Source organism: Nocardia araoensis NBRC 100135, assembly GCF_000308435.1.
GTDB lineage: Bacteria > Actinomycetota > Actinomycetes > Mycobacteriales > Mycobacteriaceae > Nocardia > Nocardia araoensis.
Window position 1 is genome coordinate 57672 of the sequence record NZ_BAFR01000035.1, and the last position, 44483, is coordinate 102154.

42 protein-coding genes and 1 tRNA gene (1 of these 43 only partly in view) are annotated in these 44483 nt (G+C 68.5%); 24 read left to right on the plus strand and 19 right to left on the minus strand.

The annotated features are described in order from the left end of the window. Positions 1 to 115, plus strand: partial view of an SDR family NAD(P)-dependent oxidoreductase gene (locus tag ON21_RS05300; RefSeq protein WP_039796214.1) — the 3' end only. Its footprint begins 722 nt before the window's first position; 115 of the gene's 837 nt are visible here — the last part of the coding sequence; its start codon lies beyond the left edge, outside the window; its stop codon occupies positions 113 to 115. A 54-nt stretch (positions 116 to 169) separates the two neighbouring features. Here the strand turns inward: ON21_RS05300 and ON21_RS05305 are convergent, their stop codons facing one another. Beyond that, positions 170 to 1357 (minus strand): lipase family protein, encoded by a 1188-nt coding sequence (locus ON21_RS05305; RefSeq protein WP_444543660.1) that lies wholly within the window; start codon positions 1355 to 1357, stop codon positions 170 to 172. A 375-nt stretch (positions 1358 to 1732) separates the two neighbouring features. Then, on the minus strand, positions 1733 to 2212 hold the full coding sequence (locus tag ON21_RS05310; RefSeq protein WP_039796215.1) for a hypothetical protein: 480 nt from the start codon (positions 2210 to 2212) through the stop codon (positions 1733 to 1735). 287 nt (positions 2213 to 2499) lie between these two features. Here ON21_RS05310 and ON21_RS05315 point away from each other — a divergent pair, with 287 nt between their 5' ends. Continuing rightward, complete coding sequence (locus ON21_RS05315; RefSeq protein WP_039796216.1) at positions 2500 to 5973, plus strand: indolepyruvate ferredoxin oxidoreductase family protein; 3474 nt, start codon at positions 2500 to 2502, stop codon at positions 5971 to 5973. A 139-nt stretch (positions 5974 to 6112) separates the two neighbouring features. On the opposite strand, the gene ON21_RS05320 is transcribed toward ON21_RS05315, so the two are convergent. The 3 genes from ON21_RS05320 to ON21_RS05330 all read right to left on the minus strand — a co-directional run bounded on the left by ON21_RS05320 (position 6113) and on the right by ON21_RS05330 (position 9176). Continuing rightward, positions 6113 to 7576 carry a subtype B tannase gene (locus tag ON21_RS05320; RefSeq protein ID WP_039796217.1) on the minus strand — a complete coding sequence of 488 codons (1464 nt, stop codon included), beginning with the start codon at positions 7574 to 7576 and terminating at the stop codon, positions 6113 to 6115. Between the two features lie 290 nt (positions 7577 to 7866). Further along, positions 7867 to 8496: a hypothetical protein gene (locus ON21_RS05325; RefSeq protein ID WP_157170715.1), complete on the minus strand. Its 630-nt coding sequence runs from the start codon at positions 8494 to 8496 to the stop codon at positions 7867 to 7869. A gap of 606 nt (positions 8497 to 9102) precedes the next feature. Next, a tRNA-Met gene (locus ON21_RS05330) sits at positions 9103 to 9176 on the minus strand. Between the two features lie 543 nt (positions 9177 to 9719). On the opposite strand from ON21_RS05330, the gene ON21_RS05335 reads away from it, so the two are divergent. Beyond that, positions 9720 to 10400 carry a helix-turn-helix domain-containing protein gene (locus tag ON21_RS05335; protein WP_039796219.1) on the plus strand — a complete coding sequence of 227 codons (681 nt, stop codon included), beginning with the start codon at positions 9720 to 9722 and terminating at the stop codon, positions 10398 to 10400. 325 nt (positions 10401 to 10725) lie between these two features. Here ON21_RS05335 and amaB read toward each other — a convergent pair whose 3' ends face one another. Beyond that, positions 10726 to 12255: an L-piperidine-6-carboxylate dehydrogenase gene (gene amaB / locus ON21_RS05345; protein WP_039796221.1), complete on the minus strand. Its 1530-nt coding sequence runs from the start codon at positions 12253 to 12255 to the stop codon at positions 10726 to 10728. 112 nt (positions 12256 to 12367) lie between these two features. Here amaB and ON21_RS05350 point away from each other — a divergent pair, with 112 nt between their 5' ends. From ON21_RS05350 to ON21_RS05360, 3 genes are all read left to right on the plus strand, one after another. After that, a complete protein-coding gene (locus ON21_RS05350; RefSeq protein WP_039796222.1) occupies positions 12368 to 12820 on the plus strand; it encodes an Lrp/AsnC family transcriptional regulator in 453 nt (150 codons plus the stop codon). Positions 12821 to 12884: 64 nt separating this feature from the next. Continuing rightward, positions 12885 to 14216 (plus strand): L-lysine 6-transaminase, encoded by a 1332-nt coding sequence (gene lat / locus ON21_RS05355; protein ID WP_051020365.1) that lies wholly within the window; start codon positions 12885 to 12887, stop codon positions 14214 to 14216. Between the two features lie 122 nt (positions 14217 to 14338). Beyond that, positions 14339 to 15577, plus strand: coding sequence for a YVTN family beta-propeller repeat protein (locus ON21_RS05360; protein WP_245562471.1), 1239 nt, complete (start codon positions 14339 to 14341; stop codon positions 15575 to 15577). A 48-nt stretch (positions 15578 to 15625) separates the two neighbouring features. Here the strand turns inward: ON21_RS05360 and ON21_RS05365 are convergent, their stop codons facing one another. Continuing rightward, positions 15626 to 15970 carry a hypothetical protein gene (locus tag ON21_RS05365; protein WP_039796224.1) on the minus strand — a complete coding sequence of 115 codons (345 nt, stop codon included), beginning with the start codon at positions 15968 to 15970 and terminating at the stop codon, positions 15626 to 15628. A gap of 204 nt (positions 15971 to 16174) precedes the next feature. On the opposite strand from ON21_RS05365, the gene ON21_RS05370 reads away from it, so the two are divergent. Together ON21_RS05370 and ON21_RS35605 are read left to right on the plus strand one after the other, a co-directional pair. After that, positions 16175 to 17554: a serine/threonine-protein kinase gene (locus ON21_RS05370; RefSeq protein ID WP_051020367.1), complete on the plus strand. Its 1380-nt coding sequence runs from the start codon at positions 16175 to 16177 to the stop codon at positions 17552 to 17554. A 166-nt stretch (positions 17555 to 17720) separates the two neighbouring features. Then, on the plus strand, positions 17721 to 19655 hold the full coding sequence (locus ON21_RS35605; RefSeq protein WP_051020369.1) for a serine/threonine-protein kinase: 1935 nt from the start codon (positions 17721 to 17723) through the stop codon (positions 19653 to 19655). Between the two features lie 189 nt (positions 19656 to 19844). On the opposite strand, the gene ON21_RS05380 is transcribed toward ON21_RS35605, so the two are convergent. From ON21_RS05380 to ON21_RS05390, 3 genes are all read right to left on the minus strand, one after another. Then, complete coding sequence (locus ON21_RS05380; protein ID WP_039796254.1) at positions 19845 to 20783, minus strand: patatin-like phospholipase family protein; 939 nt, start codon at positions 20781 to 20783, stop codon at positions 19845 to 19847. A gap of 133 nt (positions 20784 to 20916) precedes the next feature. Then, positions 20917 to 22722 (minus strand): acetyl/propionyl/methylcrotonyl-CoA carboxylase subunit alpha, encoded by a 1806-nt coding sequence (locus tag ON21_RS05385; protein ID WP_039796225.1) that lies wholly within the window; start codon positions 22720 to 22722, stop codon positions 20917 to 20919. A 198-nt stretch (positions 22723 to 22920) separates the two neighbouring features. After that, a complete protein-coding gene (locus ON21_RS05390) occupies positions 22921 to 23838 on the minus strand; it encodes a sulfurtransferase (RefSeq protein WP_039796255.1) in 918 nt (305 codons plus the stop codon). Positions 23839 to 24005: 167 nt separating this feature from the next. Between ON21_RS05390 and ON21_RS05395 the strand changes: the two genes are divergently transcribed. Further along, positions 24006 to 24782: a helix-turn-helix transcriptional regulator gene (locus tag ON21_RS05395; protein WP_039796226.1), complete on the plus strand. Its 777-nt coding sequence runs from the start codon at positions 24006 to 24008 to the stop codon at positions 24780 to 24782. Here the strand turns inward: ON21_RS05395 and ON21_RS05400 are convergent. The 3 genes from ON21_RS05400 to ON21_RS05410 all read right to left on the minus strand — a co-directional run bounded on the left by ON21_RS05400 (position 24711) and on the right by ON21_RS05410 (position 27509). Next, the gene (locus ON21_RS05400; RefSeq protein ID WP_039796227.1) at positions 24711 to 25343 is read right to left on the minus strand and encodes a nucleoside triphosphate pyrophosphatase; all 633 of its coding nucleotides are present in this window, start codon (positions 25341 to 25343) and stop codon (positions 24711 to 24713) included. The two genes, ON21_RS05395 and ON21_RS05400, sit on opposite strands and share 72 nt — an antisense overlap. Beyond that, positions 25340 to 25666, minus strand: coding sequence for an acyl-CoA carboxylase subunit epsilon (locus ON21_RS05405; protein WP_373281102.1), 327 nt, complete (start codon positions 25664 to 25666; stop codon positions 25340 to 25342). Before ON21_RS05405 ends, ON21_RS05400 begins: the two co-directional genes overlap by 4 nt. Before the next feature lie 202 nt (positions 25667 to 25868). Continuing rightward, complete coding sequence (locus ON21_RS05410; RefSeq protein WP_039796229.1) at positions 25869 to 27509, minus strand: acyl-CoA carboxylase subunit beta; 1641 nt, start codon at positions 27507 to 27509, stop codon at positions 25869 to 25871. Positions 27510 to 27712: 203 nt separating this feature from the next. Here ON21_RS05410 and ON21_RS05415 point away from each other — a divergent pair, with 203 nt between their 5' ends. Together ON21_RS05415 and ON21_RS05420 are read left to right on the plus strand one after the other, a co-directional pair. Beyond that, positions 27713 to 27898, plus strand: a complete 186-nt coding sequence (locus tag ON21_RS05415) for a hypothetical protein (RefSeq protein WP_039796230.1) — start codon at positions 27713 to 27715, stop codon at positions 27896 to 27898. A 27-nt stretch (positions 27899 to 27925) separates the two neighbouring features. Further along, positions 27926 to 28726 carry a biotin--[acetyl-CoA-carboxylase] ligase gene (locus tag ON21_RS05420; protein ID WP_039796231.1) on the plus strand — a complete coding sequence of 267 codons (801 nt, stop codon included), beginning with the start codon at positions 27926 to 27928 and terminating at the stop codon, positions 28724 to 28726. A gap of 58 nt (positions 28727 to 28784) precedes the next feature. Here the strand turns inward: ON21_RS05420 and ON21_RS05425 are convergent, their stop codons facing one another. After that, positions 28785 to 29738, minus strand: coding sequence for an acyl-ACP desaturase (locus tag ON21_RS05425; protein ID WP_039796256.1), 954 nt, complete (start codon positions 29736 to 29738; stop codon positions 28785 to 28787). A gap of 158 nt (positions 29739 to 29896) precedes the next feature. Here ON21_RS05425 and ON21_RS05430 point away from each other — a divergent pair, with 158 nt between their 5' ends. From ON21_RS05430 to ON21_RS05440, 3 genes are read left to right on the plus strand one after another with little or no spacing between them, the layout of a single operon-like run. Next, the gene (locus ON21_RS05430) at positions 29897 to 30442 is read left to right on the plus strand and encodes a PH domain-containing protein (RefSeq protein ID WP_039796232.1); all 546 of its coding nucleotides are present in this window, start codon (positions 29897 to 29899) and stop codon (positions 30440 to 30442) included. A gap of 17 nt (positions 30443 to 30459) precedes the next feature. Beyond that, positions 30460 to 31137 (plus strand): response regulator transcription factor, encoded by a 678-nt coding sequence (locus ON21_RS05435; protein ID WP_039796233.1) that lies wholly within the window; start codon positions 30460 to 30462, stop codon positions 31135 to 31137. A 1-nt stretch (position 31138) separates the two neighbouring features. Beyond that, complete coding sequence (locus ON21_RS05440) at positions 31139 to 32440, plus strand: sensor histidine kinase (protein WP_039796234.1); 1302 nt, start codon at positions 31139 to 31141, stop codon at positions 32438 to 32440. 1 nt (position 32441) lies between these two features. On the opposite strand, the gene ON21_RS05445 is transcribed toward ON21_RS05440, so the two are convergent. Next, positions 32442 to 32981 carry a GtrA family protein gene (locus tag ON21_RS05445; protein ID WP_039796235.1) on the minus strand — a complete coding sequence of 180 codons (540 nt, stop codon included), beginning with the start codon at positions 32979 to 32981 and terminating at the stop codon, positions 32442 to 32444. A gap of 39 nt (positions 32982 to 33020) precedes the next feature. On the opposite strand from ON21_RS05445, the gene ON21_RS05450 reads away from it, so the two are divergent. From ON21_RS05450 to ON21_RS05490, 9 genes are all read left to right on the plus strand, one after another. Next, a complete protein-coding gene (locus tag ON21_RS05450) occupies positions 33021 to 34241 on the plus strand; it encodes a 5-(carboxyamino)imidazole ribonucleotide synthase (protein WP_039796236.1) in 1221 nt (406 codons plus the stop codon). Beyond that, the gene (gene purE / locus ON21_RS05455) at positions 34234 to 34749 is read left to right on the plus strand and encodes a 5-(carboxyamino)imidazole ribonucleotide mutase (RefSeq protein WP_169332672.1); all 516 of its coding nucleotides are present in this window, start codon (positions 34234 to 34236) and stop codon (positions 34747 to 34749) included. Before ON21_RS05450 ends, purE begins: the two co-directional genes overlap by 8 nt. A 49-nt stretch (positions 34750 to 34798) precedes the next feature. Then, positions 34799 to 35494 carry a phosphotransferase gene (locus tag ON21_RS05460; protein ID WP_218004042.1) on the plus strand — a complete coding sequence of 232 codons (696 nt, stop codon included), beginning with the start codon at positions 34799 to 34801 and terminating at the stop codon, positions 35492 to 35494. A gap of 254 nt (positions 35495 to 35748) precedes the next feature. Then, positions 35749 to 36948: an NAD(P)/FAD-dependent oxidoreductase gene (locus ON21_RS05465; RefSeq protein WP_039796238.1), complete on the plus strand. Its 1200-nt coding sequence runs from the start codon at positions 35749 to 35751 to the stop codon at positions 36946 to 36948. A 180-nt stretch (positions 36949 to 37128) separates the two neighbouring features. After that, entirely contained in the window at positions 37129 to 38061 is a 933-nt protein-coding gene (locus ON21_RS05470; RefSeq protein ID WP_051020371.1) for an RNA polymerase sigma-70 factor, read from the plus strand. A gap of 29 nt (positions 38062 to 38090) precedes the next feature. Continuing rightward, positions 38091 to 39134, plus strand: coding sequence for a hypothetical protein (locus tag ON21_RS05475; RefSeq protein ID WP_051020373.1), 1044 nt, complete (start codon positions 38091 to 38093; stop codon positions 39132 to 39134). Between the two features lie 72 nt (positions 39135 to 39206). Beyond that, a complete protein-coding gene (locus tag ON21_RS05480) occupies positions 39207 to 39371 on the plus strand; it encodes a hypothetical protein (RefSeq protein WP_157170717.1) in 165 nt (54 codons plus the stop codon). A 179-nt stretch (positions 39372 to 39550) separates the two neighbouring features. After that, complete coding sequence (locus tag ON21_RS05485) at positions 39551 to 40237, plus strand: TetR family transcriptional regulator (protein ID WP_051020378.1); 687 nt, start codon at positions 39551 to 39553, stop codon at positions 40235 to 40237. 163 nt (positions 40238 to 40400) lie between these two features. Beyond that, positions 40401 to 41558: an acyl-CoA dehydrogenase gene (locus ON21_RS05490; protein WP_039796240.1), complete on the plus strand. Its 1158-nt coding sequence runs from the start codon at positions 40401 to 40403 to the stop codon at positions 41556 to 41558. A gap of 346 nt (positions 41559 to 41904) precedes the next feature. On the opposite strand, the gene ON21_RS05495 is transcribed toward ON21_RS05490, so the two are convergent. Both ON21_RS05495 and ON21_RS05500 read right to left on the minus strand, forming a co-directional pair. After that, positions 41905 to 42126: a hypothetical protein gene (locus ON21_RS05495; protein WP_039796241.1), complete on the minus strand. Its 222-nt coding sequence runs from the start codon at positions 42124 to 42126 to the stop codon at positions 41905 to 41907. Then, the gene (locus ON21_RS05500; RefSeq protein ID WP_051020375.1) at positions 42119 to 42313 is read right to left on the minus strand and encodes a hypothetical protein; all 195 of its coding nucleotides are present in this window, start codon (positions 42311 to 42313) and stop codon (positions 42119 to 42121) included. The genes ON21_RS05495 and ON21_RS05500 overlap by 8 nt, the downstream gene beginning before the upstream one ends. Positions 42314 to 42343: 30 nt before the next feature. On the opposite strand from ON21_RS05500, the gene ON21_RS35610 reads away from it, so the two are divergent. Further along, positions 42344 to 43918 (plus strand): recombinase family protein, encoded by a 1575-nt coding sequence (locus ON21_RS35610; RefSeq protein ID WP_083880408.1) that lies wholly within the window; start codon positions 42344 to 42346, stop codon positions 43916 to 43918. Here ON21_RS35610 and ON21_RS38135 read toward each other — a convergent pair. Continuing rightward, complete coding sequence (locus ON21_RS38135; protein ID WP_157170718.1) at positions 43907 to 44068, minus strand: hypothetical protein; 162 nt, start codon at positions 44066 to 44068, stop codon at positions 43907 to 43909. The two genes, ON21_RS35610 and ON21_RS38135, sit on opposite strands and share 12 nt — an antisense overlap. Next, a partial coding sequence (locus tag ON21_RS38140) for a replication initiator (RefSeq protein WP_373281103.1) occupies positions 44049 to 44483 on the minus strand: 435 nt, incomplete at its 5' end. The genes ON21_RS38135 and ON21_RS38140, both read right to left, overlap by 20 nt.

Sequence of the window (44483 nt, forward strand, 5' to 3'; positions counted from 1 at the left end):
GCCGGAACGCGCGGTGCGCCTGATCCGTGGCCTGTTCGACGGGGATCGGGCGCTGCACCCGTCCGACGAGAAGGCCCGTGCGCAGTACGAGAAAGAGGTGCGTTCCATCAGCTGACGGAAACGAAAAGCGGCCCGGAAGAGGCACTCCCGGGCCGCATCTCGTTCGGTTTCAGCAGTTGGTCGGTGCGGGTTCGCCGCGGAACCTGGCCTCCACGTAATTCCACGCGTCCGCGAATCCGGCGGCAGCCGCGGTCAGGTGCTCGGAGATGTCGACGGTGTGGAAGGTCAGCCGCGCACCCGCCTTGCAGTACCGGTCGGCGACCTCGGCGACCGGGTTGTAGAAGGTGAGGGTGTCGAAGCGGCCCTGCCACATATAGGTCGGCACGGCGGGCACGCCGTCGAAGTACTTCAGGCTGTTCTCCCGCAGGACGGCGTGCGCCTCCGGGCTGTCCATCAGGCTCTTGGACGCCGCCATCTGCTCCGCGCTGCGGAAGGCGCCGTGGAAGAGCAGAAACCTGCGGCAGGCGTCGTGGGTGAATTCCCGGAACCACAAACCGTTCTCGTTGAGCTGATCGGAGATCGGCAGCCGGTCCGGGTACTCCCGCTCCAGCCCCATGGCGGCGGCGAAGGCGAGGCCGAACCCGGGGTGCGGCTCGAAGCCGAGCGCCATCGCCATCTCCTCCAGGTCGGCGGGGATGCCACCGGCCACGGCGGTGGTGAGTTTCAGATCCGGCGCGTAGGTGGGTTGCATCGCGGCGGCCCACGCGGTGGCCATGCCGCCGCCGGAGTAGCCCGCGATGGCGACGGGGGAGTCGGACAGGCCGAGTTCGGCGACCTTGCGGACGGCCTTCACGCTGTCGAGGGTCATCATGCCCGCCAGGCGCGCGGCACCGTAGGCGGAGGTGGGTCCCAGATAGTCCGGCAGCGAGATGGCCCACCCGCGTCCGATGGGCAGCATCGCGCCGACGGCGTCCTGCAACTCTCCGTTGAACAGTGAGCGCGACGGATTGCATTGGGTGCCGAGGGAATTGATCAACGCCTGGTAGGAGACCAGGGGCGGGTTCTCGACCCCGGCGGGCATCAGGACCGTCGTGATGCCCATGACCGGCTTGCCCTGCGAATTGGTGGAGCGGAAGGCGACTTGCCAGCCTTCGGTCCCGATATACATACCGGTGTCGATCCTGCGGGTCCGTACGACGTCACCGGGGGCGAACGTCCCCAAGTCCGGCGGCGCCGTGTAGAAGGGATCGGGATCGGGGGTGGGATAGAGGGGTTGAGCAGTCGCTGGCAGGCCGAGCAGGCCGAGCGAGACGATGCTCACCAGCAAGATCGCGATCCTGGACGGAACTCTGGACACGGGTTTCCTTCGAAAGTCAGCCGTCACCGACCCACCGCCCCGCGGCGGGCACGCCGCGGCGTCGGCGCTTCGGACGGACCGGCACTACACGGAAAACCGCAGCGAAGCTTCGCTGCGGGGCAGAGCAGAAGGAACCGCCGCCGAGAGACCCTGAGTCGATCATGGCGGACTGCCGCACCTCCTTCGACTCCGGGACCGCCGGTAGCCGCGAAGGCGGCACCATCCGCTGCGAAGATAGCGCCCGACCTCCTCCGGGCGCCGCACCGGAACAGGCGAACCGGACATCTCACAATGCCCGAGGCCCGCCATTCGACAAGATCACTAACGGAGGTGGCCTACCCGGTCGCGCACCGACCCGGCCCCTCGTCGCGCGGCTCATGTGAAGCTGAGCACCGTCCGTCCGCCCAAGGGGCGTTGCAGGTTCACCACGACCACGCCGTACTCGCGCTTCTGCTCCGGGTTCGCGCCCTGACACGGCGGCATGCCGCGATGCAGGCCATGGATCAGCCGCACGCTCACCAGATCGGCCGATTCCTCCACCCGCGCGGTGAATCCGATGCTCGGACAGCCGACCGGGCCGGGGATGTGGATGCCGAGCTTGTCCGTCCCGTCCTCGATGTCGTATTCCGAGAAGGGCAGTGCCGAACTGGATTCCAGATCCGCGGCATGCGGGACGACGATCATCGTCCCGCCGGCGTATCGACGGGGACCGGGGTCGGCCCGCATCCCCGCCGCCGCTTCCGCGGTGGGCTCGGCAGGAGCGGGCACGCCGGGGTCCGCTTGCTGCCCGCACGCGGTCAGCGTCCCGAACGTGATGGCGGCGACGATCGCCGTACCCATCCTGCGCAGTGCCACCTTTCCACCTTCACACAGGTGGGCGTGGGTGCGGTGGAGGATGTGCGGTGTGGCACGGGTACGGCTCGCCGGAAACGGCCGGATGTCTCGACGCCGTCGTGTGCGCGTAGTCACATAGACCTCGCACAGTGCTTAGCTGGTGCCCATCGGAGTAGTGGGAAGTTGGGCAGATTGCTCAATTTCATATTCAAAGGTTGTGCGTTCAGATCTGCGGATACACGATATCGGCAACAAGTGCTCAACTATGCGAGGCGCCGGACCGGTGCTGAGCGGACGGGTGGATCCGTATGACCGAGCTCGCCGACCGCGATCTGATCGCGGCTCCCTACGACCTCGCCGACCGGTACCGCGTCGGCTCGGGGACCGTTGTCCTCACCGGCGTGCAGGCCATCGCGCGGCAACTGGTCGAGCAGCATGTGCGTGATCTGCGCGCCGGGCGGCGAGTGGGCACGTTCGTGTCCGGGTATCAGGGCAGTCCGCTCGGCGGCGTCGACAAGATGCTGTCCGGCATGCCCGCGGTGCTCGCCGAGCACGACATCTCGTTCGTCCCCGGCTTGAACGAGGAACTGGCCGCGACCTCCGTGTGGGGCAGCCAGGCGGATCTGCCCGCAGGCGCGGCCACCCACGACGGCGTCGTCGGTGTCTGGTACGGCAAAGGCCCCGGCCTGGACCGCGCGACCGACGCGCTGCGCCACGCCAACATGTACGGCGTGAATCCGCGCGGCGGCGTCCTGCTGCTGGTCGGCGACGATCCGGCGGCCAAATCCTCCACCGTGCCCGCGGTGAGCGAGCGCTCCTTGGCCGCGATGAACATTCCCGTACTGTTCCCGCGCAACGCCCGCGAGATCATCACCATGGGGCTGCACGGGGTGGCGCTGTCGCGCGCCTCGGGCTGCCTGGTGGCGCTGAAGATCGTCGCCGACGTCGCCGACGGCGCCTGGACCGTGGACGGTTCGGTGGGTGACCTCGACATCGTCGTGCCCGAGATCGACTGGGAAGGGCAGCGGTTCCACTATCGGCAGCGTCCGATGGCCGCGCCGGCCGACAGCCTGCTCGCCGAGGCGGACCTCTACGGCCCCCGCTGGGAGCTGGTGCGCGCCTACAGCACGCGCAACGGGCTGGACGTGATCGAGGTGCACCCGGCCCGCGCCACGATCGGCATCGCCGCCACCGGGACCGCCTTCGACGCGGTCCGCCAAGCGCTGATCGACCTCGGCGCCGACGACGACGCGCTGTACAGTGCGGGAATCCGGCTGCTGCGCATCGGGATGCCGTACCCCGTCGCGCCCGACCGGGTCCGCGAGTTCGCCGCCGGGCTCGACCGGCTGATCGTCGTCGAGGACAAGACCGCCTTCATCGAGACCCAGATCCGCGACATCCTGTACGGCGTCGCGGGCGCGCCCGAGATCCTCGGCAAGCGCGACCACACAGGTCGACCGCTGTTCGGCGCCGACGGCGAACTGACCTCCGGGCGCATCGCCGCACCGCTGCGCCGCGTGCTCGACGGGTACCTCGAACTGAAACGCCCACTGCCGCAGCCGCTGTCGCTGTCGGTGCTGCCCGCCCAGCGCGCGGCCTACTTCTGCAGCGGTTGCCCGCACAACCGTTCCACCGCCGTCCCGGAGGGCTCACTGGCAGGCGGCGGCATCGGCTGTCACACGTTGGTGACGATGTCCGGTCGCGCCGACAGCAAGGTGGTCGGGCTGACCCAGATGGGCGGCGAAGGTGCGCAGTGGATCGGGCAAGCGCCGTTCACCGACGTGCCGCACCTGTTCCAGAACATCGGCGACGGAACGTATTTCCACTCCGGCCAGCTCGCCGTGCAGGCGTGCGTCGCCGCCGGCGTGAACATCACCTTCAAGCTGCTGCACAACGACGTGGTCGCGATGACCGGAGCGCAGCACGCCGAGGGCGCGCTCACGGTGCCGATGCTCACCCGCAAACTCGCCGTCGAGGGCGTCCGGCGGATCATCGTCTGCGCCGACGAACCCGAGCGCTACCGCAAGCGCGATCTCGCTCCGGGCACCCTGCTGTGGCACCGGGACCGCCTCGACGAAGCGCAACGCGCGCTGCGCGAGATCCCGGGCGTCACGGTGCTGATCTACGACCAGCACTGCGCGGCCGACGCGCGGCGGCAACGCAAGCGGGGCGCGCTCCCGGCGCGCCGCACCCGCGTGGTCATCAACGAGGCGGTGTGCGAAGGCTGCGGCGACTGCGGCGTCCAGAGCAATTGCCTGTCGGTGCAGCCGGTGGATACCGAGTTCGGGCGCAAGACGCGGATCGACCAGACCTCCTGCAACACCGATTACAGCTGCCTGAAGGGCGACTGCCCCGCGTTCGTCACGGTGGAGCTGCCCGACCCGGCCGAGCGGAAGCCGCGCCGAGCCGGTCGCGTGCCGCAGCCGCCGCTGCTGCCGGAACTCGCGCACGAACCGCCGACGACCACACAGAATGTCTTTCTCGCCGGCATCGGCGGCACCGGCATCGTCACGGTGAACCAGGTCCTGGCGACCGCCGCGATGCGTGCCGGGTACGAGGTGGCGAGCCTGGACCAGATCGGCATGAGCCAGAAGGCAGGGCCGGTGGTCTCGCATCTGCGTTTCGCCGTGGGCGCGCTGGAGCCCGCCAACCGGCTGGCCCCCGCCTCGGCCGACTGCATCGTGGCCTTCGACCTGCTGGCCGCCACCGACAACAAGAACCTGGCCTACGGCCGCGCCGCGACGACCGTCTCGGTCGCGTCCACCAGCAAGACCCCGACCGGGGACATGGTCTACGACCGGTCCGTCACCTACCCCGACGAGGCGGCGCTGCTGCGACGACTGGAACAGGTGTCGCGCTCGGTGCGGTCCTTCGATGCTCTCGCTGCCGCGCAGGCACTCTTCGGCAACACTGCCGCCGCGAACTTCCTGCTCGTCGGAGCCGCCTACGAACTCGGCGGTCTGCGGCTGCCCGGCGCGGCGATCGAGGAGGCCATCGAGATCAACGGCGTGGCCGTGGACGCCAACCTCGCGGCATTCCGCTGGGGCCGGGTCGCGATCGCGCGGCCGGAGGAGTTCGCCGCCGCCACGACGCGTCGCACGGCCGAACCCACCCCCGTCGCGGTGCCCGCGGACCTGTTCGACGGACTGACCGCGACGGGGGAGACACGGCGGCTGGTCGAGTTGCGGGCCGTCGAGCTGATCGGTTTCCAGAGCGCCGCGGTGGCGCGCGACTACGTGGCGACGGTGCAACGCGTCTGGGATGCCGAGCGCCGGGTCACCGACCGTACGGAGTTCAGCGAGCAGGTTGCGCGCGGGCTGTACAAGTTCACGGCATACAAGGACGAGTACGAGGTGGCGCGACGGCTCACCGATCCGGCGTTCCTGGCCGAGGTCGCCGCGCAGGTACCCGAGGGGGCGAACCTCACCTATCGGCTGCACCCGCCGGTCCTGCGCGCGCTGGGACGCAAGGACAAGATCGGGATGGGGCCGGGCAGCCACTTCGCACTCCGCCTGCTGGCCAAGGGAAAGCGCTTGCGTGGCACGAAGTTCGACCCGTTCGGATACGCGCATGTGCGGCGCGTGGAACGCGAGTTGCGCGCCCACTACACCGCGATGGTGACGGACCTCGCCGAGGCGCTCGACCGGTCCGGCTACGACCGCGCCGTACGGGCGGCCGCGCTCCACGACGTGGTGCGCGGCTACGAGGACATCAAACTCGCCGGCGTGGCGGTCTATGCCGAACGTGTGCGGGAGCTGGGTATCGAGCCGCCGCGCTGCTAGCTGGTGCCATGCCGGTGGTCGGAGCGCCGCGCGGGCGCTGCCCGGATCGATGCCCCGGCATTTCGCCGCGATCCGAGTTCGGTGTGCGCCTGGTGAGCTGGCGGACTCGGAGAAGTGTGGGCTGCGGTCGCCGGACGCCTCACCCTGCGTAGCCGGTCACCTTGCCGATCCACGCGATGAAATCCGCGGCGTCCTCGTTGCTGCCGTGCCCCGCGTCCCAGTACATCGCGGCGTCGACCTGGTCGCCCAGATTCGCCAGGCTCGCGGCGAGATTGCCCACGATGGTCAGCGACGCGTCGGTGTCCTTGGTGCCGACGCGAATCCACCAGTGTTTCGCTCGGGCGGGATTCCGCTGCCGGAGGAAGAACATCGGGTTCATCATGCTGATCTTCTCGGGCAGATCGCTGTCGAGTTGCGCGCCCGGATCGCCGGTCGCTCGCCGCAGGCTGAACTGGGTGAAGTGCCTGGCCTTGACGGTGCCGACACCGAACTCGTTGTTCTCGGGCGAGGACAGGTCGAAGGCGTCGAACGCGGGCACGCCCTTCTTCCGCTCGCCCACGTGCGACAGGAAGTTCGGCCAGGTGAACTCCGCCCGGTCGCCCGCCCAGGTGATCCATGTGTTGGCCGCCAGGTAGCTCGAGCGATCGGCGTCCTGCAGGGCGGTCAGATACGCGGTCGCCGACGGTTCGAGGTAGGTACGCACGAGGTAGTTGCCGTAGTTGCCGGCCGTGATGAGCCCGAATCCGTTCTCGCCCTGCAACTCCAGCGAGGCCTGGTAGTCGGTGAACGCGGCGCTCAACTCCCCCGAGGCAGTCGCGTCGAGTTCGCCGGAGCGCAGCGGGTTGGCGCCCCAATTCCATTCGTAGGCCATGTCCGCGTGTTCGAGATCGGTGACGGGGCAGTAGGGGGCGGCGGCGAATACGGCGTCGCTGGCTTCCGCCGCGCCGAGTTCGGCGAGATACCGGTCGTACATCCGGTTGTCGGCGGACACGGCGAGCAGTGCGGACAGCGCGCCGCCCGCACTGACTCCCGTGGCCACGATCCGGTCGGTGTTCCCCGGAACCCGGCCGGAGTTGTGCCGCAGATAGCGGACCGCGGCTTTGAGATCCACGATGGCGGCCGGCGCCACGCCGTAGTACGTGCCGTCCGGGGCGACCAGGTCGCGTCCGCGCGCGCCGGGCTCCACCACGACATAACCCGCGGCGAGGGCGAGGTCGCGGTTTCTGTCCCGGTCACCGCCGTCATCCGGCTTGCCGCTCCTCGGCGCCGACGACAGGTAGCCGCCGACGGAGTTGCTGAAGAGAATCGGAGCCTTGCTCGCGTCGACGGCGTTCCCGTCGATCTCGACGGGAACGCTGACGGTCAAGCTCTGATGCGTCTTGTCCACCGGTTTCGCCACATAGACAACGCTCTCGTAGAACCGGTAGGTCACCTTCTTGTCGCGTTCGAAGGTGGCGACGGTCTTCTTCTGCACCGTGAACTCGTCGGGGTCGAAAGCCAACTCGTCCACTGGTTGCGCGTCGCCTTCCAGCAGGCCGCAGGCGGCGAGCATCGGCACGGCGGCCGCCGCCGCACACCCCTTGAGCATCGCCCTGCGCTGCACAGCTCTCTCCTTCGCATTCGTGGCAAGCCGTTCGGCGTCGCGGCTGTAGCGGCGTCGGTAGAACTCTTGCCCGGAACGAATCAGCTGGTCATCGGGTCGCTGAGATCGAAGGATAGCGGTAGGGGACACCGCGCCCGCGTACGCGCGCGGCCGCGCCCGACGCGTCCGCCGAAAGGCGGGCGTCGGGCGCGGCCTGCCGGGCGGCGGTCAACGACCGCCCCTTGTGGCGCATCGGCCGGGTCATCGACCTCGAGCACACCCCTTTGCCCGCCGCAGGACGAGGCAGCGCATCAGCCGACTTTCACCGGGACGACCGTGGCAGCGGTGAATCGGGCACGACCGATGGCCAGGGCCACCAAACCGACATTGCCCGCCGTGGAAATCATCGGACCGGCGATCGAAACGAATTCGAACCCGCTCACCAGAAGCACCCCGAACAGGCCGAGGCCGTTCGCGAGCGCGTTCGCGGCGAATGTTTGCCACGTTTCCTCGTGCGGTTTGGACCACACATGCCGCAGCGTAGGAATGGTGGCGATGAGATTGGCGCATATCGCGAAGAGCGCGCCGAATGCCTTTTCCTGCACCCCGACCGTCACCAGCACACAGGCGATGGACGAAATCAGGCAGGCCCAATCGATGGTGTCGTCCGGTCGCAGGCGGGCTCCGCGCGCGATGCCGACGGTGATGACCGCCGCGTTCATCGCCGCGGCCGCGGCGTTGATGCCCGCGGCGAGATAACCGCCCTCGAGATACGCCACCACCGCGAACACGGTGTTCGCGGTGCACCAAGCCGCCCACGACGCGATGCGCGGCCGGGTGTCCCCTTCCAGTATCCCCGCCAGGTACGCGATGACACCGAACAATGAAATGCCGACGCTGAGACACGCCGAAGACGAGCTCACATTCCAGAAATCACTCACGCGGAACTTTCCTCACAGATTGTTGTCGTTGCACGCTGAGATGGCCGACATTGGCGATCGAATCATTACGAACACGCCGAAGGGGACAAGCCGGGTGCGGTGATGGAACCGGGGGTTGCCTGTGGGGAAACACTTCGGGATGAATAGTCCGGGGTGACTCGGAAGTATCGTGACACGACAACTTGGGCGTCACCAATCCAGGACGGTGCTGTAACCATCTTTTAACCGCTGATTCGCAGTCGGTCAGCAGCTGATTATTCTGCCGGAGATTCTGTGTGAGCTACGGAACAGGCGTGCGACATGCCGCATAAATAGGTGTCGTAGATGGCGACATTGGTGGTCACAGAAATCGCCCGCCGACTGTCGGCGACTCCGACGACCGACAGGTCTCCGCCCGATGCGCCCGGCGGCCCCGTAGTCGGTTACGTTTCGCAGGAGCCGCCGCCGTCCGCGAATCGCCCCGACCGCGCTCGATCCGGAAGCCAAGGGCCTACCAGCGGCTCGGACTGCGCCTGCCAGGCGACCTGCTGCGCGTGAGCCTTGGTCGTGACTCGACCCGGCAAAAGAGAAACGGCCCGGAGCACTGTGCTCCGAGCCGTCTCGCAGTAGCGGGGACAGGATTTGAACCTGCGACCTCTGGGTTATGAGCCCAGCGAGCTACCGAGCTGCTCCACCCCGCGTCGGCTTTTCCAACACTACACATGGTGGGCGCGAATAACCCAATCGTGCTGGTGAGAGGGCATGTTGTGGGTGACTGGGCGAGGCTGGGCAATCTCTCGCGCACGAATGGAACCGAATGCGCCGCCGCCGCGTCCAATCATGTGACGAGAAGTATCCGACGCAGATCGCGGGGATGAGGAGTGGATCGTGACGTCCAGCGTACGGCCGGTGACACGGGTCCTGGTGGCCTGCTGCGAGAGTGCGGTGCGGTAGCCGGGCAGCCGCAGGATCCGACCGATGGGCCAAGGTGTGGTGGTACCGACGACCGGCGCGGCTGCGCCGACTCACCGTCGCGCCTATTGTGACGGTACTCGAGATACAGGGCCGAAGGCTTGCCGCTCGGTCGGGGGCTCGAGTGCTGCCCGTCCGCGTGTAGCGCCGGCGGATGGTAAGAGGCGCGCGAAAGCGCGCTGATCGAAGTTAAGGGGGCTTTCTTGAACACCGTTCGAACCAGTCGGGATCCCGAACGAGCAACTGGGCGTGTCGCATTCGTCCACTCTGGCTTGCGCGACTATCTGGATCCGGCCGAGGGATCGTGGGGGAGCGTGTTCGAGCCGCATTTCGAGGTGGAGTTCGCCGACTACGACCAACTGGCGATGCGCAGGGACGCCGACGGCGCCCCGATCGTGCTACCCGTCAACAGTGAAACCCAAGCCGAAAGCCTACGTTCGGTCCGTGCCCGTCACGCCATGGGGCTGATCGTCGCGGTCACCGATGACGTCGGTGGTTACTCGACCTACGCCGCGATACGCTCCGGCGCGAATTTCGTGATCAACGTCGCGATATCCGTCGAGCGTCAGGCCGACCTCGTGCGCGCGCAACTCCTCGACCACACCCGCTCGGCACCGAGGAAACCGCTCCCGGCGGTCCTCGGTGCGGTGACCGGCCGCGAACTGAACGAACCCGCACGGCAACCCCTGCGCAGGCGGGTCGGCACACCGGCCGCCGGCCCGGATCAGTCCGGCCGACATGGTCTGACCGAGTCGGATACCCGGCTGCTGCGCATGCTGCGCACGTCGATGACCGTCGCCGAGATCGCGCGTCTGAACTATCTCTCGGAGCGGTCGATGTATCGACGCATCCGCAGCCTGTACGACACCTTGGGCGTGGGCAGCCGGGCCGAATTGGTCGGTTCGGAACGCCGGGCGGACGTGTCCTTTCCACTCACCGTGCTGCGCGGCTGATCGGTAGCGACGGTGCTGTCGAATCCGCACAGGCAAACTGCCGAATCCGGGAGCCATCTCTTCGTATGTCGACACCGACCGATCTCCGCCCATGTGTCGCCAACCAGGGCGCGCGCCACGCTGCCCGCACCCTGCGAGTACACGACGAGGACAGCGAGGTCGTCGCCGCCCTCGACTTCGGCGACGACGGTGAACTCATCGGCATCGAGTTGCTGAATGCGAACGTCCAGCTCAGCGCGGCGTTGAAGAGGAAGGAACGCCATGGGCCCGACCTTCGCCACGGCGAGACCAGCCGCGGATGTGGCAGCCGGAGAGGTTGTGACGATCAGCCGAACTCGATGCCCTGCGCGAGGGGGAGTTCGGTGGAGTAGTTGACGGTGTTGGTGGCTCGGCGCATGTACGACTTCCAGGAGTCCGAGCCGGATTCGCGGCCGCCGCCGGTCTGCTTCTCGCCGCCGAAGGCGCCGCCGATCTCGGCGCCGGAGGTGCCGATGTTGACATTGGCGATTCCGCAGTCGGATCCGTCCGCGGCGAGGAAGCGTTCGGCCTCGCGCTGGTCGGTGGTGAAGATGGCGGACGAAAGGCCTTGCGGTACTTCGTTGTGCAGGGCGATCGCGCGATCGAAGTCGTCGTAGGTGAGCACGTAGAGGATCGGCGCGAAGGTCTCCTCCCGCACCACCGCGGTCTGCGCGGGCATGCGCACGATGGCGGGCCGCACGTAGTACGCGTCGTCGCCGAATCCATCGACTCGCTCTCCGCCGCAGACCAGTTCGCCACCGTCGGTCACGGCCTTGTCCAGCGCCGCCCGCATTCCGGTGTACGCCTTGCCGTCGATCAGCGGCCCGACCAGCACCCCCTCGTCGAACGGATCGCCGACGCGCAGTTGCCGGTAGGCCCGCTCGAGCCGGTCCAGCAGCGGGCCCGCCACGCTTCGGTGCACGATCAGCCTGCGCAGCGTGGTGCAGCGCTGCCCGGCCGTGCCCGCCGCCGCGAACACGATGGCCCGCGCCGCGAGGTCGAGGTCGGCGGACGCGGTGACGATCGCGCCGTTGTTGCCGCCCAGCTCCAGCAGACAGCGCCCGAGCCGCTCGGCCACCCGCGGCGCGACCAGCCTGCCCATCCGCACCGAGCCGGTCGCGCTCACCAGCGCCACCCGTTCGTCGTCGACCAGGCGGGAGCCGACGGCGCTCGCGCCTTGGATGAGCTGGTGGATCTCGGGATCCGCGTTCACCTCGCGGGCCGCGCGCCGCAGCAGCGCGTGACAGGCCAGGGCGGTCAGCGGCGTCGTCTCCGACGGCTTCCAGACCACGGTGTCACCGCAGACCAGCGCGATCGCCGTATTCCATGCCCAGACCGCGACCGGGAAGTTGAACGCCGAGATCACCCCGACCACGCCGAGCGGATGCCAGGTCTCCATCAACCGGTGGCCAGGACGTTCCGAGGGCATGGTGTGGCCGTACAGCTGCCGGGACAGGCCGACGGCGAATTCGCAGATGTCGATCATCTCCTGCACCTCGCCCTCGGCCTCGGCGGGGATCTTGCCCGCCTCGAGGGTGACGAGCTCGGCCAGGTCGCTCTTGTGCGCGGTGAGCAGCTGACCGAGGCTGCGCACGACTCCGGCCCGGACGGGGGCCGGAACCCCGCGCCAGGCCCGGAAGGCGGTCGCGGCCCGGCCGATCGCGGCGTCGACCTCGTCGAGCGAGCTGGACCGCAGCGTGGTCAGCTGCCCTCCGGTGATCGGAGTGCGCGCGGGCAGATCGCCGGGTTCCGGTGGCGGCGCGCCCAATTGGCGCAGCACCGCCTCCGCGCGGGCGGCGAGTCGTCGGGTGGCCTGGTCGTCGAGTACATCGGTCATCTGTTGTTCCGCCGTACCTTTCGGCCGCGTCGCGGCGTGTCTGTCCCACATGGCGGGAGGATCGAGGTGAGGTTCCGGACACGAGGCGGGCTGCCTGAGTTAGCCTTCGCTGATGGCGGATACACCGGCAAGACCCGTACTCGATGACATCGATCGCCTGCTGATTCGTGAACTGATGGCCGATGGACGGGCCACTCTGTCGAACCTGGCCGAAAAGGCGAGTCTGTCGGTGTCCGCGGTGCAGTCACGGGTCCGCCGATTAGAGGCGCGCGGCGTGATCCGCGGGTACACCGCACACGTCGATCCGGAAGCACTCGGCCAGCTGCTGTCGGCATTCGTCGCGATCACTCCTCTCGACCCGTCGCAACCCGATGACGCGCCCGCGGTGTTGCAGCACATCCCCGGCATCGAGGCCTGTCACTCGGTGGCCGGTGAGGAGAGCTACATCCTGCTGGTGCGCGTGGCGTCCCCGCGGCACCTCGAGCAGTTGCTCCAAGAGATCAGAGCCACCGCCAACGTGCGCACCCGGAGCACCATCATCTTGCAGACATTCTATGACAGGTGACGATTCTGTGTAATTAATCCGCTTTGTTGTAGAGGTTCCGTAAATTTTTACGTACCCTCAGGGCGTGACCATCGAACTGGAACGCACCCGCCCGGCGGTCACCCCCGCCGCCCGGGTCCACGCGATCTTGTCGGCGAGCATCCTGGCCGACGGCTTCGACTTCGTACTCGACCTCAACCGGTCCCGCGGCTGCCGCCTCGTCGACGAACGCGACGGCACCACCTATCTGGACATGTTCGGCTTCTTCGCCTCCAACGCCCTGGGCATGAACCATCCCGCCCTCGCCGAGGACGCGCAGTTCCGGACCGAGTTGCTCACGGCGGCGATGAACAAGCCGAGCAACTCCGACGTGTACACCGTCGAGATGGCCCGCTTCGTCGAGACGTTCGTGCGGGTGCTCGGCGATCCGCGGCTACCGCACCTGTTCTTCATCGACGGCGGCGGCCTCGCGGTGGAGAATGCCCTCAAGATCGCGTTCGACTGGAAGAGCAGGCACAACGAAGCGCACGGCCGCGCATCGGAACTCGGCGCCAAAGTGCTGCACCTCACCGGCGCGTTCCACGGCCGCACCGGTTACACCATGTCGCTCACCAACACCGATCCGGTGAAGACCGCGCGTTTCCCGAAGTTCGACTGGCCGCGCGTCAAGTCGCCCTACCTCACCGACGCGTTCGACGTCGAGGAGGCGGAGGCCTGCGCGCTCGCCCAGGTGCGGCGGGCCTTCGAGGAGAACCCGCACGACATCGCGTGTTTCATCGCCGAGCCGATCCAGGGCGAGGGCGGCGACCGGCATCTGCGTCCGCAGTTCCTGCAGGCCGTGCAGCGGCTGTGCCACGAGAACGACGCGCTGTTCGTGCTGGACGAGGTGCAGACCGGCGTCGGCATGACCGGGACGGCTTGGGCCTATCAGCAACTGGGCTTGGCGCCGGACGTCGTCGCGTTCGGTAAGCGGACCCAGGTGTGCGGCGTCATGGCGGGCGGACGGGTGGACGAGGTGCGCGACAACGTGTTCGCGGTCAGCTCCCGGCTCAATTCCACCTGGGGCGGCAACCTCGCCGACATGGTGCGCAGCAGGCGCACCCTGGAGGTGCTCGAGCAGGACGCGCTGATCGAACGGTCCCGGGCGCTGGGGGCGCATCTGCTCGAACGACTGGGCGCGCTCGCCGCCCGGCACGCCGATGTCAGCGAGCCGCGCGGGCGGGGTCTGATGTGCGCGATCACCCTGTCGTCGTCCCGGCTGCGCGACGAGGTGCTCACCGCGCTGCGCGAGCGCGAGCATGTGCTGATCCTCGGCACCGGCGAGCGGGGCATCCGGTTCCGTCCTCCGCTGACGGTCACCGGCGCCGAGCTGGACGAGGCCGTGGACGCGCTGGATCGAGTGCTGACCGGCCGGTAGGGACGGGATGTTCCGTACGTTCCGGTGCGCTCCCGCGCGGGCGCACCGGAATTCCGTATTCGGCTCCTAGGCTTCGCACCCATGTCATCTCGTCGTCACCACAGTCCGACAAGGTGCAGCGGGTGAACCGACAGCGGATGCACCGGTGCCGCGTAGTCCATTTCGTCGTGTCGCTGCTGTTGCTGTCGGCGCTGCCGGGCTGCGCGGCAGGCGACGCGGGCACGGTGGGCGCCGAGCAAGGCCGGGCCGCCCCGACCACCGTCGCGATCCCGGCCGCGGCGGCCCCGACGACAAATGCGGTCCCACCGCATCTGACCGATCTGCTGCCGGGAATGCCGCCGCCCCTCTCACCGACCGACGTGTACGTGGCCAACCGAGAACTCAGCCCCACCGTGGCCGACCATCGCCCCCTGGTCTACGTGCCCAACAGTCAGTCGAACACGATCTCGGTGATCGATCCGGGGACCTTCCGGGTGATCGACACCTACCCGACGGGCGGCTCGGAACCGCAACACGTCGTGCCGTCATACGACCTGCAGACGCTCTACGTCACCAACGATCTGCCGATCGGCGGGGGCAGTCTGCTGCCGATCGACCCGCGGACGGGCGAACCGGGCGAACCCTTTCCCGTGCGCGATCCCTACAACATGTACTACACACCGGACGGCCGGTACGCGCTCGTGGTCGCGGAGGCGGACAAGTCGCTGGATTTCTACGATCCGCGAACCTGGCAGAAGATGCACGCCATGGCGGTGCCCGACTGCGCGGGGGTCGATCACATGGACTTCACCGCCGACGGCCGGTTCGCCCTGGTTTCGTGCGAATTCAACGGTCGCATGCTGGTTTTCGACGTGGCCGAGCGCAAGGTCGTCAAGCTGGTCGACCTGCCCGGCGGTCGCTCGGGCATGCCGCAGGACGTCAAGCTGTCTCCGGACGGGCACACCTTCTTCGTCGCCGACATGACCGCCGACGGCATCTATCTGTTCGATGCGCACACCTTCGAGAACACCGGTTTCGTGCCGACCGGCAAGGGGACACACGGCCTCTACGTCACCCGGGATTCCGCGCGGATGCTCATCACCAACCGGCACGAGGGCAGCATCTCGGTGTGGGACTTCGCGGCGAACGGGCTGGTGCGCAAGTGGTTCGTGCCCGGAGGCGGCAGTCCCGACATGGGCAATATCTCCGCGGACGGGCGCGTCTTCTGGGCGTCCGGCCGGCACCACGGTGAGGTGTACGCCATCGACATCGTCAACTGGACTCTGCTGGCGCGCATCCCGGTCGGGAAAGGGCCACACGGGCTCACCATCTGGCCGCAGCCGGGACGTTACTGCACGGGCCACACCGGCGTCATGCGCTGACCCGGCGGTTGCTGCCCGCGGTCGTCGCGGCTGCGGGAAACGGGTCGGTCAGGACGTCACCGGACGCAGCCCCAGACCGCCTTCGACGAAGCGCTGCACGGACCTCAGTCCGGCGTCCAAGGCGGCCTCGTAGCCCGGGCGCGCCCATCCACTGACCTGCGCGGTGCCATCGCCCTGCGGTGTCACCCCGATCTCGGCGACCAACTCCGCCGTGGTCGGTTCGCAGACCGCCCAGGAGAAGTGCGTCTCGTCCGCCCAGCCCGCACCGCGCCGGGCGACGTAGTCCGGTTCGGTGATGCCCCCCGCGGCCAGGGCGGGGCGGTCATCGATGCGGTCGTCGGCGCGCAGCGCGCGCAGATACCAGGCGCCCGCGTTGATCTCGATCGGCTCCATCAGTACCCCGCCGTTCCGTCGCGCCGATCGCCCGGCGCCGCGGCCAGGACACCCGCGAGCGCTACACCGAATTCCGCGACGCCGAATGGCCTCGCTGGGACATGATCGGATGGCCGCGCCGTCACTTTTGCGTGTTTCGCGGTAACGATGCGGATTTCGGGTAGCTCGATCATGAGGAAGAGGCTAGCGGGAGGTTCTATCGATATGGGCGAGCTATGGTTCGGCCATTACCGCCTCGATCGGTTGCTGGGCAGCGGCGGCACGGGCGAGGTATGGCTCGCGCACGACACAGTCACCGACCGTGCGGTCGCGTTGAAGTTGTTGACCACCGCGTATGCGGCGGACCCGAAATTCCGGCAACGGTTCACCAGGGAGGCTCGGCTCGCCACCCAGATCCGCGGGCCCCACCTGGTGCCGATCCATTCGTTCGGCGAGCTCGACGACCGCCTGTACATCGATATGGAGTTCATCGAGGGCTCCGACGTGGCCGCGCTGCTCCGGCGTTCGGGACCGCTGGACCCCGAGCGCGCGATCGAGATCATCGCGCAGACGGCCACCACGCTCGACACCGCGCACCGTGCCGGCCTGGTGCACCGCGATGTGAAGCCGTCCAACATCATGGTGACGCCCGATGGCACGGTCTATCTGATCGACTTCGGCACCGCGCACCGCAGCGACCAGCCCGCGATCACCGCCACCGGCAACGTGGTGGGCACGCTGGCCTACATGGCGCCGGAGCGGTTCGACGGTGCGGCAGGCCCACGTGCGGATCAGTATTCGCTGGCCTGCGTGCTGTTCGAGTGCCTGACCGGGCTCCGGCCGTTCGGTGACGGCGAGCCACCACGCCTCTTGCGCGCCCACCTCATGCAGACCCCGCCGTCGGCCTCGGCGCTGAATCCCGCCGTCCCGCCCACGCTGGACGCGGTGATCGCGCGGGGCATGGCGAAGGACCCCGACCGGCGCTGGTCCAGCGCCGGAGAACTTGCTTCGGCCGCGCACCTGGCGCTGACCGGCCGAGACGCGACAACGGTCGAGCTGGCCTCCTCCGTGCCGACCGTCGTGCTGCCGCCGCCGCGTCCGGCGGCCACGACCGGCGTCTCCTCGCCCGCGCGAACGCCCCTCGGACCGCGTCTGGCGCTGGCGTCGTTGGGGGTGCTTGTCGCGGCGGTCGCCGGGTCGCTATGGATGGGACGGCCGGACACAGCCGACGCAGGGCCGGCCACCACGCCCCTGCCGCCATCGAAGCAGGAACCCGCGACACCGTCGGCCCCGCCGTCGCAAGCCACGGCCGCGCCGACGCCGATCTCGGCGCCCCTCGTGGTCCTGCCCGGCGCGGGCCGGCCGTGCGACCCGGCGGTCGACGTGCACAGTGTCACCGTGGACGGTCTCGTGCTCGCCTGTACCGCGTCGGCGGTGGGCCCGAGCTGGCTTCCGGCGGTGCCCGCGTCCGGTGGGGTCGCCACGGGGAACGTCGATGACTCGAGCCCAGCCGGGCAGAACGACTCGGGTGACAAACGCGGCCGGGGCAAGCCTGATCATGCGAACCAGGGCCATGGCAGGGACAAGCCCAAACCGGGAAAGTAGGTGTTGCCCGACTGTCGTCGAGCCCACAGTGGTGTGCGGCGCGGGGCGGGGTTACGCTCCGAAGAAGGCCACTTCTTCGGCATTCGCGCGGTGACCTGCTGTTTTCCGTTGTCCGCGCGGCGGGAGGCCGGGTCGGCCAGATGTCAACGGCGACTGGAGGTTCGCGATGGGGGAGGTGCGATTCGGGAGTTACCGGCTGGAGCGGTTGCTCGGCAAGGGCGGTATGGGCCAGGTGTGGCTCGCCTACGACATGGTGGCCGCGCGACGGGTGGCGTTGAAGCTCTTGCCCGCCGAACTCGCCGCCGCCGCGGGATATCGCAAGCGATTCGAGCGGGAAGCCGAAGCGGTGGCACAGCTGCGCGATCCGCACGTACCGCGGATCCACCGTTTCGGTGAGATCGACGGCCGCCTCTACATCGACATGCAGTTCGTCGAGGGCGCGGATCTGGCGGGCAAGCTACTGGCCGAGGGACCGCTGCCACCGGCCGTCGCGGTCGGCGTCATCGGTCACGTCGCCGCGGCGCTCGATGTGGCGCACCGGCTCGGGCTGGTGCATCGCGACGTCAAACCGTCGAATATCGTCGTCCACCCCAGCGGCTTCACCTATCTGATCGACTTCGGCATCGCGCACGGGCTCGGTCAGACCGCCGTGACCACCACGGGCATGGCGATCGGCACCCTGGCGTACATGGCGCCGGAGCGGTTCACCGGGAAGGTGGACGGACGCGCCGACGTCTACTCGCTGGCCTGCGTGCTCTACGAGTGCCTCACCGGCTCCCGGCTCTACGGCGACACCGACCCCGCACAGCAGATGCACGCCCACCTGATGGTGACGCCGCCGCGAGCCGGCTCGATGCGCGCCGACGTCCCCGCCGCCCTCGATGCCGTCATCACCCGTGGTCTGGCCAAGGATCCGGACGAAAGATATGCCACCGCAGGAGAATTCGCCGCAGCCGCGCGGGCGGCGATCGGCATTCCCGACTCGCGAGCCGTGCCGCCGCCTGCGTCTGGTTCGGGCGATCCCTTGGTGCAAGGGAATCTTTCGCCGCGGGCGACGGAATCGCCGAGCGCGGCGGCACCGCGCACGCCTACCCCGACCAAAGTTCTGCCGGAGCCGGGTCCGACGCCGACACTGGTGGCGACCAGGCTCGACTGGTCCTCGGTCACCCCTGGGCCGATCCCCGCACCCAGCCGGGACATTTCGCAACCGGATCCGTCGGTGCGGGGATACCCCGGTCCGCCTGCGGTCCCCGGGTACCCCGCCGCAGGACCGTATCCAGCACGCCGACAGTGGTATCGAAACGCCCCGTATGGCGGCGGCCGGAGCGGACAGCCGGGTTGGCAGCACAGATTGCTCGCGCTCCAGGCGCGGGTGCTGCCCCCGAAGCCAGGTCCCGTCGCGTCGCCGTACCGGGCGCAGGCGCGCAAGGTCTTTCCAGCGGTCCCGCGTCCGGGGCAGCGGTCGATTCCGCAGCGGCGGCCGGGCGTCCCGATCCCTCGGCGTCGGCGGAGTCTGCTGTCGAAGGTGATCGGTGCGCTGATCGTGGTGTTCCTCGCGCCGTTCGCGTTCGCGGCCGGTTGCGTCGCGTTGATCGCGGCCGGAACCAGGGCCGGCGACTCCGGCACGCCCGCGCCGACGTTGCCGCCCGCGGCGGTGGCGGTGGAGCAGCCGGGACCGCCCGGGGACGACTCCACGGCCGATCCGGCCGCCGTGGCGCCGGTGGGCACACCCGTGCGCGACGGCAAATTCGAATTCGTCGTGACCAAGGTCGACGCGGGCGTTTCACGCGTCGGATTGCAGACGGCCGCCGGTTCGTTCCTGATCGTCACGCTCGCCGTTCGCAATATCTCCGACGAACCGAAGTGGTTCCTGCCGCTGGGCCAGCGCCTGCTGGACGCGCGGAACACTCCGTTCGACCACAACGCCACCGCCACCATGTGGCAGAACACCCGACAGCGCCTCGGCTACTCCTTCGAGCTGCGCCCCGGGCAATCCGCCACGACCCAACTCGTCTTCGACCTCCCGGCGACGGTCACTCCCGACCACTTGGAGTTGCACGACTTCGTTCTGTCCAACGGCGTCCGAGTCGCTCTCGGCTGAACGTCTTCGCGCAGCGGCGCCGTGCCGTTCCTGAAGCGCGCGCTACCGGCCCGAACACCTCACTGCCGGGCTGAGTGCGCCGCACGCCACCGCCGAGCTGATGGTCGCGACCCATCGCTCGGTCGCACCCGAGGCGTTGCAACAGCGTTTGTCGCTGTGCCTGCTGTGGACGAGAAGCGGCCGGGGCGGTCAGACGGCCGGGAGGACGGCGGAGAGCGCCGTGCGGACGGCTTCGCGGCCGATGCGCAGGCCCGCGGCCAACAGCGCGGTGTCCCGGGCGGCGCTGTCGATATCAGGGGAGCCGAGCGGCGGGTGGATCTGTAATACCGAGTCGCCGAGTTCGGCGAGCGCCCGGTCTTCGATGTCTTGCTGGCCAGGGCGTTCCAGCCAGGCCCGGTACGCGCCGGGGGCTACGGCGCGCATATAGCCGCCGCCGACGATCTGATGCAGGCGCGACGCGGGCGGGCGCCTTTCATCCACTCGCCGGGTGCGCAAGACCAAGGCGAGGGTGGCGCCCGCGCGGACCGCGCTGCGGATCGGCACGGTCTCGGAAAGACCTCCGTCGAAGAAGGCCGAGCCGCCCAGCGCGACCGGTGGCCCGGCCAGGAGGGGCAGGCCCGCCGACGCGCGCAACGCCCGCATGAGCGTCTTCTTGTCGGTGATGTGTGGATGCAGGTCGACCGCCTGCCCGGTCCTGATGTCGGTGGCGATCGGATGGAACGTCGTCGAGTTGGCCAGGATCGCGCCGAAGTCCATCGGTTCGATGCCGTCGTACACCTGGTGCACGAGATACCTCAGGTCGAACGCCGGTCGCCCACGCAGGAGCCGGGCCGGGTCGATGGCGCGGCGCATGATCGTGGGATCGGTCCATGAGCGCATGCCGGGGATCGCGCGCCCGCACAGCAGCCAGGCGCCGTTGATCGCACCGGCCGACGTGCCGTACACGGCATCGAATACCCCGGCGAGTCCGAGCTCCTCCAGCGCGGCCACCATGCCGCTGGAGTACACGCCCCGGCTGCCGCCACCCTCAACCACCAGCGCCAGACGGTGACCGTCGGCACGGCTGCCTGTGGCACGACGCGCGCGGATCACCTCCGCTACGGGGGAGAGGCTTGTCGAGCTGGTCACCGGATCACGATACGACACCACGGTATGCGTATCGGGTCCAGCGGCGTGACGACGGAGGGACCGCCGCGTGAACAAAGGAGCGGGCGCGGACCTCCTGGTCCGCGCCCGCTCGAATACCGGTCTGCGCCGGCTACTACTTGATCTCCGCCAGAACAGTGCCCTGGGTGATCGCCGCGCCCGCTTCGACGGACAGGCCGGTGACCACACCCGCCTTGTGCGCGTTCACCGGGTTCTCCATCTTCATGGCCTCGAGCACCACGATCAGATCGCCCGCCTCGACCGACTGGCCCTCTTCCACGGCGACCTTTACGACGGTGCCCTGCATCGGAGCGGTGACCGCGTCACCGGAGGCCGCGCCGCCGCCCGCGCCGCCGCGCTTGCGAGGCTTGGGCTTCTTGCGGATCACGCCCGCGCCGTTGCCCGCCGCCCCGCTCGCTCCGGCGCCGACGGTGAAGTTGCCCGGCAGGGACACCTCGACCCGGCGGCCGCCGACCTCGACGACGACCTTCTGCCGCGGCGCTTCCTCGTCCTCATCGGCCGGGGCGCCCGCACCGGTGAAGGGCTCGATGGTGTTGACCCATTCGGTTTCGATCCACTTGGTGTAGACGTCGAACTTCTCGCCGTCACCGATGAACGCCGGGTCCTCGACGATCGCCCGGTGGAACGGGATGACCGTGGCCAGACCGTCGACCTCGAACTCGGCCAGCGCGCGCCGCGCCCGCTCCAGGGCCTGCGTGCGGTTCTCGCCGGTGACGATCAGCTTGGCCAGCATCGAGTCGAACTGCCCGCCGATCACGCTGCCCTGGACCACGCCGGAGTCCACGCGGACACCGGGGCCGGTGGGCTCCTTGTACACGGTGACCGGGCCGGGGGCGGGCAGGAAGTTGCGGCCCGCGTCCTCGCCGTTGATGCGGAACTCGAAGGAGTGGCCGCGCGGCGTCGGGTCCTCGGTGATCTCGAGCTTCTCGCCGTTGGCGATGCGGAACTGCTGGCGCACCAGGTCGATGCCCGCGGTCTCCTCGGTGACCGGATGCTCGACCTGCAGCCGGGTGTTCACCTCGAGGAAGGAGACGGTCTCGCCCTGCACCAGGTACTCCACCGTGCCCGCGCCGTAGTAGCCGGCTTCCTTGCAGATGGCCTTGGCCGAGGCGTGGATCTTCGCGCGCACCTCGTCGGACAGGAACGGCGCCGGGGCCTCCTCCACGAGCTTCTGGAAGCGCCGCTGCAGCGAGCAGTCGCGGGTGCCCGCGACGATGACGTTGCCGTGCTTGTCGGCGATGACCTGAGCCTCGACGTGGCGGGCCTTGTCCAGGTACTGCTCGACGAAGCACTCGCCGCGGCCGAAGGCGGCGGTCGCCTCACGCACGGCCGAGTCGTACAGCTCGGGGATCTCCTCGATGGTGTGCGCGACCTTCATGCCGCGGCCACCGCCGCCGAACGCCGCCTTGATGGCGACCGGCACGCCGTAGGTCTTCGCGAATTCGACGACCTCGCTCGCGTCCTTGACCGGGTCCTTGGTGCCCGCGGCCATCGGGGCCTTCGCGCGCTCGGCGATGTGCCGCGCGGTGACCTTGTCGCCCAGGTCGCGGATGGACTGGGGGGAGGGGCCGATCCAGATCAGCCCTGCGTCGATGACGGCCTGGGCGAAGTCGGCGTTCTCGGAAAGGAAGCCGTAACCAGGGTGGATGGCGTCGGCGCCGGACTTCGCCGCGGCGTCGAGGATCTTGTCGAAGACGAGATACGACTCGGCCGAGGTCTGCCCGCCCAGGGCGAAGGCCTCGTCGGCGAGCTTCACGAACGGGGCATCGGCATCCGGCTCGGCGTAAACGGCGACGCTGCCGATACCGGCGTCCTTGGCCGCCCGGATCACGCGCACGGCGATCTCGCCTCGGTTAGCTACGAGTACCTTTGTGATCCGCGCGCTGGCATGGCTGGGCACTGAGCCTCCTGTGTGCATTCTTCTGGTCGCTTCGCCGGGGGGTGGGGTCGCTGTGCAGGCTCCGCTCCCGTAATCGACAAACTTACGTCTCGGCGAGTGTAGGCAGTCTGCCAACAGTCGCCGAACTCGGCTAGCCCTACTGAACAGTAGGTCGCGGATCACAACGTACGCGTCCAGCGTTTATGACCGCACCCGGCCCTACCTGCTCCGCGTGCGGCGCGACCCGCCGCGTGCGGGTATTTCGCCGGGCTCGTCTCCCGTGGCGATCGGCATTCGCACCGAGTTGCCCCACTCGGTCCATGACCCGTCGTAATTACGTACGCCGTGCCGCCCGAGCAGGTAGGTCAGGACGAACCAGCTGTGGCTGGATCGCGCGCCGACTCGACTGTAGACGATCACCTCCTGCGGGCCGGTCAATGCGCGGTAGACGTCGTCGAGCTCGGTGCGGGAGCGGAAACGTCCGTCGGCGGCGAGCGCCTCGGACCACGGGATGTTCGACGCGCCGGGAATGTGGCCGCCGCGCAATGCCGTGCCCTCGGGGTCGGCAGGCTGGAGCGCCTGCGCGCCGGAATACTCCTCCGACGAGCGCACGTCGAGCACCGGTTTGCCGAGGTGGGCGAGCACGTCCTCGCGGAAGGCGCGGAAGGTGCTGTCGTCGCGGCGCACGGCCGGATAGTCGCCGCGCACCGGGTAGTCGGGTTCGAACGTCGTGTCGCGTCCCTCGGAGATCCACGCCGCGCGGCCGCCGTCGAGCAGGCGCACATCCTCGTGCCCGAACAGGGTGAACACCCACGCGGCGTGCGCCGCCTGCGTGTTGCCGCGATCGCCGTAGATCACAACTGTGTCGTCACGATCGATACCTTTCGCGCGCATCAGTTCGGTGAAACGGGTTCCGTCGATATAGTCGCGCGTGACCGGATCGTTCAGATCGCTTCGCCAATCCAGTTTGGTGGCGCCCGGAACGTGCCCGATGTCGTAGAGCAGCGTGTCCTCGTTGGCCTCGATGATCTTGAGTCCCCGCGCGCCTATGTTTGCCGACAGCCACTCCGTGGTTACTAGTCGGTGAGGGTGTGCGTAGGAACCGAGTGAGGGATGAGGATCCGGAGCGACGGGCACGGTGTTGGGTCCTTCACACATGGGTGGACGGCGGTGGCGCGGTTCGAGGTCTCACAACGAGGGTAGTTGTGGGGCGACAGTGACTCTCGTTTCAGATCACAAATCGGATGAGGGCCGAATAAAGGGCACCTACATCCGATAAAGTCTCCCGGGAGGAGGGGTGAGCTATGTCCGATTCTTGGCCGCGGCGGCGACTGCTCGCGATCCTACGTGGCGCCAGCGAGCCTCTCGACGCCCAGGAACTGGCCAGAATCACCGGACAGCACGTCACGACGGTCCGGTTCCATCTGGACGTGCTCACCAGGGAATCGCTCGTCCGGCAGTTCCAACAGCCGCCGCGTGGCCGTGGGCGGCCGCGCATCGGATACAGCGCGGTGCAGCGATCGGTCGGCTATCAGGACCTGGCGCAGGTGCTCGCCGACCAGCTCGGCCCCGATCCCCGGCGCAGGGCGGAGGCGGCGAATGCGGCGGGCCATGCCTGGGGCAGCCGGCTCGACGTCGGTGACCATCGGGTGGAGTCGCTGGAGGACGCCAAGGACCTCACGATGACGCTGATGTCGGAACTTGGTTTCGCGCCCGAGCGCGACCCCTCCCCGGAGAGCGAGGGGAAGGTGCTCATCCGGATGACGGCGTGCCCGCTGCGCGAGCTCGCGCGGACGCACTCCGAAGTGGTCTGCGGCGTGCACCTCGGGCTGCTCGAAGACGTGCTGCACCGCAGCGGTGCGCAGGGGACCATCGACGTGCGGATGCATCCGTTCGTGGAGCCGGAGCTGTGCGTCGCCCGTCTGGAACTCATCGCGGCGCAGCGCGCCGAAGCCCGAGATGCCGCGAAGGCGCCCCCTGGCGGTGACGCAGAGGCGTTGACCACGCCGTCAGGCCGTATGGCCCCACAGCTGCGTAACGCCGATCCCAACATCGCCAAGCAGTCGGCGCAGCAGTGGTAGCCCGATGCCGATGACGCTGGACGGGTCGCCATCGATGCGGTCGACGAACCAGCCGCCGAGCCCGTCGAGGGTGAACGCGCCCGCTACCTGGAGCGGCTCGCCGGTCGCGATGTAGGCGTCCAGCTCGTCCGGCTCCGGCTTGGCGAAATGCACGGTGGTGCTGCTGCAGTCGACCGCCTCGGCGACGATCGCACCGTCGCGCATCCGCACCACGCAGTGACCGGTGACGAGATCCGCGCTGCGTCCGGCCATGTCGCCCCACCGGGCGCGCGCGACCTCGGGGGTGTGCGGCTTGCCCTGCAACTCGCCGTCCACGAGCAGCATGGAGTCACAAGCCACCACGACGCAATCGGCGGCGAACTCCGGAATCGCGGCGGAAACGGCGGCGGCTTTGGCGCGCGCCAGCTCCACCACGATTCCTTGCGGAGGAGTGCCCTCGGGAAGGGCGGCGGCGACCGCGTCCTCGTCCACGGCGGAGACCCGGACGATCGGGTCGATGCCCGCCGAGCGGAGCACCTCCCGGCGGGCCGGGGACGCGGAGGCCAGGATCAGCCGCGTCACCCGCGCAGGTGGGACAGCTGTGGGAAGGAGTACGGAGAGAACGGCGAAGCACCACGATGCATCAGCGTCGGGTGACCCCACATGTCCGGCGGGCCCGCGGGCCCGGCAGGCGCGGCGCTGTTCGCGGCGGCGGACAGCACGCATACCAGCGCGGCGAGTTCCTCGTCGGTCGGCGAGCCCTTCACGACACGGAAGAACGGCTCCGGGGTGGCCTCGGCGGATTGCGCCGCCGCGTTCGAGTCGGTATTCGCACCGGTCTCGTTCGCGATCGGGTCGACTGTGAGATCCAGTTCGACGGCGCTCAACACATCTTCTTCTGCCACGGTCGTCACAGTGCCAGGTCCTCTCTTCGCCCTTATCAGCGGAACTGATCAGGCTGTTCCCGTTTTCCGACAAGTTATGGATGAAGCAACCGTCCTCGGACGCACTCATTGCTTCTCTGCAACAAGCCGGTACTCGCCAGAGTAAGTGTTACCGAGACGGATGCCACCCTTTGTTGCGCGGCCTATCGTGGGTATCGCTCGCTCACAGCGGGATGTTGCCGTGTTTCTTCGGCGGCAGGGTCACCATCTTGCGTTCGAGCAGCCGCAGCGCGGAGACGATCTGGCCGCGGGTGTGCGACGGCGGGATGACCGCGTCCACGTAGCCGCGTTCGGCGGCGACGTAGGGGTTCACGAGCGTGTCCTCGTACTCGTTCTGGAGCTCGAGCCGCAGCGCATCGACGTCTCCGCCGTCCTTGGCGGCCTGCTGGAGCTGCTTGCGGTAGACGAAGCCGACGGCGCCCGAAGCGCCCATGACGGCGATCTGCGCGGTCGGCCAGGCGAGGTTCACATCGGCGCCCATGTGCTTGGAACCCATGACGTCGTAGGCGCCGCCGTAGGCCTTGCGCGTGATGATCGTGATTTTGCCCACAGTGGCCTCACCGTAGGCGTAGAGCAACTTCGCGCCGCGCCGGATGATGCCGTTGTACTCCTGCCCGGTGCCGGGCAGGAAGCCGGGCACGTCGACCAGGGTGATGATCGGGATGTTGAACGCGTCGCAGGTGCGCACGAAGCGCGCGGCCTTCTCCGAGGCGTCGATGTCCAGGCAGCCCGCGAACTGGGTGGGCTGGTTGGCCACGATGCCGACGCTGCGGCCGTCGACCCGGCCGAAGCCGACGATGATGTTCATCGCGCGCTCGGCCTGCACCTCGAGGAACTCGTCGTCATCGAGCAGGCGACGGATCACCTCGTGCATGTCGTAGGGCTGGTTCGGCGAGTCCGGGATGATCGTGTCGAGCTCGAGGTCCTCCTCGGTGAGCGAGTCCTCGATCGCGCCGTCGATCGGGTCGGTGGCCGGGAAGCGCGGCGCCTCGGCCCGGTTGTTGCTCGGCAGGTAGGACAGCAGGTCCTTGACGTAGTCCAGGGCGTCCTGCTCGCCGGAGGCGACGTAGTGCGCCACACCGGACTTGGTCATGTGCGTGTGCGCGCCGCCCAGGTCCTCCATGGTGACGTCCTCACCGGTGACCGTCTTGATGACGTCCGGGCCGGTGACGAACATCTGGCTGGTGCCGTCGACCATGACGACGAAGTCGGTCAGCGCGGGGGAGTACACGTGGCCACCGGCGGCCGGGCCCATGATCAGCGAGATCTGCGGGATCACGCCGGAGGCCTGGATGTTGCGATGGAAGATCTCGCCGTAGAGGCCGAGCGAGACCACGCCCTCCTGGATGCGCGCGCCCGCGCCCTCGTTGATGCCGATCAGCGGGCGGCCCGTCTTCAGGGCCAGGTCCATCACCTTGACGATCTTCTCGCCGTAGACCTCGCCGAGGCTGCCGCCGAACACCGTGACGTCCTGGCTGAAGATGCAGACGTCGCGGCCGTCGATGGTGCCGTAACCGGTCACCACGCCGTCGCCGAGCGGGCGGTTGTTCTCCAGGCCGAAGTTGACGCTGCGGTGGCGGGCCAAGGCGTCGAGTTCGACGAACGAGCCTTCGTCCAGCAGGGCGAGGATGCGCTCGCGGGCGGTCATCTTGCCCTTCGCGTGCACCTTGTCGACCGCGGCCTCACCCATCGGGTGCTTGGCCTCTTCCAGCCGATTCCGCAGGTCAGCCAGCTTCCCGGCGGTGGTGTGGATATCGGGGGCGCCCGCGGGACCTGATGCGGGCTGCTGCTGGACACTCGTCATGGCTTCGGAGTGTAACCAGTACCAGTGCGTCCTTCTAACCCAGACGGTGCTACCCGTCAGTAAAAACCGCAGCTAGATCAAATTTCCGACGCGAACTTCCTGGTCGGTAGCGAGGTCGGGAGGCGAAAAATGAGTATCGCCCTCCGGTCGGATCCGGATAGCCTGAGGGCGAACGATTTCCGGGCTCAGGGGAGGAGCGCGTCATGTGGGAATGGGGTAGTGCGGTCGCCGAATACGCCGCGGCGACGGCGTGGACGCGGACCACGGAGACGGCTCCGAAGTACGGGGAGCCGGAGTGCTGGACGGAGACCGCCGAAGGCGAGCCGGAGGGCGACGCGGGCATGGCGGCGCGCGACCCGCTCGTCTCCGGGTACGACCTGGCGGGGTAGCGCCCGCACGGCGAGTAGCCTGCCGGTGTGCAGAGGCCACCGTTGGATGCAGAGCAATTGCGGCGCAGTGCCGTCGAGTCGCCCGAGCTGTCGTTCTTCTCGCGGATCGACGTGGTGGAGTCGACCGGGTCCACGAACGCGGATCTGCTCGCGCGGGCGGCCGATCCGGCCGCCGACCGCGTGGTTCTGCTGGCGGAAACCCAGGTGCAGGGCCGGGGCAGGCACGCGCGGACCTGGGTCAGCCCGCCCCGGGCGCAGTTGGCGATGTCGGTGCTTGTGCGTTTGCCGGGTATCGGTCCCGCTTCGCTCGCCTGGCTGGCCCTGCTGACCGGCGTCGCCGTGGTCGACGCGCTGCGGACCACGGCGGGTGTGGCCGCCGAGCTCAAGTGGCCCAACGACGTGCTGGTCGACGGCCGCAAAGTCGCGGGCATCCTGGCGGAGGTCGCGGCGAGCGGGGGCGCGCCCGCCGTCGTGATCGGGCTCGGGCTCAACGTGAGCCTGACCGAGGAAGAACTGCCGGTGCCGCATGCCACGTCACTGACCATCGCGGGCGCTCGGCAGACCGATCGCACGGTGCTCGTGCGCTCGCTGCTGGCCGAGTTCGCCCGTCGCTTCACGGCGTGGCGCGACGCGGACTGGGCGACCGACGAGCTGGCCGCCGCCTACCGCGAGCGCTGCGCCACGATCGGCAACGAGGTCCGCGCCGAGCTGCCGGGCGGCCGGATGCTCACCGGCATCGCCGAGGGCGTCGACGACTACGGCCGCCTGCTCATCGGCGGCGAAGCGGTGTCCGCGGGCGACGTCACGCATCTTCGCGCCCAGTATTGAGCGCGTTCCGGCGAGTCGGCGGGTAAGGCCGCGTCGTGATCGGCCGAGCCGGCCCGCTTCAAACGGGCTGGGCGATGCCGCGCGCCGCGTCCCGGGCGAGCGCGCGATCGCGCTGCTCCTCGAATTTGATCACGTCCTTACCCAGCTTCTCGAGGAACTCGCCCAGCTCGTCGCGCGCCTGATCACCGCGCGGCCCCAAATCCGAGCGTTCGAACACGTTCCACTGCTTGAGCACCGGCTCGACGACCTCCTCCAGGTGCTGGCGCAGATCGTAGATGCCGTGCTTGGCCATCAGCACGCCGTAGCGACGGAAGTTGGGCATCCCCGCGCCGGGCATCAGGAAATTCTTGATGATCCTGGTGATCGCGGGCAGCGCTTGGTCGGGCACCAGGTCCAGCGCCGCGCCGCACAGCGAGCGATAGAAGATCATATGCAGGTTCTCGTCGGCGGCGATGCGCTGGAGCAGTCGGTCGGCGACGGGGTCGTCGCACGCCTTGCCGGTGTTGCGGTGCGACACTCGGGTGGCCAATTCCTGGAAGGTGACGTAGGCGACGCTCGCCAGAAATCCGCCCCAACCGTCCGGCGACTGGACGCCGTTGCTCATGTGGATCATCCTGGCCTCTTCCAGGGCGACCGGATCGACGGCGCGGGTGACCACCAGGTAGTCCCGGATGGCGATGCCGTGGCGGTTCTCCTCGGCGGTCCAGCGATCGACCCACCTGCCCCAGGGGCCGTCCTCGGAGAAGTTCTGCGCGATCTCGCGGTGGTAGGAGGGCAGGTTGTCCTCGGTGAGCAGGTTGGTGATCATCGCTACCCTGGCGACCTCGCTGAGCCGGGATTGCTCCGGAGCCCAGTCCACGCCGCCCAGGGCGGCGAAGTTGCGGCCCTGGCTCCACGGCACGTAATCGTGCGGATTCCACTCCTTCGCCATGGACAGGTGCCGATCGAGATTCTGTTCGGCCACGGGTTCGAGTTCGGCCAGAATTTGCAGTGGTGTCAGGTCTTTGGTCACGCGTTCCTCCACGGTCGTGATCGACGATGATGGTGAGCCGGGCGTTGCGCGATACAGACAGCACTGCGCGGAATCGTCACACGCAGACCTGCTGATTGTGCGGTAGAACGCGCTGCGTGTCAGCCGTTCCGGCATCTCGACGCGGTAGGGTTTTCGACATGGGTTATCCCGAGGATGTGCTGGCGCCCGATGAACGGTTGCTGCTGCATCGCCACCCGCATTGGAAGATGCTCTTCTGGCCGGTCGTGACGCTCATCGTTGCCACCGCTCTCGCGGGTTTCGCCGGGGGACTCGTTTCGCAGAAGGCCACCGGCTCCACCGCCTCGGCGCTGCTCATCACGGTGCTCGTGGTGTATGTGGCGATTCTGCTATGGCGTTGCGCCGTACCGATTATCAGCTGGAAGTCGACGCATTTCATCGTCACCGACCGGCGGGTGCTGGTGCGTCAGGGTGTGCTCACCCACAGCGGCATCGACATCCCGATGAGCCGGATCTCCAGCGTGCAGTTCCGGCACGGGCTGTTCGATCGGATGCTCGGCACCGGGACGTTGATCATCGAGTCGTCCTCCTCGGAGCCGCTGGAATACGACGACATCCCGGCGGTCCAGCAGGTGCATTCGCTGCTGTACCACCAGGTGTTCGAGGTCGAACGTCATCGGGACGGGCGCGACGAGCGCTGGGACGACCGCCGCAGCTACCGGTGAGCCCGTAACCTGGGCGTATGACCGCTGTACTGCTGGCCGAGGACGACGATGCCATCGCGGCTCCGTTGTCGCGCGCGCTCGGCCGCGAGGGCTACTCGGTGACCGTCGAGAGCTTCGGCCCCGCGGTGCTGCAGCGGGCCCTCGAAGGCGGGCACGACCTGCTCATTCTCGATCTCGGCCTGCCCGGCATGGACGGGCTGGAGGTGTGCCGTCAGGTGCGCGCCCGCGGCGCGGATCTGGCGGTGCTGATGCTCACCGCGCGCACCGACGAGGTGGATTTCGTCGTGGGGCTGGACGCGGGCGCCGACGATTACGTCGGCAAGCCGTTCCGGCTCGCCGAGTTGCTCGCCCGGGTGCGAGCGTTGTTGCGGCGCAGCGGAATCGGCGACGACACGGTCGAGGTGGGCGGCATCCGCCTGGAGCCCGCCGCCCGGCGCGTACTGGTCAACGGCGTCGAAATCGGTTTGGCCAACAAGGAATACGAGCTGCTCAAGGTGCTGATCGACCGAGCCGGTCAGGTGGTGCCGCGCGAGACCATCCTGCGCGAGGTGTGGGGCGACGCGGAGTTGCGCGGTTCCAAGACGTTGGACATGCACATGTCCTGGCTGCGCCGCAAGATCGGGGACGAAGGCCCCATGGCCGAACGGCGCATCGTCACCGTCCGCGGTGTCGGATTCCGGCTGAACACCGACTGACGTGCGCCGCCGGATCCTGCGTTCCATGCTCACCGTGCTGACTCTCACCACGGTGGTGCTCGGCGTGCCGCTCATCTACACGGCGTGGCTGTGGGTGGAGGACATCACGCGCAACGACCTGCAGAACCGGCTGGACCGGATCGCCACGGAGATCATCGCCCAGGAACGCGACGGTACGGTGTCCGGCGAGCTGGACATCCGGTCGGTGGCGCCGCTGGTGCCGGAGAACGGCAGGCTCACCATCGTCTACCCGTCCCAGCGGGACAACGCCGTCCGCCGCGACGTGGGGGTGGCCGACGTGTCCGACCCACTGGTCGAGTCGCTGTCGATGGGCAAGTCCGCGTCGCTGCGCCTGGAGGTGCCGTCCGCGCCGATGCACGCCATGCAGCGCCAGGCGGTCGCGGTGGTGGCGCTGGCGGTGCTCGCCTCGCTCGGCGCGGCGGTCTCGGTCGCGGTGGTCACCGCCCGGCGGGTGGCCGATCCGCTGCGGGACGTGGCGGCGCGCGCGGCCCGGCTGGCGATGGGGGATTTCCGGCCCGATCCGCGCAGGCACGGCATCGCGGAACTGGATCGCGTCTCCGACGTGCTCGACTCGGCGACGGTGGAGATCGCCGGACGACTCCAGCGCGAGCACGCCCTGGTGGCGGACGTCTCGCATCAGCTGCGCAGCAGGCTGACCGCCGTGCGGTTGCGCCTGGACGAGTTGTCCGCGCACGCCGATCCGGAGGTGGTGCACGAGGCCGAGGAGGCGATGGCCCAGGTCGACCGGCTCACCGACGCGATCGACGACCTGGTTCGCGCCTCCCGCGACGAGGACGCGGCCGATCGCGATCCGGTGCCCGTGATGGACGAGCTGCGCGGTGTGGTCGCCGAATGGAAACACCCGTTCACCGAGGCGGGCCGGACGCTGACGCTCACCGGCGACGAGTCGTTGCGCGCACCGATCACGGGTTCGCGGTTGCGCGAGGCGGTGGCGGTGCTGGTGGACAACGCTCTCATGCACGGCGGCGGGACCTGCACGGTGTCGGTGCGCTCGGTACGGCCTGGCGCCGATCGCGAGCCGCTGGTGTGCGTCGAGGTGGCCGACGAGGGCCACGGGGTGCGCGACGAACTGGCGCCGCACATCTTCGACCGGGGTTTCTCCGCGGGCGGGTCGACCGGTGTCGGGCTGGCGCTGGCGCGAGCGCTGGTCGAGGCGGACGGCGGACGGCTGGAATTGCAGCGGCGCAGGCCCGCGCTGTTCGCGGTGTTCCTCGGATCGAAGGCGCGTCCGGCCAACGCGGTGGTGGCCGAGCCGCGCTGACTCAGCTGCGGCCGAGTTCCTCTTCCACGAGGTCGACGAATTCCGCTTCGAGTTCGCTCATTTCGTCCGGGAAGACCCAGCGGCGCATCGCCCAGAAACGGAACGCCATCTGCAGCAGATTGCCGATGATGAAGGCGCTGACGAAGTCGGCGATGTTCTCGACCGTGAAGCTCACATTGGGTTGGCGCAGATCGAAGACGTAGCTGGAAATCCACAGCGGGGTGAAGGCCAGGACGACGCCGACGCCGCTGACGACGAAGAACAGCAGCGCTTCGTGATGACGTTCCCGCCCGCCGCGATTCTTGAACGACCATTCCCGGTTCAGGATGTAGGACGCGATCACGGCGATGACGCCGGAAATGATCTTGGCCGTGACCGGTTTCTCCGCGAGCACCGTCCACTTGAGTACGTAGAAGATGCCGCTGTCGATCACGAACGTGGTCGCGCCGACGATCGCGAACTTGATCAATTCCCGCTGCCGGTACGCGATATCTTGCAGCGGCTGGGGGAGGACGCTGACCACGTCGTCGACGAATGACACAAGACCGGAGTGTACCGGTCGCTGTCATTTGCGCCGGACATGACAATATTGTCCGACGTGAGCGCACGTTCCTTCGATCCATCGGCCATGCCCACCGTCACCATGATCGGCGGCGGTCAGTTGGCGCGCATGACCCACCAGGCGGCGATCGCGCTGGGCCAGCGGCTGCGCGTGCTCGCCGAGAACCCAGAGGACCCCGCCGCCCAGGTGAGTCCGGAGGTGGTGCTCGGCAGCCACACCGACCTGACCGCGCTGCGCAAGGCGGCGGTCGGCTCGCACGCGCTGACCTTCGACCACGAGCACGTCCCGACCGAGCACCTGGAGGCGCTGGTCGCGGAGGGCGTCAACGTGCAGCCGCCGCCGCAGGCGCTGGTCTACGCGCAGGACAAGCTGGCCATGCGCACCAAGCTGAGCGCGCTGGGACTGCCCGTGCCCGCGTTCACGCCGGTGACCTCGGTCGAGGACGCGGTGCGCTTCGGCGACGAGCACGGCTGGCGAATCGTGTTGAAGGCGGTGCGCGGCGGCTACGACGGGCGTGGCGTCTGGATGCCCGAGTCCGCCGACGCGGCCGCGGCGATCGTCGGCGATCAGCTCGCCCGCGGCGTCCAGCTGCTGGCGGAGGCGAAGATCGAACTGAAGCGGGAGCTGTCGGCGATGGTGGCCCGTTCCCCGTTCGGGCAGGCGGCGACCTGGCCGGTGGTGGAGACCGTGCAGCGCAAAGGGCAGTGCGCGGTCGTCATCGCGCCCGCGCCCGAACTGCCGGAGGACACGGCCGCCGCGGCGGAGACCATGGCGTTGCATCTCGCCGGGGACCTCGGTGTCGTCGGCGTCATGGCGGTGGAGCTGTTCGAGACCACCGACGGCGAGCTGCTGGTGAACGAGCTGGCCATGCGCCCGCACAACTCCGGGCACTGGGGCATGGACGGCGCGCGCACCGGGCAGTTCGAGCAGCACTTGCGTGCCGTGCTCGACTACCCGCTCGGCGACACCGCGCCGCTGGCGCCGGTGACCGTGATGGCGAACATCCTCGGCGCGCCGCAGGCCCCGGAGATGTCGATGGACGAGCGGCTGCACCATTTGTTCGCCAGGATCCCGGAGGCGAAGGTGCACCTGTACGGCAAGGGCGAGCGCCCCGACCGCAAGATCGGGCACGTCAACATCCTCGGCGACGACGTGGCCGAGGTTCGGGAGAAGGCCGAGCGGGCGGCGCACTGGATGTCGCACGCGATCTGGACCGACGGATGGGATCCGCATGAGTGAGGAACTGGCCATCGCCCCCGCGGTCGGCCTGATCATGGGCAGCGACTCCGACTGGCCGACCATGGAGGCCGCCGCGGAGGCGCTGGCGGAGTTCGGGATCCGGTTCGAGGTGGGTGTCGTCTCGGCGCACCGCACGCCGCAGCGCATGCTCGACTACGCGCGTTCGGCGGCTGGTCGCGGACTGAAGGTGATCATCGCCGGCGCTGGCGGCGCGGCGCACCTGCCCGGCATGGTCGCCTCCGCCACTCCGCTGCCGGTGATCGGCGTGCCGGTCCCGCTCAAGTACCTCGACGGCATGGACTCGCTGCTGTCCATCGTCCAGATGCCCGCGGGCGTGCCGGTCGCCACCGTCTCCATCGGCGGCGCGCGCAACGCGGGCCTGCTCGCCGCCCGCATCCTCGCCGCCCACGACCCGGCCCTGCGCACCCGCATGGAACAGTTCCAAGCCGGGCTCGAGCAGATGGTGCTGGAAAAGGACGACGCGCTGCGCACCAAACTGCTGGGCTGAGCGGCGAACGGTGCCCGAGGTCCCGTTGCGTGGGGGTTCGGTCAATGCCGTGGTGCGAGCCGGCGATACGGTTCGCCGCCGTCCTGCCGCGCGTGCCGACTTCGTACATGGGCTGCTCGCGTGGTTCGAGCGATCCGGCTGGGCGGGCGCACCTCGCTTGCTGGGCATGGATGAGCGCGGGCGCGAAATCCTCACCTACCTCGATGGGCACGTGCCGATCGATGGACTCCGTCCGGCGTCGACCGGCTCGCGCGCGGCCTTGGCGCGGGTGGCTGAGCTGATCCGCGAGTTCCACGATCTCACCGCGGGTACCGACCTCGTCGGAGAGGCGGAGGTGGTCTGTCACAACGATCTCTCGCCGAGGAACACCGTCTATCGGCAGTGCCGCGATGGCATACGGCCCGTGGCGTTCCTGGACTGGGACCTCGCCGCGCCCGGCCGCCGTATCCACGATCTCGCGCTTGCCTGCTGGCAGTTTCTCGACCTGGGCCCCGGTGTCGGCGATCTCCCCGCAACCGCCACCCTGCTGCGCCTGATGTGCGACGCCTACGGAACCGGCGAGCGCGCCGAACTCGTCGATACGGTGCTGTGGTGGCAGGAGCGCTGTCGGCATGGCATCGAAACCGCCGCGGAGGCAGGCGAGCCCGCCATGGTGCGCCTTCGCGCGGGCGGCGTTCCTGAACGCATTCACGCCGCACACCGGTGGGTCACCGAGCATCGCGTCGAGCTGGAAGCCGCGTTGTAGCGGATGTGGTCAATCGGCGGCACTGGTCACATGCCGAGATCTTGGCTGAGTTCCGCCAGTTGGTCCATCGCGGCTCGGCTTTTGGCCTCGGCTCGCGGCTTGCGGTGACGCCCGGCCAGCTGCTGCGGCAAGACCACTCGATGCCGGGTGGCGCTCCGCAGCGTAGCACTCGATAGTGATCTGCATCACATCATGTCAGGACGTTCGGGGAAGCGGTGTCTTGTGCTCGAGCCTCTCGGAGCGAAGGAGACACCATGAGCAAGAAGATCGATGTGGTCGTGATCGGTGGCGGGTATGCCGGTGTGATGGCGGCCAATCGCTTGACGCAGCGTGCGGACGTGCGGGTGACTGTGATCAATCCGCGCTCGTTGTTCGTGCCGCGGTTGCGTCTGCATCAGCTGGTGGGCGGGACGCACGATGCGGTCGTCGACTACACCGAAGTGCTGGCCGAGGGGGTCCGGCTGGTGGTCGACAGCGTGACACGGATCGACGCGGCGGCGCGCAGCGTGACGCTGGCCGATGGCGGCACGGTCGATTACGACTACCTGATCTACGCGGTGGGCAGTGGCAGCGCGGGTTCGACGGTGCCGGGCGTGGCCGAGTTCGCTTACCCTGTCGCCACTTTGGAGGCGGCGCAGCGGTTGCGATCGGTGCTTTTCGATACGCCGATGACGGCGGCGGTGACGGTCGTCGGAGGGGGCCCGAGCGGTATCGAGACCGCTGCCGAGCTGGCGGAGGGCGGTCGCGCGGTCACATTGGTGTGTGGTGGCGTGGTCGGCCCCTACCTGCACCCGAGGGCTCGGCGCACTGCCCGCAAGTACCTCGCCGAACTGGGGGTCACCGTGCTGGAGGGTCCGGATGCGGTGGTCGCGGCGGTGACGAGGGATGCCGTGGAACTCGGTGACGGCCGTAGGTTGGCGAGTCGGGTGACCATCTGGACCGCCGGGTTCGGTGTGCCGGATCTGGCCGCCCGCAGCGGGCTGAGCACGGACGCGGCGGGGCGGCTGCTCACCGATGAGACGTTGACCAGCGTCGACGATGAGCGCATCGTGGCGGCCGGGGATTCGGCGGCGCCGTCGGACCTGCCGTTCCGGATGAGCGCCTATGCCGCGGGATGCCTCGGCGCGCACGCCGCCGACACGGTACTGAACCGGATCGCGGGTGAGCACCCGGAGCCGATCGACCTGTCGTTCCCCGCGATGTGCATCAGCTTCGGCCGCAACACCGGGATCTTCCAGCTCGGCCACAAGAACGACACCGCGATGCCGCTGTACTTCAGCGGTCTCGCGGGCAAGAAACTCAAGGAGTTCGCCTGCCTCTCCAGCGTGAAGCACTTGGTGAACGAAGCGCGCAAGCCCGGCTCGCATCACTGGCCCAAGGACGGCAAGCACCGGCCCCAACTGCTGCAGGCCCAGCGTGGCGGCGCGCCGGTCGCCGCCGAGCAGGTTGCGTAGCAGCGCCGCAAGAAGTCGCCGGTCGAGCTACTTCGACCGGGCCGGGTGCGGCGGCGTCGTTCCCTCGCCGCCGCACCCGCGCGACCTCGGCGATCCGCCGACTGTGAGCGGTGACGAGCGCCGGGTCCGTGTATCGACCTTCCGATGAGCCGGATCGAACTACCAACAGAAGAGGACCTCATGGAAGCAACCAGTGGAGCCGGTGGGCAACGCGACAGTGGCGACCACGCCACCGCCGTGGCGACCGAAACGTTTCTCGCCCACCGCAACCTGCTGTTCACCGTCGCCTACGAGATGCTCGGATCGGTGGCCGACGCCGACGACGTCTTGCAGGAGACCTGGATGCGCTGGGTCGGCGTCGACGCGGCCCACATCACCGAGCCGCGTGCCTACCTGGTCCGGATCACCACCCGGCAAGCGCTCAACCGGCTGCGCTCGGTGAAGCGCCGCAGGGAGGCATACGTGGGCTCCTGGCTGCCGGAGCCGCTGCTCACCACACCGGATGTGGCCGCCGACGTCGAGCTCGCCGAAAGCGTGTCGATGGCGCTGATGCTCGTGCTCGAGACATTGACCCCGACCGAACGCGCGGTGTTCGTGCTGCGCGAAGCTTTCGGATTCGGCTACGACGAGATCGCGGCCGCGGTCGACAAGACACCCGCCGCCGTTCACCAGATCGCCCACCGCGCCCGCCGCCACGTGGAAGCCCGCCGGCCACGCCGCTCGGTCACGGCGCGCCAGGCCGAGGCGGCCGCCGAGGCGTTCCGGCGCGCGCTCGAGACTCGCGACGTGCAAGGACTGCTCGACGTGCTCGCCCCCGACGTCATCGCCATCAGCGACGGCGGAGGTATCAAACAGGCCACACCACGGCCGGTGCTCGGCGCCGAAAAGGTGGCCCGCTTCATCGTCGGCGGCCTCACCAAGAACGATGTCGCGCTCACCGTCGAATCGACCACGGTCAACGGCAGCCCCGCGCTGGCTCTGCACATGGACGGGGAGTTGGACGGCGTCCTCGCGATGCGCGTCGAGGACACCCGTATCACCGGCCTCTACTACGTGCGCAACCCGCAGAAACTGACCCACGTCGATTCGCAGACCCCGCTCACCCTGCGATGAACACCGGCCCCACCGTTCGAGGAGTAGACATGACCACGCGGGCGCCGCTCGCCGACACTTTCCCGTCCCGATGGCCGACGGTGGCCGGAGCGGTCGCCCTGCTCACGGCGATCGTCAGCGTGCTGCTCATCGCCTTCGCCTGGCCGTCGGCGCGGTCATCGGTGCACGATGTGCCGATCGCCGTCGCCGGTCCGGCCACCGCGGTCGCCCAGGTCCGCACGGCGCTCGAGCAACGGCTGCCGGGCGGTTTCGAGATCACCGAGGTCCCCGACACCGCGGCCGCGGAAACCCTGATTCGCGACCGGCGGGTGTACGGGGCGATCGATCTCAGCTCCGGCGCTCCCCAGGTCATCGTCGCCTCCGCCGCGAGCACCGCGGTCGCCCAGACCTTGCAGGGCATCGCGAGCGGCCTCGCGCAGGAAGGGAAGCCCGGCCCGGCGGTCCGCGACCTCGCCGCCCTGCCCGCCGACGACCCGCGCGGCGCTGGCTTGTCGGCAGGCGCACTGCCCCTGGTCATGGGCGGTCTGCTGGCCGCGGGGCTGCTGACCCGGCTCGTGCGCGGCACCGCTCGTCGGCTCACCGGAGCGCTCGCCTTCGCGGTCACCGGCGGCCTGGCCGTCGCTGCGATCCTGCAGTTCTGGCTCGGCTCGCTCAGCGGTTCCTACCTCGCCAACTCCGGCGCCGTGGCGCTGTCCATCGCGGCCACCGCTTCGGCCGTTCTCGGGCTGGAGGCGCTGCTCGGATACGCCGGGATCGGAATCGGCGCCGTGATCATGATGCTCATCGGTAACCCGCTCTCGGGTACCGCGACCGCACCCGCAATGCTGCCCGGCTGGTCCGGCGCGCTCGGCCAGGCGCTGCCGCCCGGTGCCGGTGGCCGGTTGCTGCGCTCCACCGCCTTCTTCGACGGTCGCGGAGCCACCCACGCGGTCCTCGTCCTGCTTGCCTGGCTCGCGCTCGGCGTCACGCTGTGCCTGGTCAGCGGGCTGCGCGCACGCCGTGCCGCCATCGGCGCGGAGAGACTTCGGGGTGTCGCAACGCCGGCCGACATGTCGGCAACCCTCGGGAGCTGACCAGACGAAGGGCATGCGGTCGATGCTTGTGCACGCTGATCGGCTGCGCGAATGAACGGGGTGTCGGTCAGCGTGTTCAGACCAGGGACCGACCACGGCAGCATCGGAGCCATCACGGTCGCCACGTCGGCGAGGGGCTCGTCGCTCGAGTCGGTGCTGCGATTTCTCACCCGCCATGCCGAGATCGGCCCGAACAACACGATCGGCGGGGAATCCAGCACGGCTCCGTTGCGGTAACGCGCGGCGCGCCCTGGTCACCGCGACGATCGCGGCGACGCCGGTTGGGAGCACGGTCGGTCTCGCCGAGACGCGGCCACTGCGATCGAGCACCGTCGACCTGGTGATACGGCGGCGGACCGCGAATGCTTCCGGTGTCGGGGACTCGCACTCCCGGCCGCTGACTACGGTGTGTGTTCGTGACTACAGGGGATATCGCTCGGACGCGGGGAGGCGACGACACCGCGCATTTTCGGCTGACGGTAGTGGATCAGGCGCTGCGGTTGTTCGCCGAGAAGGGGTACGAGGCGACGACCGTCGACGAGATCGCGGAAGCGGCGGGCATCTCCCGGCGCACGTTCTTCCGGCAGTTCCGGTCGAAGGAGGACGTGATCTTCGCCGACCACGAGTCGCAGCTGGCGCAGGCGGCGGAGTTCCTGGCCGCGTCGCGGGAAGACCCATGGGAGGCGGTGTGCTCGGCGGTGGTGCAGGTGTTCGAGCGGTTCACGCAGTGGCGGGAGATCGCGGCGCGGCGCTACCAGGTGGTCCGGCGGGTGCCCGCGCTGCGGGAGCGCGAGATCGTCACGGTGTTCCGCTACGAACGATTGTTCACCGACTACCTGCGTGAGCGGCTGCCGGACGTCCCCGATCTGGCCCGGGTGCAGTTCACCGCCGCGGTGACGGCGACGCACAACTATCTGCTGCGCCGGATGGTGCGCGGCGAGTCGGACGCGGGCGCCGCGGACCTGCGGATGGAGCTGGCCGCCATCCCGCGCGGCGCAGGGCGCGCCGCGAACGCCGACGAACTGGTCGTCGCCGTGTTTCCCCGCGACGTCTCGCCGAGGCAGATAGCAGACCTGCTGGTTCGCAAGCTGGGTACCCTGTGAGCCGGATCGAAGTGCGACCGATCTGACACTGAGTGCCACATCATTGGCCCACTTTATCGGCGTCCATGTGGGTATACTCGACTCATGAGTGGCACTGAGTGCCGATTCGCTGCTTTTGTCTGAGGGAAAGCGGCGCCCACCGACGATCAGGAGTGAAGGCCCCATGGCGGGAAACCCCGATTTCGACCTGTTCAAGCTCGAGGACTTCCACGATGAGCTGCGCGAAGCGATCCGTGCGCTCGCGGAGAAGGAGATCGCCCCGCACGCCAAGGACGTCGACGGCAACTCCCGCTTCCCGGAGGAGGCGCTGACCGCGCTCAACGCCTCCGGCTTCAACGCCGTGCACGTGCCGGAGGCCTACGGCGGCCAGGGCGCCGACTCGGTGGCCACCTGCATCGTGATCGAAGAGGTCGCGCGTGTCTGCGGCTCCTCCTCGCTGATTCCCGCGGTCAACAAGCTCGGCACCATGGGCCTGATCCTGAACGGCTCCGAGGAGCTGAAGCAGAAGGTGCTGCCGGACATCGTCAACGGCGAGATGGCCTCCTACGCCCTGTCCGAGCGCGAGGCGGGCTCCGACGCGGCGGGTATGCGCACCCGCGCCAAGCAGGAGGGCGACGACTGGATCATCAACGGCTCCAAGTGCTGGATCACCAACGGCGGCAAGTCCTCCTGGTACACCGTGATGGCGGTGACCGACGCGGACAAGGGCGCCAACGGCATCTCGGCGTTCATGGTGCACAAGGACGACGAAGGCTTCGTGGTCGGCCCGCTGGAGCACAAGCTCGGTATCAAGGGATCCCCCACCGCCGAGCTGTACTTCGAGAACTGCCGGGTGTCGGGTGACCGCATGATCGGCGCGCCGGGCACCGGCTTCAAGACCGCGCTGCAGACCCTCGACCACACCCGCCCCACCATCGGCGCGCAGGCCGTCGGCCTGGCCCAGGGCGCGCTGGACGCGGCCATCGCCTACACCAAGGACCGCAAGCAGTTCGGCAAGTCGATCGCCGACTTCCAGAACACCCAGTTCATGCTCGCCGACATGGCGATGAAGATCGAGGCCGCCCGCCTCATGGTGTACACCTCGGCCGCTCGCGCCGAGCGCGGCGAGAAGAACCTCGGTTTCATCTCCGCCGCCGCCAAGTGCTTCGCCTCCGACGTGGCCATGGAAGTCACCACCAACGCCGTCCAGCTGTTCGGCGGCGCCGGCTACACCACCGACTTCCCGGTCGAACGCATGATGCGCGACGCCAAGATCACGCAGATCTACGAGGGCACCAACCAGATCCAGCGCGTCGTGATGAGCCGCGCGCTGCTGAAGTGAGGTTGTTGTAGATCGCCGGATGTTCGGGCGCGCCTGGCAACGCTTCTCAGGCCGTCTCCAGGCCGACGAGGAGCAAAGGCCGCCCGAACATCCTGCCGATCGCATCCCGCGCCCGCTCGCAGCTCGACGGCACGTGCGCAACCTGAACCCGAATCGCCGGGACGTTCGAATGCCTGCGCTCCGCCAAGGCCCGGAGTCAGCCCCATCCCGGGCGTGCCCCCTCTCTCGAAGCGATGCCGCCACGAGTGGCACATGGTTGCGGCAAAACGCGAGTGACCCTCTCGCTGGTGTGCCACTCGCGGACGCGTGTCGCGGACTTTGCCGGGGCGACGTCGGTAAGGCGCTGTCAGGGCTCCAGGTAGAGGCGTTCGCACGGGAGTCTGGGGTAGTCGTCGGTGGTGTCTGTGGATACTTCCACCGCGTCGTGCCAGTGGCGGGCGCGCCATTCCTGGACGAAAAGGCATGCGGCCGTTACGCAGGCGACGAAGTCCAGGCGGGCTCCGTGCCAGAACACCGACAGGTGCACATCCGGCTCTGACGGGATCGGGGAGACTACGCGGTCAGGCATATGCGATCACCCGTCGACCGCGCGCGAGCTTCGCGGCCACGCAATGGCGGATCGCCGCGACGACCACGCAGCCGGATGGGCGAAAGGCGGTGTCCGGTCGCGTAATCCACGCGCGGAACTTGGTCCCCTGGTCGGCAGGGCTCGGCAGCGCGATCATGCCGCCGTAGCGGATGATCGAGAGGTTCATTTAGGGGGGTAGGTGTCCTAACCTGGTGTTATGCCGATCAATCCGAGTGATTTTCCTGGTTTGGACGCGATCATTACTGCTCGCGTGTCGAAGGCGACGAAGCAGAAGGGGGAGCGGTCTCCGAAGGAGCAGATTGCGTGGGGACGGCAGGAGTGCGCTCGTTTCGAGTGGCCTGTTCGCAAGGTGATCGATGAGGGTGCGGTGGGTGCTACTCGTCATGCGCGTAAGCAGCGGCCGGGGCGTGCGGAGTTGCGTCGGGAGCTGGAAGCGTTGGCGACGCGTATTCGCCGGGGCGAAAGCCGGGGCGGGGTGTTGGTGAATTGGTCGTCGTCTCGGGCGAATCGGCGTTTGGGGGATCTGGCCGAGTTGCGGGAGTTGTGCGCGGAGTTCGGCGTGTACTGGTATTACGGCGGCGTGCTCTATGACATGAACGACCCCGACGACCGCAAACGGGTTGCTCAAGACGCGGTGGAGGACGAGCACGCACCCGAGCGCAACCGACAGGATACGATGCGCGCGCTTGCGCAAAACTTTCTGGATGGGAAGCCGCATGGCAAGGAGAGTTTCGGTTTCCAGATCGTTTATAAGCGTGGCCGGGCGATCGGGCGTGTGCCGTGCCCGACGAACGGGCCGATCTTCCGGGAGATGGCACGGCGTGCGTTGGACGGGGAATCGTTGAGCAGTATCGCGCGCTGGCTCTCCGCTGAGGGTGTGTTGATTCCGACGCATGACGATGCCATGCCGTGCGCGCGGTGTTCGACCAAAGACGGTCGCCGCGTGGTGGAAAAGGTCGATCGGCGCACTTGCGGGTGCCCGAAGGATTGGCGCACGCATTGGACCGGGATCACCGTGAGAGTGGTGCTGCTGCGTGAGGCGGCGGCGGGACTGCGCGCCCACACCGACGAGCAAGGCCAGCGGCGGACGGTGAAAGCCACGTGGGAGGGGTTGATTTCGGTCGAGGAGCACGAACGGTTGAAAACGCTGCTCTCCGACCCGCGTCGCGCCCCGGCACGCGGCAGCGCACACCGGTATCTGCTGTCGGGTATCGCGCGGTGCTGGAAGTGTGATGGTCCTATCGCCGGGCGTGCTCCGACGAAGCGGCACGGGTTGTATTACGTGTGCAAATATCGGAATTGCTTGGGTCGTAACGCTGCGCTGGTCGATGACTTGGTGGTTGAGACGGTGTTGCGCCGGTTGGAAGACCCGCAGTTGTTGCGTTCGCTCGCGCGCACTGATGCGGATGCCGTGGCCGCGTTGGCGGAGGCGAAGAAACTGCGCGCGGAGTACGAGAAGTGGTTGGACGAGGCGATTGACGCCGATCTGTCCCCGGCAGAGATCAAGCGGTACAAGGCGCGCAAGGAACCGGCGATCTTGGCTGCTGAGCGTCGCGCGCAAGCCAGTTTGCCGATGCCTCATGTCGTAGCCGCCGCAGGACCAGACGCCCGCGCGAAGTGGGACGACGAGGAGTTGACGCCACTGGAGGCCAAACGCGACATCATCCGGTCACTGCTGAGCATCCGGATACTGTCGGCGGTGGGTAAGCGCAAGGGGTGGGGAGTTGCCGCAGGCCCCGACACGATTGAGATCACCCGGCTAGTCGCGTGATCGGCGGTAGCCGCCGTTCCACCACCGCCGCAGCACCGTCAGCTGGTATTCGGTGAGTGGACCGGCGATGTCTTGCTGTACCCGATCCAGGTAGGCAAGTTCTTCGTCGGTCCACTCCTCACGACGCTGCCTACTGTTCGGCTGTCCCATCACTTGCCCGCTCGCTTGCCGAAACATCTACCGCGCCCGGTTGCGGCGAGTACCCCATCTCGCCGGTAGTCGGTTCAGGTGGATGCTGCGAAGCCAACAGCGCTTTCTCGTACTCCGCGCGCCACCCGAGCCGTTCGGCCACCGCGTGCATCAGCAGGTAAGCCCGTGACGGGATGCGAGTACCAGGAGCGACGGTGTTCCACGTGTAGCGGCGTGGATCGCGGGCGGGGCGGGTGATGCCGACGTGGGCGAGCAGTTGCCGAACAAACTCGATGCGGTCGGCTTTGTGGTCATCGAGGGTCTTGCCCGTCCACAGTTGCGAGCACAGCACCCGCCGCCCCGGTAGCCCCAGCGTGGTGCGCCGATGCGCCCGCCCCCGGCACTGGCCCGGTTGCATCCTCGATTTCGCGGCCTT

Excerpts from the sequence above, each read along its gene's own strand:
- ON21_RS05315 (WP_039796216.1), top strand. The coding sequence starts at position 2,500 with ATGACCGAGCTCGCCGACCGCGATCTGATCGCGGCTCCCTACGACCTC.
- amaB (WP_039796221.1), bottom strand. The coding sequence starts at position 12,255 with ATGACCGATGTACTCGACGACCAGGCCACCCGACGACTCGCCGCCCGC.
- ON21_RS05350 (WP_039796222.1), top strand. The coding sequence starts at position 12,368 with ATGGCGGATACACCGGCAAGACCCGTACTCGATGACATCGATCGCCTG.
- ON21_RS05365 (WP_039796224.1), bottom strand. The coding sequence starts at position 15,970 with ATGGAGCCGATCGAGATCAACGCGGGCGCCTGGTATCTGCGCGCGCTG.
- ON21_RS05370 (WP_051020367.1), top strand. The coding sequence starts at position 16,175 with ATGGGCGAGCTATGGTTCGGCCATTACCGCCTCGATCGGTTGCTGGGC.
- ON21_RS35605 (WP_051020369.1), top strand. The coding sequence starts at position 17,721 with ATGGGGGAGGTGCGATTCGGGAGTTACCGGCTGGAGCGGTTGCTCGGC.
- ON21_RS05395 (WP_039796226.1), top strand. The coding sequence starts at position 24,006 with ATGTCCGATTCTTGGCCGCGGCGGCGACTGCTCGCGATCCTACGTGGC.
- ON21_RS05410 (WP_039796229.1), bottom strand. The coding sequence starts at position 27,509 with ATGACGAGTGTCCAGCAGCAGCCCGCATCAGGTCCCGCGGGCGCCCCC.
- ON21_RS05415 (WP_039796230.1), top strand. The coding sequence starts at position 27,713 with ATGTGGGAATGGGGTAGTGCGGTCGCCGAATACGCCGCGGCGACGGCG.
- ON21_RS05430 (WP_039796232.1), top strand. The coding sequence starts at position 29,897 with ATGGGTTATCCCGAGGATGTGCTGGCGCCCGATGAACGGTTGCTGCTG.
- ON21_RS05435 (WP_039796233.1), top strand. The coding sequence starts at position 30,460 with ATGACCGCTGTACTGCTGGCCGAGGACGACGATGCCATCGCGGCTCCG.
- ON21_RS05450 (WP_039796236.1), top strand. The coding sequence starts at position 33,021 with ATGACAATATTGTCCGACGTGAGCGCACGTTCCTTCGATCCATCGGCC.
- purE (WP_169332672.1), top strand. The coding sequence starts at position 34,234 with ATGAGTGAGGAACTGGCCATCGCCCCCGCGGTCGGCCTGATCATGGGC.
- ON21_RS05465 (WP_039796238.1), top strand. The coding sequence starts at position 35,749 with ATGAGCAAGAAGATCGATGTGGTCGTGATCGGTGGCGGGTATGCCGGT.
- ON21_RS05470 (WP_051020371.1), top strand. The coding sequence starts at position 37,129 with ATGGAAGCAACCAGTGGAGCCGGTGGGCAACGCGACAGTGGCGACCAC.
- ON21_RS05475 (WP_051020373.1), top strand. The coding sequence starts at position 38,091 with ATGACCACGCGGGCGCCGCTCGCCGACACTTTCCCGTCCCGATGGCCG.
- ON21_RS05490 (WP_039796240.1), top strand. The coding sequence starts at position 40,401 with ATGGCGGGAAACCCCGATTTCGACCTGTTCAAGCTCGAGGACTTCCAC.
- ON21_RS05495 (WP_039796241.1), bottom strand. The coding sequence starts at position 42,126 with ATGCCTGACCGCGTAGTCTCCCCGATCCCGTCAGAGCCGGATGTGCAC.
- ON21_RS05500 (WP_051020375.1), bottom strand. The coding sequence starts at position 42,313 with ATGAACCTCTCGATCATCCGCTACGGCGGCATGATCGCGCTGCCGAGC.
- ON21_RS35610 (WP_083880408.1), top strand. The coding sequence starts at position 42,344 with ATGCCGATCAATCCGAGTGATTTTCCTGGTTTGGACGCGATCATTACT.
- ON21_RS38135 (WP_157170718.1), bottom strand. The coding sequence starts at position 44,068 with ATGGGACAGCCGAACAGTAGGCAGCGTCGTGAGGAGTGGACCGACGAA.